General features: G+C 70.5%; 50 protein-coding genes and 1 tRNA gene (1 of these 51 running past the window's edge). 38 read left to right on the top strand and 13 right to left on the bottom strand.

Annotated elements, in window-relative coordinates; genetic code table 11:
• The 4 genes from OXG55_08375 to OXG55_08360 form a co-directional block, all read left to right on the top strand.
• Nucleotides 1-10 carry the final stretch of a hypothetical protein gene (locus OXG55_08375; protein MCY4103258.1) on the top strand. Its footprint begins 188 nt before the window's first position, so 10 of the gene's 198 nt are visible here — the last part of the coding sequence; its start codon lies beyond the left edge, outside the window; its stop codon occupies nucleotides 8-10.
• Between the two features lie 87 nt (nucleotides 11-97).
• Nucleotides 98-2,173 (top strand): hydantoinase/oxoprolinase family protein, encoded by a 2,076-nt coding sequence (locus OXG55_08370; GenBank protein ID MCY4103257.1) that lies wholly within the window; start codon nucleotides 98-100, stop codon nucleotides 2,171-2,173.
• Between the two features lie 30 nt (nucleotides 2,174-2,203).
• Nucleotides 2,204-4,048 (top strand): hydantoinase B/oxoprolinase family protein, encoded by a 1,845-nt coding sequence (locus OXG55_08365; GenBank protein MCY4103256.1) that lies wholly within the window; start codon nucleotides 2,204-2,206, stop codon nucleotides 4,046-4,048.
• On the top strand, nucleotides 4,048-4,812 hold the full coding sequence (locus OXG55_08360) for an SDR family NAD(P)-dependent oxidoreductase (GenBank protein MCY4103255.1): 765 nt from the start codon (nucleotides 4,048-4,050) through the stop codon (nucleotides 4,810-4,812). The genes OXG55_08365 and OXG55_08360 overlap by 1 nt, the downstream gene beginning before the upstream one ends.
• Nucleotides 4,813-5,255: 443 nt before the next feature.
• Here the strand turns inward: OXG55_08360 and OXG55_08355 are convergent, their stop codons facing one another.
• A complete protein-coding gene (locus tag OXG55_08355; GenBank protein ID MCY4103254.1) occupies nucleotides 5,256-6,782 on the bottom strand; it encodes a hypothetical protein in 1,527 nt (508 codons plus the stop codon).
• A gap of 108 nt (nucleotides 6,783-6,890) precedes the next feature.
• On the opposite strand from OXG55_08355, the gene OXG55_08350 reads away from it, so the two are divergent.
• The 5 genes from OXG55_08350 to OXG55_08330 all read left to right on the top strand — a co-directional run bounded on the left by OXG55_08350 (nucleotide 6,891) and on the right by OXG55_08330 (nucleotide 9,291).
• Nucleotides 6,891-7,034, top strand: a complete 144-nt coding sequence (locus OXG55_08350) for a hypothetical protein (GenBank protein ID MCY4103253.1) — start codon at nucleotides 6,891-6,893, stop codon at nucleotides 7,032-7,034.
• A 397-nt stretch (nucleotides 7,035-7,431) separates the two neighbouring features.
• On the top strand, nucleotides 7,432-7,590 hold the full coding sequence (locus OXG55_08345; GenBank protein ID MCY4103252.1) for a hypothetical protein: 159 nt from the start codon (nucleotides 7,432-7,434) through the stop codon (nucleotides 7,588-7,590).
• A gap of 136 nt (nucleotides 7,591-7,726) precedes the next feature.
• Nucleotides 7,727-7,957 carry a DUF433 domain-containing protein gene (locus tag OXG55_08340; GenBank protein MCY4103251.1) on the top strand — a complete coding sequence of 77 codons (231 nt, stop codon included), beginning with the start codon at nucleotides 7,727-7,729 and terminating at the stop codon, nucleotides 7,955-7,957.
• A gap of 2 nt (nucleotides 7,958-7,959) precedes the next feature.
• On the top strand, nucleotides 7,960-8,322 hold the full coding sequence (locus OXG55_08335; GenBank protein MCY4103250.1) for a DUF5615 family PIN-like protein: 363 nt from the start codon (nucleotides 7,960-7,962) through the stop codon (nucleotides 8,320-8,322).
• A gap of 240 nt (nucleotides 8,323-8,562) precedes the next feature.
• Nucleotides 8,563-9,291: a Uma2 family endonuclease gene (locus tag OXG55_08330; protein ID MCY4103249.1), complete on the top strand. Its 729-nt coding sequence runs from the start codon at nucleotides 8,563-8,565 to the stop codon at nucleotides 9,289-9,291.
• Between the two features lie 230 nt (nucleotides 9,292-9,521).
• On the opposite strand, the gene OXG55_08325 is transcribed toward OXG55_08330, so the two are convergent.
• The 4 genes from OXG55_08325 to OXG55_08310 form a co-directional block, all read right to left on the bottom strand.
• Entirely contained in the window at nucleotides 9,522-10,400 is an 879-nt protein-coding gene (locus OXG55_08325; protein MCY4103248.1) for a DUF6159 family protein, read from the bottom strand.
• 108 nt (nucleotides 10,401-10,508) lie between these two features.
• Entirely contained in the window at nucleotides 10,509-11,498 is a 990-nt protein-coding gene (locus tag OXG55_08320; protein ID MCY4103247.1) for an oxidoreductase, read from the bottom strand.
• Nucleotides 11,499-11,573: 75 nt separating this feature from the next.
• Complete coding sequence (locus OXG55_08315) at nucleotides 11,574-12,335, bottom strand: hypothetical protein (GenBank protein ID MCY4103246.1); 762 nt, start codon at nucleotides 12,333-12,335, stop codon at nucleotides 11,574-11,576.
• On the bottom strand, nucleotides 12,332-13,372 hold the full coding sequence (locus tag OXG55_08310; protein ID MCY4103245.1) for a hypothetical protein: 1,041 nt from the start codon (nucleotides 13,370-13,372) through the stop codon (nucleotides 12,332-12,334). Before OXG55_08310 ends, OXG55_08315 begins: the two co-directional genes overlap by 4 nt.
• Before the next feature lie 200 nt (nucleotides 13,373-13,572).
• On the opposite strand from OXG55_08310, the gene OXG55_08305 reads away from it, so the two are divergent.
• On the top strand, nucleotides 13,573-14,436 hold the full coding sequence (locus OXG55_08305; protein MCY4103244.1) for an enoyl-CoA hydratase: 864 nt from the start codon (nucleotides 13,573-13,575) through the stop codon (nucleotides 14,434-14,436).
• Between the two features lie 4 nt (nucleotides 14,437-14,440).
• Nucleotides 14,441-15,388 carry a type I methionyl aminopeptidase gene (gene map / locus OXG55_08300; GenBank protein MCY4103243.1) on the top strand — a complete coding sequence of 316 codons (948 nt, stop codon included), beginning with the start codon at nucleotides 14,441-14,443 and terminating at the stop codon, nucleotides 15,386-15,388.
• Nucleotide 15,389: 1 nt separating this feature from the next.
• Here the strand turns inward: map and OXG55_08295 are convergent, their stop codons facing one another.
• The 5 genes from OXG55_08295 to mutM form a co-directional block, all read right to left on the bottom strand.
• Nucleotides 15,390-16,229 carry a DegV family protein gene (locus OXG55_08295; protein MCY4103242.1) on the bottom strand — a complete coding sequence of 280 codons (840 nt, stop codon included), beginning with the start codon at nucleotides 16,227-16,229 and terminating at the stop codon, nucleotides 15,390-15,392.
• Between the two features lie 70 nt (nucleotides 16,230-16,299).
• Entirely contained in the window at nucleotides 16,300-17,553 is a 1,254-nt protein-coding gene (locus tag OXG55_08290; GenBank protein MCY4103241.1) for an MFS transporter, read from the bottom strand.
• A 40-nt stretch (nucleotides 17,554-17,593) separates the two neighbouring features.
• Entirely contained in the window at nucleotides 17,594-18,274 is a 681-nt protein-coding gene (locus OXG55_08285; GenBank protein ID MCY4103240.1) for a glycerol-3-phosphate acyltransferase, read from the bottom strand.
• A gap of 86 nt (nucleotides 18,275-18,360) precedes the next feature.
• Nucleotides 18,361-19,419, bottom strand: coding sequence for a selenide, water dikinase SelD (gene selD, locus OXG55_08280; protein ID MCY4103239.1), 1,059 nt, complete (start codon nucleotides 19,417-19,419; stop codon nucleotides 18,361-18,363).
• Nucleotides 19,420-19,578: 159 nt separating this feature from the next.
• Nucleotides 19,579-20,376 (bottom strand): bifunctional DNA-formamidopyrimidine glycosylase/DNA-(apurinic or apyrimidinic site) lyase, encoded by a 798-nt coding sequence (mutM, locus tag OXG55_08275; protein ID MCY4103238.1) that lies wholly within the window; start codon nucleotides 20,374-20,376, stop codon nucleotides 19,579-19,581.
• A gap of 341 nt (nucleotides 20,377-20,717) precedes the next feature.
• On the opposite strand from mutM, the gene OXG55_08270 reads away from it, so the two are divergent.
• The 3 genes from OXG55_08270 (at nucleotide 20,718) to OXG55_08260 (ending at nucleotide 26,142) form a co-directional block, all read left to right on the top strand.
• Nucleotides 20,718-21,134, top strand: coding sequence for a hypothetical protein (locus OXG55_08270; protein MCY4103237.1), 417 nt, complete (start codon nucleotides 20,718-20,720; stop codon nucleotides 21,132-21,134).
• A 1,022-nt stretch (nucleotides 21,135-22,156) separates the two neighbouring features.
• Nucleotides 22,157-25,519, top strand: a complete 3,363-nt coding sequence (locus OXG55_08265; protein MCY4103236.1) for a hypothetical protein — start codon at nucleotides 22,157-22,159, stop codon at nucleotides 25,517-25,519.
• Between the two features lie 284 nt (nucleotides 25,520-25,803).
• Nucleotides 25,804-26,142 (top strand): hypothetical protein, encoded by a 339-nt coding sequence (locus OXG55_08260; protein ID MCY4103235.1) that lies wholly within the window; start codon nucleotides 25,804-25,806, stop codon nucleotides 26,140-26,142.
• 12 nt (nucleotides 26,143-26,154) lie between these two features.
• On the opposite strand, the gene OXG55_08255 is transcribed toward OXG55_08260, so the two are convergent.
• Nucleotides 26,155-29,061, bottom strand: a complete 2,907-nt coding sequence (locus OXG55_08255) for a hypothetical protein (GenBank protein MCY4103234.1) — start codon at nucleotides 29,059-29,061, stop codon at nucleotides 26,155-26,157.
• Nucleotides 29,062-29,085: 24 nt separating this feature from the next.
• Nucleotides 29,086-30,027 carry a PD-(D/E)XK nuclease family protein gene (locus OXG55_08250; GenBank protein MCY4103233.1) on the bottom strand — a complete coding sequence of 314 codons (942 nt, stop codon included), beginning with the start codon at nucleotides 30,025-30,027 and terminating at the stop codon, nucleotides 29,086-29,088.
• Nucleotides 30,028-30,236: 209 nt separating this feature from the next.
• On the opposite strand from OXG55_08250, the gene OXG55_08245 reads away from it, so the two are divergent.
• From OXG55_08245 to OXG55_08215, 7 genes are all read left to right on the top strand, one after another.
• Nucleotides 30,237-30,566 carry a DUF192 domain-containing protein gene (locus tag OXG55_08245; protein ID MCY4103232.1) on the top strand — a complete coding sequence of 110 codons (330 nt, stop codon included), beginning with the start codon at nucleotides 30,237-30,239 and terminating at the stop codon, nucleotides 30,564-30,566.
• 5 nt (nucleotides 30,567-30,571) lie between these two features.
• Nucleotides 30,572-31,417, top strand: a complete 846-nt coding sequence (rsmI, locus tag OXG55_08240) for a 16S rRNA (cytidine(1402)-2'-O)-methyltransferase (GenBank protein MCY4103231.1) — start codon at nucleotides 30,572-30,574, stop codon at nucleotides 31,415-31,417.
• Nucleotides 31,418-31,451: 34 nt separating this feature from the next.
• Entirely contained in the window at nucleotides 31,452-32,960 is a 1,509-nt protein-coding gene (locus OXG55_08235) for a class I tRNA ligase family protein (protein ID MCY4103230.1), read from the top strand.
• Nucleotides 32,961-32,969: 9 nt separating this feature from the next.
• On the top strand, nucleotides 32,970-33,761 hold the full coding sequence (locus tag OXG55_08230; protein MCY4103229.1) for a TatD family hydrolase: 792 nt from the start codon (nucleotides 32,970-32,972) through the stop codon (nucleotides 33,759-33,761).
• Between the two features lie 131 nt (nucleotides 33,762-33,892).
• Nucleotides 33,893-35,032 carry a transglycosylase family protein gene (locus OXG55_08225; protein ID MCY4103228.1) on the top strand — a complete coding sequence of 380 codons (1,140 nt, stop codon included), beginning with the start codon at nucleotides 33,893-33,895 and terminating at the stop codon, nucleotides 35,030-35,032.
• A gap of 14 nt (nucleotides 35,033-35,046) precedes the next feature.
• Entirely contained in the window at nucleotides 35,047-35,910 is an 864-nt protein-coding gene (gene rsmA / locus OXG55_08220; protein MCY4103227.1) for a 16S rRNA (adenine(1518)-N(6)/adenine(1519)-N(6))-dimethyltransferase RsmA, read from the top strand.
• Nucleotides 35,907-36,665: a 4-(cytidine 5'-diphospho)-2-C-methyl-D-erythritol kinase gene (locus tag OXG55_08215; protein ID MCY4103226.1), complete on the top strand. Its 759-nt coding sequence runs from the start codon at nucleotides 35,907-35,909 to the stop codon at nucleotides 36,663-36,665. Before rsmA ends, OXG55_08215 begins: the two co-directional genes overlap by 4 nt.
• An 8-nt stretch (nucleotides 36,666-36,673) precedes the next feature.
• Here OXG55_08215 and OXG55_08210 read toward each other — a convergent pair whose 3' ends face one another.
• On the bottom strand, nucleotides 36,674-36,772 hold the full coding sequence (locus OXG55_08210) for an AURKAIP1/COX24 domain-containing protein (protein MCY4103225.1): 99 nt from the start codon (nucleotides 36,770-36,772) through the stop codon (nucleotides 36,674-36,676).
• Between the two features lie 90 nt (nucleotides 36,773-36,862).
• On the opposite strand from OXG55_08210, the gene OXG55_08205 reads away from it, so the two are divergent.
• The 17 genes from OXG55_08205 to OXG55_08125 form a co-directional block, all read left to right on the top strand.
• Nucleotides 36,863-36,934, top strand: a tRNA-Gln gene (locus OXG55_08205).
• Nucleotides 36,935-36,975: 41 nt separating this feature from the next.
• Entirely contained in the window at nucleotides 36,976-38,052 is a 1,077-nt protein-coding gene (locus OXG55_08200) for an NTP transferase domain-containing protein (protein MCY4103224.1), read from the top strand.
• Nucleotides 38,049-39,038: a ribose-phosphate diphosphokinase gene (locus tag OXG55_08195; GenBank protein MCY4103223.1), complete on the top strand. Its 990-nt coding sequence runs from the start codon at nucleotides 38,049-38,051 to the stop codon at nucleotides 39,036-39,038. The genes OXG55_08200 and OXG55_08195 overlap by 4 nt, the downstream gene beginning before the upstream one ends.
• Nucleotides 39,039-39,112: 74 nt before the next feature.
• Nucleotides 39,113-39,778, top strand: a complete 666-nt coding sequence (locus tag OXG55_08190) for a 50S ribosomal protein L25 (protein ID MCY4103222.1) — start codon at nucleotides 39,113-39,115, stop codon at nucleotides 39,776-39,778.
• An 8-nt stretch (nucleotides 39,779-39,786) separates the two neighbouring features.
• Nucleotides 39,787-40,410 carry an aminoacyl-tRNA hydrolase gene (gene pth, locus OXG55_08185; GenBank protein MCY4103221.1) on the top strand — a complete coding sequence of 208 codons (624 nt, stop codon included), beginning with the start codon at nucleotides 39,787-39,789 and terminating at the stop codon, nucleotides 40,408-40,410.
• Between the two features lie 5 nt (nucleotides 40,411-40,415).
• Nucleotides 40,416-43,895, top strand: a complete 3,480-nt coding sequence (gene mfd / locus OXG55_08180; GenBank protein ID MCY4103220.1) for a transcription-repair coupling factor — start codon at nucleotides 40,416-40,418, stop codon at nucleotides 43,893-43,895.
• Entirely contained in the window at nucleotides 43,892-45,268 is a 1,377-nt protein-coding gene (locus tag OXG55_08175) for an SAM-dependent methyltransferase (GenBank protein ID MCY4103219.1), read from the top strand. Before mfd ends, OXG55_08175 begins: the two co-directional genes overlap by 4 nt.
• Nucleotides 45,269-45,458: 190 nt before the next feature.
• Nucleotides 45,459-46,766, top strand: coding sequence for a phosphopyruvate hydratase (gene eno, locus OXG55_08170; protein ID MCY4103218.1), 1,308 nt, complete (start codon nucleotides 45,459-45,461; stop codon nucleotides 46,764-46,766).
• The gene (locus tag OXG55_08165; protein ID MCY4103217.1) at nucleotides 46,763-47,077 is read left to right on the top strand and encodes a septum formation initiator family protein; all 315 of its coding nucleotides are present in this window, start codon (nucleotides 46,763-46,765) and stop codon (nucleotides 47,075-47,077) included. Before eno ends, OXG55_08165 begins: the two co-directional genes overlap by 4 nt.
• Before the next feature lie 140 nt (nucleotides 47,078-47,217).
• Nucleotides 47,218-47,682 (top strand): (2Fe-2S)-binding protein, encoded by a 465-nt coding sequence (locus tag OXG55_08160; protein MCY4103216.1) that lies wholly within the window; start codon nucleotides 47,218-47,220, stop codon nucleotides 47,680-47,682.
• Nucleotides 47,679-48,506, top strand: coding sequence for a xanthine dehydrogenase family protein subunit M (locus OXG55_08155; protein ID MCY4103215.1), 828 nt, complete (start codon nucleotides 47,679-47,681; stop codon nucleotides 48,504-48,506). Before OXG55_08160 ends, OXG55_08155 begins: the two co-directional genes overlap by 4 nt.
• A 6-nt stretch (nucleotides 48,507-48,512) precedes the next feature.
• Entirely contained in the window at nucleotides 48,513-49,421 is a 909-nt protein-coding gene (locus OXG55_08150) for a MoxR family ATPase (GenBank protein MCY4103214.1), read from the top strand.
• Between the two features lie 56 nt (nucleotides 49,422-49,477).
• Nucleotides 49,478-50,617, top strand: coding sequence for a VWA domain-containing protein (locus OXG55_08145; protein ID MCY4103213.1), 1,140 nt, complete (start codon nucleotides 49,478-49,480; stop codon nucleotides 50,615-50,617).
• A 101-nt stretch (nucleotides 50,618-50,718) separates the two neighbouring features.
• The gene (locus OXG55_08140; GenBank protein ID MCY4103212.1) at nucleotides 50,719-51,033 is read left to right on the top strand and encodes an XdhC family protein; all 315 of its coding nucleotides are present in this window, start codon (nucleotides 50,719-50,721) and stop codon (nucleotides 51,031-51,033) included.
• 7 nt (nucleotides 51,034-51,040) lie between these two features.
• Nucleotides 51,041-51,838: an XdhC/CoxI family protein gene (locus tag OXG55_08135; GenBank protein MCY4103211.1), complete on the top strand. Its 798-nt coding sequence runs from the start codon at nucleotides 51,041-51,043 to the stop codon at nucleotides 51,836-51,838.
• A 75-nt stretch (nucleotides 51,839-51,913) separates the two neighbouring features.
• The gene (locus tag OXG55_08130; protein ID MCY4103210.1) at nucleotides 51,914-52,549 is read left to right on the top strand and encodes a nucleotidyltransferase family protein; all 636 of its coding nucleotides are present in this window, start codon (nucleotides 51,914-51,916) and stop codon (nucleotides 52,547-52,549) included.
• Between the two features lie 80 nt (nucleotides 52,550-52,629).
• Nucleotides 52,630-57,671: S8 family serine peptidase (locus OXG55_08125; GenBank protein MCY4103209.1), on the top strand; the 5,042-nt coding region annotated here is incomplete at its 3' end.

Here is a 57,671-nt window from a genome sequence, read left to right as displayed (position 1 = left end):
CGAATCCTGATGCCGGACTTCGAGCAGGCCGCGGCGGTGTTGTAGGTTCACGCTGACGCCGGGGCGCGGTGCAGCGCACCACAGGGAGGCTCGAAGCATGCAAGGCGGCTGGCAGGTCGGGATCGACACGGGCGGGACATTCACCGACCTGGTGGCGGTGCGCGGCGAGGAGCAGCGCATCGCCAAGGTTCCTTCCACCCCCGCGGCATTCGATCAGGGCGTCCTCGACTCGATCACCGCCGCCGGCATCGCCGTCCCCGAGATCGAGATGATCGCCCACGGCACCACGGTCGCCACGAACGCGGTCATCACCCAGCGGGGCGCCGCCACGGCGCTACTGACCACACGGGGCTTCCGGGACGTGCTCGAGCTGCGCCGCCACAACCGGGGCGATCCCTACGACATCCAGTGGGACCCGCCGCCGCCGCTCGTGGCGCGCCGCAACCGCTTCGAGATCACCGAGCGGCTGGACTACGCCGGCGATGTGGTGATCCCCCTGGACGCCGAGCAGGTGCGCGCCGCGGCCCGCCTGGCGGCACGGCGGGGCGTCGGCACCTTCGCCATCGCCTTCCTGCACTCCTATGTCAACCCGGTCCACGAGGACGAGGCGGCGGAGATCGTCCGGTCCGAGGTTCCGGGCGCGTTCGTCAGCACCTCCGCGGCTCTGCTGGCGGAACCCCCCGAGTTCGAGCGCACCTCCACCGCCGTGCTCAACGCCTACCTGGCCCCGGTGGTGAGCGACTACCTGACGGCGCTGGAGAGCCGGCTCCGCCAAGCCGGTTTCGTCGGCCGCCTGTACGTGATGCACTCCGGGGGAGGGCTGCTGACCGTGGAGAGCGCCTCGCGCTTCCCGGCCCGCCTGCTGACGTCCGGTCCCGCCGCCGGAGCCAAGGCCGCCGAGGGTGTCGCCGCGTCCACGGGTGTGGCCGGCGGGGTCGTGGCGGCCGGCGTGCTCGCCTCCTCGGAGGGTCTGGAAGAGGTCATCTCGCTGGACATCGGCGGTACCAGCGCCGACATCGCCGTTGTGCAGGGCGGCCGGGCGGACATCGTGCACGAGTTCTCGCCGCGGTTCGGCCAGCCGGCACGATTCCCGGCCATCGACCTCGTCACCATCGGCGCCGGTGGGGGTTCGATCGCCTGGGTCGACGCCGGGCACCTGCCGCACGTCGGGCCCCAGAGCGCCGGGGCCGACCCGGGTCCGGCCGCCTACCTGCGGGGTGGCACGGACGCCACCGTGACCGACGCCAACCTGGTGGCGGGGCGCCTCGTGGCCGACGTGGGGCTCGCGGGGGGCATCAGTCTGGACACCGACGCGGCGCACCGAGCCGTCGAATCCTTCGCCGACCGACTCGGGCTGAGTGTGGCCGACGCGGCGCTGGGGATCATCGAGATCTGCAACAACAACATGGCGCGTTCCATCCGCGTCGTGACCGTCGAGCGCGGTCTGGACCCCCGCAACTTCACCCTTGTCCCCTTCGGCGGCGCCGGGCCGCTCATGGCCGCCGAGTTGGCCGACGTGCTGGGGATCAGGAGGATCGTCGTGCCGCTGGCGCCGGGTGTGACATCCGGCCTGGGATGCCTGTACGTGGACATCACCCACGACATAGGCGAGGCGCTGATCTGCGAGCTCGCCGAGGCGGACCGCGCCCGCCTGCAAGAGGTCTTCGACCGGCTGGCCGAGGCGATGAGAGGGCGGCTGACCGACGACGGCGTCGCCCCGGAGCGCCAGCGCCTCGAATATTCCATCGACCTGCGCTACCTCGGCCAGGTGCGGGCGCTGACGGTGGAACTGGAGACCGGTGCGGTGTCCGAGCAGTTCGAGGAGGAGTATCGCGGTCTGTTCTTCGAGGAGTACGAGCGGCAGTTCCACTCCGTGGCCGTCGACATTCCGGTGGAGATCTCGGCGCTGCGGGTGCGCGGCGTCCGCCGCTCCGAGCGTCCGCACATCCCGTTCAGCGGCTCGACGGCGCCGCTGGGCACCACCGAGCGCCCGGTGCTGACCCGCGAGGGCACCGTCACCGCGCGCCTCGCCGAACGCAGCCGCCTGCATGTCGGCAGCCGCCTCTCGGGGCCGCTGGTCCTGACCCAGGAGGACTCCACCACCTGGGTGCCGCCGCACTGGGAGGTGGAGGTGGACAAGCTGGGCAACCTGCAGATGGCCCGATCCGAATGAAGGGAGAGTCTGCGTGAGGGAGGGAACCCTATGAGCCTGCGAGTCGTGGAGACCTCGCCAACCGAACCGGTGGGTCTGCGCCAACGAGACCCGATCCTCTTCCAGGTGCTCAACAGCGCCTTCAGCAGCATCACCGACGAGATGAGCGCGCTCACGATGCGGGCCGCCTTCTCGCTCGTGGTCAGCGAGGGCGGCGACTACTCCGGCACCATCAGCAACCGCCACGGCGACCTCATCGCCTCGGGCGTGCGCGACCTCGCAGCGCACCTCGGCACCCATCCCTTCACCATCAAGGGCATGCTCGACTGGATCGGCACCGACGCCGAGGAGTACTTCCGGCCCGGCGACGTGGTGCTGATCAACGACCCGTACATCGGTGGCACGCACCACAACGACATGCGGGCGGTGATGCCGTTCTACTTCGACGGCTCGCTGGCCGGCTTCGTGCAGAACTCCATGCACTGGACCGACATCGGCGGGCATGTGCCGGGCACTTTCGATTCCAACTCCCGGAGCTCCTACGGCGAGGGCCTGGCCGTGCCGCCCATCCATGTGGTGCGCGAGGGCGTCTTCCAGCCGGAAGTCTCGAACCTCATCCTGCGCAACGTGCGCATGGCCGACACCGCCCGCGGCGACCTGCTCACTTCCATCGGCGCGGTCCGCCTCGGCGAGCAGCGCCTGCGGGCTCTGGCCCGCCGCTACGGGACCGAGATGATCCTGGCCGCCATGGACGAGTTCATCGAGTACTCCGAGGACCTGCTGCGCGCCGAGTTCGCCAAACTGCCCGACGGCCCCGTCGAGGTGGAGTCACTCCTGGACTGCGATCCCGCGAGCGACTCCGACGAGCCGCTGTCGGCGCACATGGTGCTGACGGTACACGGCGACCGGGCCACGATGGACTTCTCGGGCTCGAGCCCTCCGGCGCTCGGAGCGGTCAACTCGACCCGGTCGGTGACGCTGTCCGCCGCCGTGGTGACGATGAAGATGATCTTCCCGCACATCCCCATGAACCAGGGCGTGTTCCGGGCCATCGACTTCGTGCTGCCGCCGGGGCTGCTGCTGAGCGTGGAGTTCCCGGCGCCGGTGTCGGGCTGCGCCGCCGGCGTGTACCCGGCTGTGTGCGACCTGGTGCTGAAGGCGTTCATGCACCTGGCGCCTGAGCGCTCCATGGCCGGACCCACGGGGCTCATCAACACGATCACGGCGGGCTATGACCCGCGGCCGGGCTACGAGCGGGAGTTCGTCATGTACCTGTGGCTGGAGGGCGGCTGGGGCGGTCGGGCGGCCCGCAAGGACAACGCCACCGCTATGACCACCTTCGCCACCACCGCCATGAACCAGCCGGTCGAACTGCAGGAGCGGCTGTTCCCGGTGCTGTTCGACTGCTACCGCATGGAGACCGACAGCGCCGGGGCCGGCTGGTCGCGGGGCGGTTTGGGCGTCACTCGCCGCTGGTGCCTCACCCACGGCGACGGCGTGCTCTCGGATCTCGGCGACGGCGAGAAGTTCGGTCCGTGGGGCTTCGCCGGCGGCGCCGACGCCTGGCCCAACAAGTTCATGTACGCCCCCGGCACCGACGACGAGGTCAACGTCGGGATGTTCTGCACCAACATGCCGATCAGCCGGGGGGAGATGCTGGACTGCTTCCAACCGGGCGGCGGCGGGTACGGCCACCCCTTCACGCGGCGCATCGAGCACGTCCTAGACGACCTGCGGGACGGCTACATCAGCGTCGAAGGCGCGCAGCGGGACTACGGCGTCGCAGCGACCCACGACGCCGGCGCCGACGACTTCATCCTCGACGCCGAGGCCACCGCCGCCCTGCGCACCGGCTTCGAGGAGGGCCCCGAGTTCCCTGACGGGGGGAGTCTGTGATGTCCGGCGAGTTCGACGGCAAGGTGGCGATCGTCACCGGGGGGTCGCGCGGCATCGGCGGTGCGATCGCCGACGAGATGGTCCGGCGGGGCGCCGCGGTTGCGTCGTTCGACGTCGCCGCGCCGGCCCAGAGCCGCGACGGCGTCCTGGATCTGGAAGTGGACGTGGCCGACGCTTCCGCCGTGCGGGACGCCATGGCGGAGGCAGTGGCCCGCCTCGGCCGCGTCGACGTGCTGTTCAACAACGCCGGCATCCAGCGGGCCGCTCCGACGCACCTGATGGCGCCCGAGGTCTGGGACCTCGTGATCGGCGTCCACCTCCGGGGCATGTTCCTGTGCAGCGCCGCGGCGATCCCCGAGATGCGCAAGGTCGGCGGAGGGGCCATCGTGTCGATCTCCAGCGCCGCTGGCTTCGTGGGCATTCCGGGGCGCGCCCCGTACTCCGCGGCCAAGGCGGCGATCCTGGGGTTGACCCGCTCGCTGGCCACCGAGGTGGCGCCGCACGGCATCAGGGTCAACGCCATCGCCCCCGGCTTCACCCGCACCCCGCTGGTGACCCAGGCCCTCGACGACGGCTCCCTCACCGAGGACTGGATGCTGCGGGAGGTCCCGCTCGACCGCCTCGCCGACGCCGCCGAGATCGCCCGCCCGGCGGTCTTCCTGGCGAGCGCCGACGCCTCCTACATCACCGGCCAGTGCATCGTCGTGGACGGCGGCTGGACCGTGCAGGGAGTCTCGGACCGCCCCGACTGGCTCGACGTGTAGCCGCGGGTGTCCGGGCCGCGTCGGCCGACAGCCGCGACGCTGCCGCATTTGAACGCGCCGTGTGAGCCCTGCCCGAAGCCGTCGTGCTGATGGCGGGTTGGAGGGAGCCGAACGCGGCAGCGTCCACCGACTTGGAGGAGGGTTGACCGCCGACAAAGCCGTCACCTCCGGGCAGTGAGGTCACGTCGCTGAGCGAAGAATGCGAGGGGGCTACCCGTCTCCGGCCCCCCACGCATCCGGACACCCGGTCGAGCCGTCAGTGCGAATCCCGCAGGTTCGGCGGTCTGGATCGAAGGCGGTGAACTGCCCGTCGGGCGCGACGACTGGCTCGAAGTCACGTACTGCGCCGCTCTTTCCGCCCCAGCAGACCATGGCACCGTCGGTGGCGATTGCGCAGGTGTGCAAGTCACCGCGCGTTACGGCGGTGTAGTGATCGTCGAGTACTAATGGCCAGTTGCCAGACCGTCGCGGGACACTAACCAATCTGGACACGCGGTCGAGCCGTCGGTGCGTATCCCGCAGGTTGCATCGTTTGCTTCGTGATCGCCGGTGAAGGCGGTGAACTGCCCGTCGGGCGCGACGACTGGCTCTGGCTCGCCGGGAAGGGGGTCGCTCTTTATGCCCCAGCAGACCATGGTGCTGTCGGTGGCGATGGCGCAGGTGTGACCGCGCATGGCCGCTACAGCGGTGTAGGTGCCGTCGGGCGCGTCGGTCGGACCTGTGGGTTCTCCCCGCCGATCGGTTCTGCCGCCCCAGCAGGCGATGGTGCGGTCGGTGCGGATCGCGCAGCTGTGGATCCCCCCGGCGGCGATGGCCGTGTAGGTGCCGTCGGGCGCGTCTCTCTGGCCGAATGAGTTATCTCCCCAGCAGTCGATGGTGCCGTCGGTGGCGATGGCGCAGATGTGTTGGCCACTGGTCGCGATCGCGGTGTAGTGATCGTCGAGTTCTACGGGCCAGACGCCCCAGCAGGCGGTGGTGCCGTCGGTGGCGATGGCGCAGGTGTGACGGGAGCCGGCGGCGATGGCGGTGTAGGTGCCGTCGGGCGCGTCGCTCTGGCCGCTTACGTTGGAGCCCCAGCAGTCGATGGTGCCGTCGGTGGCGATGGCGCAGGTGTGCCAGCCGCCGGCGGCGATGGCGGTGTAGGTGCCGTCGGGCGCGTCGCTCTGGCCGGAATCGACATATCTCCAGCTTCCCCAGTCTCCCCAGCAGTCGATGGTGCCGTCGGTGGCGATGGCGCAGGTGTGGCCCTCCCCGGCGGCGATGGCGGTGTAGGTGCCGTCGCTCTCGCTCCACCTGCCCGAGCAGTCGATGGTGCCGTCGGTGGCGAGCGCGCAGGTATGCACGTAACCGGCGGCGATGGCGGTGATGCCCACTCTGGATCCGCCAGGCAGCCGCCTGGCGCCCCAGCACTCGCCTGTACCGACATGGTAACCGAGATAGACATCGCCATCGGGTGCGGATTCGGGTGCCCCTTCCTCGGGAGGATCTAGTCCGCACGTGTGGTCGGAGCCGGCGGTAATGCTTTCGAATAGATGATCTCGCGGAACGTCGGTCAGGCCCGCGGAATTGTTGCCCCAGCAAGTCGTGGTGCCGTCGGTGGCGATCGCGCAGGCGTGAGTGTCGCCGGCTGCGATGGCAGTGTAGGTGCCGTCGGGTGCGTCGGTCTCGTTGAACTTGTTCCTGCCGCCGCTGCAGGCGATGGTTCCGTCGGTGCGCAGGGCGCACGCGAACCCGCTCGCCGCGTTCCCGGTGATGGTCAGGTATTGCAGGGAACCGCTGAGGGCAGTGGTTGCCGGTGCTTGGACGGCTTGGACGGTGATGGGTGTGCTGGTGAGCCAGCGTCCGGTGATGGCGGTGGTGGGGAAGAAGCGGCTGCGGGGGAGTTGTCGGTCTCCCCAGGTGTCGCCGTGGCGTTGTTGGAGGGCGAATTCGATTCTGCCGTCGTTGTGTTTGCGGGCGACGATGCGCACCTCGCCGCCGGCGGCGTCTACGGGTGTGCTGGCGAGCCAGCGTCCGGTTGGAGCGGTGGTGGGGAAGTAGCGGGAGCGGGGGAGTTGTCGGTCTCCCCAGGTGTCGCCGTGGCGTTGTTGGAGGGCGAATTCGATTCTGCCGTCGTTGTGTTTGCGGGCGACGATGCGGACCTCGCCGCCGGGCTCTTGGGCGGCGGCGGGCGTCGAGGCGAGCGCGCCGGCCAGGACCGCCAGCAGCGCCGCGGCGGCTAGGAGCGCCCTAGCGCGGCGTCGCCGGCCTGCGGGGGGGGGGGGTGCTTGTGCGCCGCGCGGCGAGGGGTCGCCTCGCGGCCGCTCGGGGATCAGGGTTGTTCGCCATGAGAGTTCTCCTTGTGGTCAGGGCGCAAGCCGTCGGTTGGCGGATCTCACCGGCTGATGAGGCCAAGCCAGCGGGGGACTATAGCCGCGCCGCGTTCGGCGGGGCTGACCGGCCCGGTGAGGGCCTGGGCGCGGAGTCTGCTCGTGGCTGCGGCGCTGGCGGCCTCGGCCAGGACATCCTCGTCAACGTCCGCCGGGCCCGCACGGCTCGGCCCGACACCGGGCAGCACCGCTGGCGGCGGCAGCGTTTCGCGTCTGCGTAACGATGCGAGGGCTGAGCCGGATTTCGGCAATGGGCGGTGTGCCGGTTAATCGAGCCGAGGCCGAGTTCGCCGCCCTGAGTGCCCGATTGGGCGACCAGTACGAGCAGGGTGCCGAGGTTGTGGTGGTGGCCCCGGCCGGCTATGTACGAGGACTTGATCCCCCCGCTGTTCCGGCGGGCGACCGGTAGGGCGATTGGAGGGCGGGCCGTGGTGTCGCGGAGGCAGCGACATCGTGGGTGTCTTCGTGGTCGTCGTCGGGTTGCCTGGTGGGGTACCGTGAATGCATCGGCTCGCTTGCGTCGGCGGTCGGAGAGGTGACGGATCATGGAACCGTTGGACAGGATCACCATCGACCCTGTGGTCATGGGCGGCAAGGCCTGCATCCGTGGGATGCGGGTGACCGTGGGGACGGTCGTGGGCCTCTTGGCGTCCGGCCGCTCGCCGGTCGAGATCCTGGAGGCCTATCCCTACCTTGAGCGGGAGGACATTGCACAGTCGCTGGCCTACGCGGCGTGGAGGCTCGAGGAACGCGAGGTTCCCCTCTCGGTGCCGTGAGCCTGAGGCTCCTGCTGGATATGAATCTGTCGCCCGAATTGGTGCCGAGGTTGCGGGAGCACGGGTGGAAGGCTGTGCACTGGTCGACTGTCGGCGATCCGAGGGCCACCGACGGCGAAATCATGGACTGGGCGGCTTCGCACAAGCACGTCGTCTTCACCCACGACCTTGACTTTGGGACCATGTTGGCGCTATCGCACCGGGCTGGGCCAAGCGTGATTCAGGTCCGCGCCGAGAACGTGCTACCCGATCATCTGGAGGGACCGATCATCGCCGCTCTCCGCCAGCATGAGGCTGACCTGTCGGCTGGTGCCCTCGTCGTGGTTGACGAAGGCCGCAGTCGGGTTCGGGTGTTGCCGCTGTGAGAGATGTCGGACGACACGTTGGCGAGCGACTCCACAAAGGGGGGACATCGCGTACACAGCTAGTTGATCCGCAGGCACCGCCGCGAGCTCGGTGTTGGTTTGCTGAGTTCAGAGTGATCTAAATATAATGTTACTATATAATGTATATGGCAATAGTAGATGGTGTCTGCGGCAGCGGGCCGGTGGGGTTAGGCTGGGGGTCGAGGCCGCGGCGGTTGGGCCGCGGGAGGGGAGGCGACGGTGAGCGTGCTGGCCGACTTGGATCCCGACGTGGCGTACCCCGCCACTCCCAGCGTGCCTGACTCGGACCTGCATTCGCTGGTGCGCTTCCTGTGCTACGGCGCGCTGCGCGGGCACTTCGCGGGGCTCCGGGGCTGCTTCGTCGGCCAGGACCTCAATGTCTATTACCGCCCGCTGCCGGCCCGCAGGGTGGTCGCGCCCGACGTGTTCGTGTGCTTCGGCGTGGAGCCCCGCCGCATCCAGGAGGCGGCCAGCTACCGGCTCTGGGAGGTGGGCGCGCCGCCCGCGTTCGTGCTGGAGGTCGCCTCGGAGCGCACCTACCGGAACGACTTGGACGACAAGCCCGCGGCGTATCTGGAGATGGGCGTCAGCGAGTACTGGCGCCTCGACCCCACCGGCGGCGAGTTCTACACGCCCGCCCTGCAGGGCGACCGCCGGGAGGGCGGCGCCTGGGCGCCGATAGCGGTGGGCACCGACGACGGCGGCCGTCTGCGCGGCCACAGCCGGGTCCTCGGCTTGGATCTTCACGCCGAGGACCACCGTCTGCGCTTTCGGGACTCCAGAAGCGGCTGCTGGCTAGCCGATCCAGACGAGACCCGCCACCAACGGGACGCTGCCGTGGCGCGTGCCACGGCCGCTGAGGATCGTGCCGAGGCCGCTGAGGCCGCCCGTCGCGCATCTGAGGCCGAGGTGGCCGCCCTGCGGGCCCGGCTGGGCGAGCAGGCGTAAGCCCGAGCCCCGCCCCTGCCGGAGGCGGCAGGCTCGCCGCGAATACGAGCGATGGTTCGTTGCGTGCGCGCCCCATGCCGGTCTCGCGGGAGCGGTGAGGACGCGCCATCGGGTGTGTGACGGCCAGTGCATCGTCGTGGACGGCTGCTGGACCGTCCAGGGAGTCTCGGACCGCCCCGACTGGCTCGACGTGTGACGCCCGCCCCGCCGCCGGCGGGGGAGCGGTAGCGCTATGTGCGGTAGCGGCCGGGTTGTCCCCAGTTGCTGCCGCGTTCGCGGTGGCCGAAGGACCGGCCCAGGTCGACCTCGGCGAACTCGGCCGGGGACTCGCCGGTCGTGGCGTACTCGTAGAGGGCGGTCTGGTACACGGCGCTCAGCGCCGAGGCCACCACGGCGCCGAGGATCATCAGCAGGCCACCGACGATGACACCGAAGACCCCCAGCGGTCCCGTGCCCAGGAAGATGGCGATGAGCAGTCCGGGCGCCATCAGGACGAAGCCCACGATGGAGAGCCCGGCCTGGGCGACGAGGTTCTCGCCCCAGGTCCGCCGCAGCAGGTTCTTGGAACGCCCGAGGGCCCCGAACGCGCCGACGCGCTCGGCGATGATGATCGGCATCACCAGGAAGGTCATCACCCGCCACGCCAGATCCAGGAGACCGCCGAGCAGCGCCCCGGCGAAGCCGGCGCGGTCGCGCGCCGCCGCCTGGATCGAGTTGATGATGATGCCCACCACGACGGCGATGATCGCCCAGACGGCGATGGTGCCGAACCGGCCCGAGGCGCCGCGGATGGCGCTGGCCACCGTGGGGTCGCCACCGGTGAGCCGCTCACGGGCGCCGTGAACCAGGGCGCCCTGGAAGAAGTAGACGGCGACGGTGCTGGCGACGACTCCCAGGACGACCAGCCACCTCGATCCGCCACTGACCTCGAAGTCCCCCCAGCCCACCGCCGGGTCGTAGTCGATCAGCACGATCAGGCCGAAGACGACCCCGGCGATGATCAGCGCTGCCAGGCCGCCGAGGACCGGCAGCCACAGCAGCTCCTTGTCCTTGCGCAGGACGCGCCAGGACGTCTTGCCGAGTTCCCAGGATCGTGCGAAGTAGCCCATCGGGTCTCTCCTCGTGCTCGATGCGTTCCCGCAGCCGCCGGGAGGGACTGTCGCTGTCGCCGCCCCGGGCCGCCGGGCCGCAGCGTACCGCCTCGCCGGGTCTGATTCTCAGGCGTTCACGTCCACCACGACCCGGCCCCGCACCGCCCCGGCGAGGATGTCAGCGGCCACCCGGGGCACCTCCCCCAGGGGCACCTCGCTGGTGATGGACTCCAGGGTGCCTCCGTCGAGGTCGGTGGCCAGCCTCTGCCAGGCCTCGGTCCGGCGCGCGGCCGGCTGGTAGACGCAGTTGACCCCCAGCAGGCTCGCCCCCCGGAGGATGAACGGGAACACGGTGCCGGAGAGATCCGAGCCGCCGGCCAGGCCGCAGGCGGCCACACAGCCCTCGGGCTCGAGCGCCGCGATGAGGTTCACGAGCGTGTGGCTGCCGACGGTGTCCACGCCGGCCGCCCAGCGGGGCCTCGCCATGGGTCGCCCGCCGGGCTCGCTCAACTCGCTGCGGTCGATGATGGCCGCGGCGCCGAGGCTGCGCAGGTAGTCGCCCTCGCTGTCCGCCCGACCGGTGGAGGCCACCACCTCGTAGCCCAGTTTGGCCAGCACGGCGACCGCCACGCTGCCGACGCCCCCGGCGGCGCCGGTGACGACGACCGGGCCGCCCTCGGGGCCGGCGCCGTGGTCCTCCAGGGCCATCACGCACAGCATGGCGGTGTAGCCGGCGGTGCCGATGGCGGCCGCGGCGCGCGTGTCGATGCCGGCGGGCAGGCGCGTCAGCCAGCCGGCCTCGACACGCGCCTTGGTGGCCATGCCGCCCCAGTGCTTCTCGCCGAGGTCCCAGCCGTTCACGGTCACGCGGTCGCCGGGTTGCCAGTCGGGGTGATCGCTTGCCTCGACGACACCTGCCAGGTCGATGCCCGGCACGAGCGGCCAGTTGCGCACCACCGGCGCGCCGTTGCAGATCGCCAGGCCGTCCTTATAGTTGACCGTGGAATAGTCCACGGCGACGGTCACCTCGTGGTCCGGGAGCTGATCCTCGGCGAGCCGGCTGATGCTGTGCTGGAATCCGTCTTCGGTCTTGGAGAGCAGCAGGGCGGTGAACATGCGGGCCTCCCGGGCGCCTGGGCGGGTACGGCCCGAGCCTATGGGGCCGCAGGCTCCCCGCCGACTGCCGTAGGTTCACACCACCAGACCCTGGATCTCCGCCACGGGGGCGTAGACGGACGAACTGCGGGTCACCGCTCCCAGCGGGCCGCGCATGCCGCCGAGGCCCACGGTCGTGAAACTGCCCACGAAGGTGACGGTGGCGGTGATCTTGTAGCGGTCCCTCGGGGCACCGTCGGAGGAGTGCCGGTAGGTGTACCTGCAGGTGCTGAGCGTGTCGCTGAAACCCGGGATCCACGGGGTGCCCGGGCCCAGGCAGGTGATCGCGTCGCCGTTGCCCATTTTCCAACGCACCACGGTGGGTGTGGCGAAGATCGTGACCACGTACCCCCAGACCATGATCGTGGTGCTGTAGGTGCGCCAGTACGACGGCGGCAGCCAGAGCCACGTCGGGGTCTGCACCAGCAACCCCTTCCGGTAGCCCGGCGAGGTGTGGATCGTCGGTCGAGGCGGGTTGAGCGCTCCCATCGCCGACGAGATGACCGAGGACTGGCCAGGGCGGGGCCGCGACTTGCTCGGAGCCAGGTTGAGGGTCTGGATGTACTTGCCGTCGGAGTCGCAGATGTCGACGTTGTAGGTGCCGTCGTCCTGGAGGTAGAAGGGTCCGCAGTAGTTGAGGCTGCTGCCTGTGTTCTTCGGCGGCGGTTCCTCGACCGTGGGGCGCTCGACGGTGAGTGTCGAGCAGAAGTTTTTGCCGTCGCTGCAGTTCTCGACCTCGGTCGAGTCGGCCGCGGCGACGGCGGGCGCCCCCACAGACAGCGCCCCGGCGGCTGTCACCAGGGCGACCGCGACGTGCCCGCGACGCCGTCGCGTTCTGATCCGACCGGTGACGCGAGCGCGGTTCCGGGGGGTGCCGGCCGCCAGTGAGTGTTGGTCTGCAGGATGCATCCGTCCGTCCTTCCTGTGTGAATCGCCTGTTCGAAGATCTCCGCCACGCGCCAAGTGCCGCCCTGGCGCCGCATCAGCGCCAGATGCACCACGGTGGCGTGCTCGTCGTTGCGCACGCGACCCGTCGCCACCTCGTAGAGGACGGCGGTGTCCACGAAGCAGTCCAGGACCTCGGCGCTGTCGGCGTCCCAGCCCTCGATGTGGACGACCCGGCCGGCACCGTGATCGCCGGGGAGGCGCAGGGCGACGCCCTCGGCCACGCGCCCACGCAGTACGCCGACGGTTCGGCTGCGCAGCGGCTCGACGCTGTGCCTTCCGATCCCCGGATGGTCGGGGTTCACCGGATGGCTGGCCGCAGCCCAGTAGCTGTCCCAGAACGCGGTGTAGGCGTCGAGGATCGCGCCGGCGACATCGGCAGGTGGCTCCTCACCGTGGCGCGAGGATGCGAGCATCACCGGTCCGTGCGGTGCCGCCCACTCGCGTTCCGGCCCGTCAGGCGCCGACGGTCCGGGCAGCACCTCGACCGGTCCCGGCGACGTGGTGGCGGCGGATGCGCCGCGTTCTCTCTCGGGCGCCGGGATCCCGGTGCCACCGCGGGCGTGGCCGGCTCGAACGGCCTCAGGACTCCATCCCGGCTGTGGCTCTTCGGGAATCGCCGGGCCCGGTGGATGGTCGACGGTTGCAGGATCGTCGGGTTCACCCGGCGATCCGCGAAGGTATCCGTTGTGTGCGGGCGCGCCGGGGGTGTGGCCGGCCTCCCCGGCTGACAGCGGGGACAGCGGGTGGCCGGCCGAAGCCGCCGCCAGGTGCGCGAGAGCGGCGGCGCCGTCGGTGGCGTCCTGCCCACCTGACACGCAGGCCGGGGTCAGAATGATTGCGGCGACGAGCCCGATCGCCGCGCCGCCTGTGCTCGGCCCGCGCCGCATCGCGCCGGACAGAAGCGTAATCAGCCGTCTTGCACACAGTTTCATGCATCAGATAATACATGAAACTGATTGAAACAACGTTTACAGTGCCGAATATTCTGCCGTTGGTCTGCCGCAGCAGGTCAGACTCGGTGTAGATCACCTGTGTGAGCGGCACGGCCTCCCGGGCGGCGCAGGTGGCGCGCCGTTAGGCTGGCCGCATGGCCGGGGGCAACGGATCGCAGGCCACGGGCCATGTGCGCGTGAGCCGTAACGGCGACATCGGCGAGGTGCTGCTGGACAATCCCGCACGTCGCAATCCGCTCAGCCTGGCGGTGCTGCGCGATCTCATCACCGCGGTCGGTGGGTTCGGTGCCGATCCCGCGGTGCGGGTGATCGTCGTCTCGGGGACGTCCCCCGCCTTCAGCGCCGGTCACGACCTGGCAGAGATGGTGGACCGCTCCGACGCCTTCTACGAGGAGCTCTTCGACGTGTGCTGCGAGTTGATGGCGATGATCCGCAGCGTGCCGCAACCGGTGGTGGCCGCCGTGGACGGCATCGCCACCGCGGCCGGCTGCCAGGTGGTGGCGGCCTGCGACCTTGTCGTGGCGACCGACCGGAGCCGCTTCGCCGTGCCCGGGGTGCGCATCGGCCTGTTCTGCTCGGTGCCCATGGTGCCGCTGTCGCGTGCCATCGGGCGCAAGCGGGCTCTGGAGATGCTGCTCACCGGTGACCCCATCGACGCCGCCACCGCGGCTGAGTGGGGTTTGGTGAACAGGGTGGTGCCCGCCGGGGAGCTGCAGGAGGCGGTGGCCGACCTGGCCGGACGGATCGGCCGCTTCAGCGCCGGCGTGCTGGCGATCGGCAAGAGGGCCTTCTACGAGCAACTCGATCGCGCCGAGCCCGAGGCCTACGAGTACACGCGTCAGGTCATGGCCGCCAACGCCGCCATGGACGACGCTCAGGAGGGCATCGGGGCGTTCCTCGAGAAGCGCCCGCCGGTCTGGCCCGCGCCGCCGCCGGTCTGGCCCGCGCCGCCGCCGGTCTGGCCCGCGCCGCCGCCGGGCGACCCGGCCGCGGTGTAGGGGAGTGGCCAAGCGCAAGCGGCGGCCGCTGGTGCGGTCCGCCTCGGTGCAGCCGGGCATCGTCGGGCCGCCCCGACCGGTGCCTCGCCACATTGCCCGCCCGCCGTATGTTCGCAACGCGCGCGGGGAGCCGGGACCGGCGCGCATGTCGCCGGTGCGCTCGCAGGCGGAGATCGAGGCGATGCGCCGCGCGGGGGCGGCGGCCGCGGAGATCCTGCTCATTGCCGGCCGGCAGGTCTCTCCCGGTGTCACCACCGACGCCATCGACGAGGTCGTCCACGCCGAGGTGCTCGCCCGAGGTGCCTACCCCAGCCCGCTCGGGTACCGCACCTTCCCGAAATCGGTCTGCACGTCGGTGAACGAGGTCATCTGCCACGGCATTCCCGACAGCCGTCCGCTGGTTGCCGGCGACATCGTGAACATCGACGTGACCGTGTACCTCGATGGGGTGCACGGCGACACCTCGGCCATGTTCTGCGCCGGCGAGGTGGACGCCCCGAGCCGCCGGCTCGTGAGCGGGACGCTGCGGGCGCTGCAGGCGGCGATCTCGGTGGTGGCGCCCGGCGTGCCGGTCAGCGAGATCGGCAGGGCAATCGAAGGCGTGGCGCGTCCGGGCGGTCTCGGGGTGGTGCGCGAGTTCGTGGGCCACGGCGTGGGGACCGACTTCCACGGCAACCTGCAGATCCCGCACTATCACGATCCGCGCAACTCGACGCCGCTGGCCGAGGGCATGACCTTCACGATCGAACCGATGCTCACGCTCGGCAGCCCGCAGGTGGAGTTGTGGAACGACGGTTGGACGGCGGTGACGGCCGACCGGTCGCGCAGCGCGCAGTTCGAGCACACGCTCCTGGTGACCGCCGACGGTGCCGAGATCCTCACCGTCACCGCCGACGGCCGCTGCGCGCACGGCCTCTCGGAGGCGCCGGCGCCGGGCGTGCGGGCAGGCTGACCTAGAGCGGATCCTCGGGCGTCTCCCACCACCAGGCGAGTCCCGAGACCCCCACGCCGGCGGTGGCGACCAGTGCCCCGCCGAAGCCGCCGATGAACGCCGTGGCCGGCTCGGTCTCCGCTGTCACTGCCGCCAGGAGGGCCTCGGCATCGGTGGGCGCGCCGGCGTGGACGGCGGCGACGTGCAGGGCGCGGACCTCGGCCGGGCGACTCTGGCGCCACTGATCCAGGATGCGCCGGTGGGCGGTCTCCGTGTTGCGGCTCGGCAGCAGCCGCCGGATCCGACCGTCGTGCACGTCGAACATCGGTCGGACCCCCAGCCGATCCCCGGCCCGGCCGGCCATCGAGGGGATCCGCCCGCTTCGCACGAGTTGTTCGAGGCTGCCGAGCACGCCGATGAGGCGCGCTCGTGCGGCGACGCGGCGGGCGATGTCCGCCGCCTCGGCCAGGCCGGCGCCGCGCCGTGCGGCGACGGCCGCGGCGTGCACGGCCAGGGCCTGGGCGCCCGCCGCGTTGGCGGTGTCCACCACGATCGTGGAACCCTCGGCCTCTCGTGCGCCGAGCACGGCCGCCCGGTGGCTGCTCGACAGCTTGTCCGAGAGGGTCAGCACCAGCACGCCGTCGGGACTCTGGCGTTCGCGCACGGCGCGGGTGAATGCGCCGGCGCTCGGCGCCGCGGTACTCAGGGTGCCCGCGGCGAGGAGTTCGTGCGGCGGCAGGGCGTCGTCGGCGATCTCCCTCCCGTCGACGGTGAGCAGGATCGGCACGACGCTGATGTCCAGGTCCCGCTGCATCGCCGGCGGGAGTGCGGCGGCGCTGTCGGTGACGACCGCGACCGTCACGCCGTCACCGCCGGCCCCGAGACGCCCGGCAGGCGGGCGCGCCCGGTTGCTGCAGCACGTGTCAGGACGGTCACGAAGCGTTATTCGTATCCGGATCTTCGAGCGATCCGGCGCGCACCGCCACAGCGCTGCCCACGACGAGGATTCCCGAAGCCAGGAGAACGAGCCGGGTCCCGCTGAGCGTCCAGAAATCGAAGATCGTCACCTCGTCGAGAGCGTCGCGGATCGCACCGGCCACCACGGCGGCAAGCCCCAGCGCCATCCGGATGACCATGTGGAAGGCGGCGAACGCGAGGCCGCGTTCTATCTCGGTGGTACCGGATTGCAGGGCTGTCATGCCCGACGTGAGCGCCACCGTCGCTGCCAGGCCGAAGCCGAACGCACCCAGATAGGTCAGCCAGAGCACGGGGCTGAGGCTCATGCAGGCCACCAGTGCGCCCATGGTCAGGGTGCCGTAGCGGGTCATCTCCATCAGCGGGAGCGCGAGTTGGGTGGCGATGATCAGGCCGGCGCCCGCCCCCACGCCGAAGACGGCGATCAGCACTCCGAATTCCAGGTTCGATGCCGCCAGTTCCACGAGTACGAGGCTCAGGCCCAGGGAGAACAACGCGCCGAGCCCGAGTGCCACCGCGGCGGCCGCGGGCATGATCGAGCGGACCAGGGGAATGTGCACGGCGTCTCGCAGACGTCCCGCGCTGGTGCCTGCCACCACGACGCCGGTCGGTTTCTTCAGGGGTGCCATACGGGCGATGAGCAAAGCCGAGACCAGATAGGTCAGCGCGTCGATCCAGAACACGACGGCGTGCGGGCGGGACTCCAGCCAACCCTGGTCCGCGAACGGCAGCAGGGTGAGGACGGCGAAGGCGCCCGCGCCGACGGGGATGCTCCCGAAGGAGGACCCCAGCATCAGGCTGTTGGCCGTGGGCAGGTCATCGGGCTCGGCGAGGTCGGGGACGGCGGCGTCACGGGCGGACAGGAAGATGACGCTGGCGGCCTCCAGGACGAACGCCCAGAGGTAGATCCACCAGAGTTGGGCGATGAGGGGGATGATCGCCACGATCCCGGCGCGCAGCAGATCCGTCGCCAGCATCGTGCGGCGCCGGTCCCAGCGCAACGACACCCTGGCGGCCACCGTGCCGCCCAGGGCGGCCGGCAGCAGCCGCAGCGTGAGGATGCCGCCCACGGCGCTCGTCGAGGACGTGACCTCCCAGGCCAGCGCCATGAGCGCGAAGGTGGCCATCCAGTCGCCCAGACCCGAGACGCCCTGGCCGACGAGCAGGCGCCGGAAGTCGGTGCCGCCGAGGACGCGGCGCAGCGAACTCACAGCGCCATCCCGGCGGTTGCGGCGCCCGGCCGCGGAAGCCTCACGGCGCACCGTCGTTGTCGTAGAGCAGGCGACGCAGTGCGACGCGCGCCCGGCGGCCTGCCGGGGGCACGGTGTTGTTGGCGGTGAGTCGCTTGAGCAGCATCGGGGCCACCACCACGGAGCCCGCCAGCGCAGCGTCGCGGCCGCCCCAAGACAGCGCCAGCAGCGGCAGCGCCACCATGGCGGCGAAGGACGCCAGCCCGGTCTGGCGGATCACCCGCCCGATCCCCAGCCCGGCCAGCAGCAGAACCGCCCCGGGCCAGTAGACGACCGCCAGCGCTCCCATGGCGGGTGACACACCGCGCCCTCCGGCGCCACGCAGGAACGGCGACCAGTTGTGCCCGGCGACCGCCGCTCCCGCCGCCAGGGCGCTCACCAGGGGCGCCGAACCAGCAGCGAGGACCCCGGGCACCGCCTTGGCGACGTCCATGAGTCCGCCCACCGCGAGGGGGGCGAAGCCGGCCACGCGGTACAGCGCTGTGCCCGACACGGTGCCGCTGCCGACGGACCGCAGATCCGTTCCGGCGACCGACTGAGCCAGGAGGTTGGAGAACGGGATCGCTCCCAGCGTGAAGGAGACGATCACAATGCGGACACCCTGTGCGATGAGGTAGTCCTGGGTCACGAACAGCGAAGCCGTCGACAGCGCGACCACGCCGACCACCAGGACGACTGCCACGCAGACCGCGGGGCGTGGGGCGGTAGCGCGGCGACGGGCGTTTCCCCCCGTACCGGGCGATGCGGCTGGTTCCTCGCCGCAGTGGCTCACGACTCCAGGACCAGCTCGATTTGCCCCGCAGGCAGCGAGCCGGTGGTCTCGCCGATGACGGCGGCGGCGTGCCCGGCTGCGGTGAGTGCGCTCACGAGGTCCCCGGCGGAGCCGGGCGGGCACGCCAGGAGCAGGCCGCCCGAGGTCTGCGGGTCGGCCAGGATGTTCAAGAGCACCGCGTCGGGCTCCCCGGACCGCAGGCGGAGGTGCCGGCCGACGGCGGCCAGGTTGCGGCCGGTCCCGCCGGGGACGTACCCCGCTGCGGCGAGGGAGGTGACCTCGGGCAGCAGCGGGACCTCGGCCACGTGCAGCGCCGCGCCGATCCCGCTGGCCGCGCACATCTCCTGCAGGTGCCCGAGCAGGCCGAATCCGGTCACGTCGGTCGCGCCCGTGACACCGGCCTCGACGGCCAGTTCCGACGCCTTGTCGTTCAGCCGGCACATCTCGGCCACCGCGGCGCCGAACGCAGTCTCCGGGAGGACGGGGTCGCCGGGTGGGAGGATCTTGTGCGCCGTCGTGATGATGCCGGTGCCGACAGGCTTGGTGAGGACGAGACTGCGGTCCGCGCCGGTGCCTGCGCAACGCATCAGCCGGTCGGCTCGCGCCTCACCGGTTACCGCTTGCCCGTACATCGGCTCGGGTCCCTCGGTCGTGTGGCCGCCGATCACCTGCCAGCCGCCCTCGGTGGCCATCGCCGCGCCGCCGCGCAGAACATCGCCCAGCAGTTCCAGCGGGAGGCGGTCTCGCGGCCACACCGCCAGGTTGAGGGCGAACAGTGGGCGCCCGCCCATGGCGTAGACGTCGCTGGCCGCATTGGCGGCGGCGATCCGGCCCCACGTCTCGGCGTCGTCGGTGACCGGCGGGAAGAAGTCCACCGTCGACACCAGGGCGCGCCCGTCGGACCGGCGCCACACGGCGGCGTCGTCGCCAGTACCGATCAGCAAATCGGGGTGAGCGTGCGTTGGGAGCGAGCGCAGGACCTGCGCCAGGTCACCGGGACCGAGCTTGCCGGCTCAACCCGCGCCGTGGCTGTACTGCGTCAGGCGGTGAGTCATGGGAGGGGTCTCGTGTCGTGTGTCGTGTCCGGTCATGGGGATATGCCCGGCCGCCGTCAACGCTAGTTCTCGTCACCCGGCGCGGCCGTACCGCCCATGTGCCAACCGCGCTGTCCCTTTCCCGCCGTGGTGGACAGAGCGCTCGGCGCCGGGGTTCGTTCAGCGCTGGCAGGCGGGGCAGTACGTGGTGTTGCGGGCGTCGAGGACGCGGGTTCGCAGTTCGGCGCCGCAGCGGGGGCAGGGTTCACCGCCGCGGCCGTAGCAGTCCAGATGGGCGTAGTTGTCGCCCCCCGGGCCCAGCAGGGTGCGGTAGTCGCGGAACGTGGTGCCGCGGTGGGCGATGGCCTGCCGCAGCACGTCCGGGATCGCGGCGTGCAGGGCCGCGGCCTCGGCGCGGGTTATCCGGCGCTTGGCGGGGTTGATGCCGGCCCGCCAGAGAGCCTCGTCGGCGTAGATGTTGCCCAGCCCCGCGACCGGGCGCTGGCTGAGCAGCTGCGTCTTGACCCGGCGCCGGCTCCGGCGCAGCGCCGACCAGAGCCCCTCGGCGCTGAACCCCTCGCCCAGCGGCTCGGGTCCCAACTGCGCCAGCGTGGGGATGGCGTCGTAGCACCCCGCCGGCACGACCCGCACCCTCCCGAACCGGCGCACATCGTGCAACTCCAGTGCTGCTCCGTCGTCGAGACCCCACCAGGCCCGCACATAGTGGTCGCTCGGCGGGGCGGCGGCGAATTGCAGCCTCCCGGTCATGCCGAGGTGCAGCACCAACTCGCGGCCGTCGTCCAGCGCGATGAGCAGGTACTTGCCCCGCCGGGCGACAGCATCGACCTTCGCCCCGGTGACATCCCGCGCCGGCAGGAACTTCTCGCTGGAGTGGCCAGCCGCCTCGGTGATCCGGCGCCCGACCAGCCGCGGCTCCAGCTGGCGGCGGATCGTCTCGACCTCGGGCAACTCAGGCACCGCGGCACCTGCCGACCCCTCCGGGTGGGCTGTGGTGATGGAGGACTCGCCTCGCCCGCTCCAAGTGTCCGAAGCGAGTCGATGATCGGTATCGTTCCACGAACGAGCAGTATGCCTCTCCGAGCCGAACCGGTAGACCGCAGCGGTGGCTGCGATCCAGCGCCCCGAGGCTCCGTGACCGCGAGCGCGCGACTTCTTGCGAAGGTCCCCTTCAGCGGTGCCTTCGCGTCTTCGAAAGTCGGCAGGGTGATTCCGCGGTCGCCAACTGCAGGAACCGGGCACCCGGCGCCGACCAATCGATGGTCGGCAGCCATGAGCGTCCGGCTCGGATCTGGAGGAACGTGCCTCGTACCTACGACAACCGCTATCCCGAACATCTGCTTCAGGAGATGGCTGCGGCGGAGCGCGCCGGCGCCGTTACCGTCGAGGTGCCGAGCACAGAGTTCGAGACCCTGGTTGAACTCGGAGAACCGATGATCTACGTCGTTGTCGGAGATCGGCCTCTGGTGTGTCGCCGTCATCTGATGGGTGAGCAAATCTCGCACGCGGTGCTATCGCGTGGGGGTCCTGTGTACGCAGCAGGAGAGATCGAGGTCGTGAGAGATGGAAGTGAGCAGTTGGTGATTCTCGTCAATAACAGGAGTGGCCATTACCGCCCGGGCCCAGAGAGTCTCGTGGTTGCGCGGCAGGCGCTCGAGGCGCGCGGGCTGCGAGTGTTGCCGGGCAGCGTTCAAGCTCGTGGCCGGAGTTTGCCATGAGTGCCCGCGATTCCGTGCGACCCGAGCGTCTCGATCCGATTCTCGACCGCCTCGGCTGCGCAGCAGACGCGGATGAACTCGAGTTGGTCTGGGCGGAGGGGCTTCGCCTTTACCGCGTGTCTGCTGATCGAGAGCGGATTCTGGCAACAGCGGGCAGTCGACTGAGGGCTTTTGACAGCGCGCCGGATGATGCTCTGAGGCGCAGTTGGCTTCGGCAGGTGGCCGCAGAGGTCGAGAGTCGGGGTGATGCCGTGCTTGGCGATGTGTTGGCCCCCGTTGCAAGCTCGGAGTTGAGGGAGGCGTTCGCTTACGCCAAGGCGGACTTGGCGGAACTCCGTGCGGCCGGCGAGGCCGGGGAGACGACTCGGGGGTTCGTCACGCGACTGCCCTCTGTCGCGGCGAGAGTGCGCGATCTTGGTCGGATCGCGAATCGCCTGCGCGGCACTGGGCTGCTGGCTCTCGTGAGCGGGGAGGAGGCCGACTTGGCGCGGAGTCTGGCAGACGGGCTGATATCTCGAAGACACCTCATGGCAACGGTGCCCGAGTCGATGCGCGTCAACCGCGACCGGCTTCTTCAGTGGGCCAGAACCGCTGAAGCCGAGCGGGAGCTACCGAGGCTGATCCGCAGCCTGATCGCAGAGACCGAGCCGTCGGCGGAGTGGATCGACATGCCCGCGGGAACAGATGTCGGAACGGCGGGCTGGGACGGCGTTGTCAGGTGCACTGACGGGAATCGGTTCGTGCCGGCGGGTCGTTCGAGATGGGAACTGTCCACGCAGCAGACTGGATCCCATGGGAAGGCATGCGAAGACTACTGGAAGCGCCTAAGGCAGACCTCACCCGCCGAGCGCGCCGACGAGGCCTACGTGGCAGTGGTCTGCGCGCCTTGGACAAAGGCGCGCTCGTTCGCCGACGAGAAGGAGCAGGCCGGCGATTACCGGTCTGTTCTGGCGTTGAAGGTGGACGACATCGTGTCCTGGCTGGAGTGCGCTCCGGTCACGACCGTCTGGCTGCGTGAGCAGTTGGGCGAGCCGGCGCGCGGGCTCGAACTGGTCTCGGCTTGGTGGCATCGCTGGCTCGCTACGACCAGGATCCCTCTCGGTGTGGAGGTGGTGCTCGCAGGCCGTGGCGATCAGGCCGACCGACTGCGTTCCCTCTGCAGCGAGCAACGCGGCGGAATCATCACGATCGGCGGCGATATGCATAGCGAGGAGATCCTCGCCTTCGTGACGGCAGCGCTCGTCTCCGGGCCGCCAGGCGAATGGCCGCGGGGCGACTTCCTCTACGTTGACGACAAGGAAACGGCGCAGCGTCTGCTGGCCGCGGGGACACGCGAATCCTCAGGGCGACAGTCCAGAAGCGTCCCCGGGATGACGGTGGTTGTTCCGTCGGCCGATTTTGCGCCGTGTCTTCCGCCGGACAGCACTCACCGCCTGATCGTTCCCATACCTGGAAGTTCACGGGCTGACATCGTGCTGGATGCCGTGGACGCCGCCGCTGTGGCGGATCAGATGAGAACTGCCGGAGAGGACTTCTTCACCGCTGGTGAATTCGGCGCCTTGGCGCGGATGAGCCTCTTGACACTCCGCCGAAGGTTGGCCACCGAACCGGACCTGCATCGCCCGGCTTGGGCGGTCGGTGCGGTTGACAAGATCCTGCGTAGGAGCATCATGCTCAACAGCTGGAACCAGACCAGCGATGGTGACCGCAGCGTCGTCGAGCGTTTCGTCGGTTGCTCGGACGAAGATGTCGTCGAGGCGCTGCACACGGTCGCCAGTGAGCGCGAGCCGCCGATGTTGCTGACCGATGAGCGATGGCATGTGGTCGCACCGGCCGACGCGTGGGCTCTCATCGACGATCAGATCTCGCGAGAGGACCTCGAGTTGCTCGGTGACCTTGCAGCCGAGGTTTTGACCGAACCCGATCCGCTCTACGGATTGAGCCAGACCGAGCGCTTGGCAGCGCAGTTCGAAGGTGTCAGGGCCCGATACTCGCCGCAACTCCGGAGCGGTGTCGCCACGACGCTTGCGCTACTTGGAACCGTCCCGCCGCGGCTGCGAGGCGATGTAGGGTCTTCCGCCAACGCCGCCGAACACATCGTGGCGCGGATCCTGCGTGCAGCGAGCGACGACCCAGATCCGACGACCTGGGTGTCAGTGGCTGACATTCTGCCCCTGCTGGCGGAGGCTGCCCCGGCCCCGGTGCTGGCGGGTCTGCGGTCGTGCCTGGCCGAACCTCACCGGTTCGCGAGCGTGCTGTTCGCCGATCGCCAAAACGACGACTTCGGGTTCCCGACGGATTCGCCGCACTTGCGTGTCCTCGAAGCGTTGGAGCTCCTGGCGTGGTCCAACGACTACATCAAGCCGACCACCGACCTTCTCGCGGAACTCGCTGAGTCCGACCCTGGCGGCGGCTGGTCGAACCGACCCGGCAAGAGCCTCGCAGAGATCATGTGCCCCTGGAGTCCCCATACGTCCGCGGACAGTGAACAACGGTTAGCGGTACTCGACATGCTTCGAGGTCGCCACGGTGCTGCGGCCTGGGATCTCATGCTGTCGATGCTGCCCAGCGCGACGGACACGGTGTTCGACAGTCCCGGCCCGCGTTTCCGCCCCTGGATGGACTCGAGGCCAGTCGTTACCGAGATCGAGTATGACCGAACCGTCTCCGCGGTCGCGTCCCGGCTCGTCGACGATGCAGGGACAGAGCCAGAACGCCTTGCCGTGCTCGTCGAACGTGTCGGCGACCTCGCTGCCGCCGCTCGCAAATCCCTGCACGCATCGTTGGCTGCCGTAGCCGACTCAGGCCCCGGTGAGGAAATCAGATCTGCCGTCTGGTCTGCGTTGCGTCGAATGATCTCGCTTCACCGCGACTGCAACGGCACGAGTTGGGCTCTCCCCGAGATCGAACTCGTGGAGTTCGAGGCGCTGCTCGAGCCCCTGCGTCCGTCAACACCGCTGAACGCGTATGGCCTGCTGTTCGGCGGCGGGTTCGGACACATCGACGGGATATCGCCGCTGGACCATGAGGCGTACACGGAGGCGTTGGCAGCACGGCGGGTCAAGGCGATCGAGGCGATCCTCGATCTCCACAGCATTGGCGAGTTGCTTGAGTTTGCTGCCGCAGTGGCCCAGCCATATGAAGTCGGGCTTGCGCTGGCAACAATCGGAACGGATTTCGATAGCGACATGCTCTCAGCGATGAACGCCGCGCCTGAAGCGGTGACCCAGATGGCGCTGGGCTACTTCTGCAGCCGGTTCAGCGACCACCGGTGGGACGGCATTCGCTGGCTAATCGAACATCAATTCTTGACGGCGCAGGTGACGGCTGACCTGTTCAGGGCGATCCCAGCCACGCAGCGACCCTGGCGGGAGGTCAACAAGTTGGGCGGCGATGTCGCTGCTGAGTATTGGGGGCGCGCCGGCTACTGGTACGTAGGGTCGCCTCCCAGTCTCACCGAAGTTCTTGAAGTGTCCCAGTGTCTGCGAGGAGCCGGACGCGCCGGCTCAGCTGCGTCATTTCTGGCACCCCATTTGCACACCCTCGGATCCGAGCCGCAATTCGCAGAGGAGGCGGCCGCCTGTCTCGAGGAACGGGTCGAACAGGAAGACTGGCAGACACGGACTAGCCCCCTGGACCGCGACTACTTGACCCTCCTGATGGACGCCCTGGATCGCCATCGAGAGCATCTCGGTCCCGGACGCGTCGCGGCGATCGAGTGGCGTTACTATCGGGCGTTGCGGCATGACTCCCGTTTCAAGGCACCGAACCTGTATCGAGAGTTGGCACAGAACCCCGATTTCTTCGTCTCGCTCGTCGAACTCGCCTTCAAGCCCGCTCATGCAGCGCCCGAAGTTCGGCCCGAATTGAGCGACGCCGACCGCCGGCGGGCACTCAACGCCGACAGCCTGCTCCGCTCGTGGCCCTCCTCGCAGGTCTCGCCCGGCGCCGACGAGGATGGCAAACTCGACGAAGAGAAACTCAACAACTGGGTCGACCGCGCCCGGGACCGCCTCGCAGAAGTCGACCGAGCGGTCATCGGCGACCAGATGATCGGCAAGGCACTGGCGGTGTCACCCCCGGACCCCGGCGGCGAATGGCCGAGCCTCCCGGTACGCGAGTTGATCGAGCGCCTACGAAGTGACGACGTCGCCCTCGGCCTCCATGTGGCTCTCCGCAACCAGCGGGGTGCGACGAACCGCTCGCCGACCGACGGAGGCGACCAAGAGCGCCAACTGGTCGCGACGTACCGCGAGAAGAGCCGCAATCTCAGCAGTTGGCCGCGCACGGCGGCCATCTTCGAAGGACTGGCTGCCAGCTATGAGTCGGACGCTGCACTGCACGACCGCTCGGCAGAGGCGGTCCGCCGCGGGTTGCCGTTGTGATCTGACGGCAGCGTCGCCCAGAGGGTCGCCGGGCGGTGTCCGCGAGCGGGCAGCCGCCGACGCGGCAACACCGTCGCCCCCGAGCTCAGCCAGAGCAGCGCCACCGAGGCCTACCCGGTTGAAGTCCGTCGAGAAGCTTCTACCGTGCGGGGAGAGCGCCTCCTCACAGGCGGTCGCGACTTCCCTCGGTTTAGAACGCGCACGTTCGTTCCGACTTCGTATTCCTGACGGTGATCCTCCGAGCTTCCCCCTGCTGGCAAGACCATCGACTGGAAGAGTCGCGCATGGAACCGATCACATCACCGGAAGAAGCGACCCGACCCCGCGCTCTGGTCGCAATCGACATCGAGACGTCGGCGGCTGGGATCGCAGAGGAGGTCGCCCGGCGCTTCGCCGATCCCGATCATCCGCTGCACGGCTGCCAGGTGGTCTGGTCGGCTGACAGCCAGTGCATCTGGGTGGTGACGGCAGAGGGGCCATGTCTTGACGAAAGGTACACGCTTGTCGAGATATACCCGGAGAGGTCTTGGACCGGGGGCTGCGCGGACTACGAAGAAGGGCCGACGACTGGCTGGCGAGTCAGCACCCCGTCGGAGATCGTTGACCTGCTGGGCGAAGCCTGATCGCTCGGAAGTTCAATCGTGGGCCGAGGGTGCCGTCGCTTTGCCCCCGTGGACTGTGGGCTCGGCGCACCACTGCTCGCGGAGGGTGCTGAGAGGCGCGAGGATCTCCTCCGGCAGTCCGAGTGCCTCGCAGAGCACTGCCTTGTCGAGTGCGGCACGCACAGGGTCACGGTAAGCCTCGTTCGCAGGCAGCAGGTCGCTATTGGCGAATTGGTCGAAGGCGGCGTCCAGCGCGTCGAACTGCTTGCTGCTGAGATCGCGGCAGTCGATCACGCGGAGTTCGCCGAGCCTGCCGATCGAGAGAATCGACCGTCCCTGCTGCTGACGGGAACCGACCCACCAATGGGCGATCAGCCCGAGGGTGGTGGCGAACCAAAGCACCGCAGCCTTCTCGTGGGAACAATCGTCGAGTAGATACGAAGGCCAAGCCCGGCCACCGATTGTTCGCCTTCGCGTGAGGCAGGCCCCGAGGCTCTGCGAGTTCAACCTGAAGTCGCTACTCAGATGAAGGCGCGTGCTCGTCTCCCAGAGTTCGAGTGCTTTGTCACGCCTGCCCGGGAGGATCCGACCCTGGCTGTCGGGCGCGACCACGAGCCCGCGTTCCCTGGCGGCGTGGTGCCGCCATAGCGCCGGGTAGGAAGGAGTTGTACTCGGCGGGAGCTTCTCGATCTCGAACGGACCACGTGCCGTCGTGCCGCCGCTTCGAATGTCAAGGTGATACGGACCCGGGGTACCGAGTTGGCTCAGGGTGGTGACGGGTATCGGAAGCTGAGCCAAGCCAGCAAGTTGAAGCTGTTGGCGCCCTAAGGCAAGGGCGGTCTCGATCACGTCAGTCTCGGCGACCTGGGCGCACCCGCCGTCGTCAACTGACGCGCGGGCGAAACATCCGACGATGTCATTGCCGACTCGGAGCCGTCCGGTCGGCCTCATTCGGTCGATGTTCCGAATGGCTCGCGCGATCTCGACGGCTTCCGGGATGCTGTCCGGCCGTCTTGCCAGATTGACCCACAGCACGGCCGGTGCCGGCGCTTCGACGGCCTCATTCGCAGCGAGTCGGGTCGCGACGATGAGTGCTTCGGCCATATCGGTGTCAGCTGAGAACGCGCTGGAGCCTGAACTGGCTCCAGAGATCGTCACGATGATGGTGTCTCGGTAGTACTTGCCAAGCAGACGTCGTGAGGGTGCCCACGCGTCACCAGACGAGACCGTCGAGGGTAGGACGAGGGCGATCTCCCCTCCAGCCTTGACCTTGCTGTGGGCCAAGTCGAGGAAGTTGGAGGCGAGTCCGGCATTCCCGTGACCGGCTGGCTCGTGGTCAAGTTTTCGCCTCAGTCGTCCCAGCCTCTTCGACATCTCCCTCTGTTCCAGCGTGGACGTCTCAAAGCCGGCGAACGATGGCACTGGCACGTCGGCGATCTCGTGGTTCGTGGGTCGCGTGAAGGGTGGATTCATGATCACCAGGTCGATGCTGCCGTTCGGTAGATCGAGTTGGTGATCACCCGAATCGGCAATCTCTCCGGTTCCGGTAACCGTCGTTGCGCCGGTGCCCAAGAGGCTGGGCGCAGCTGTGTCGTCGAGCAATTCGAGTGAGCCGATGAAGATGCGTGTCCCGCCCCCGGGGTCGTGCTCGCCGTATGGCATCGTGTGGATACGAGTATTCCCGAAGGTGACCGTGGGATGCGCGGCCGTCAATTGTGCGGCAGTCAGGTGTGTCGCCGCTGGCATGATGTCGCAGCCGACCATGCCACGCTCCATGAATCCTGCATGCAGGTTCCTGTCGTCCAGGCCGCCTCGACGGACGCGGGACACGATGCGCCGGTAGACGGCCGAAAGCAGCGCTCCAGTGCCACACGCGAGGTCGGCGATTCGGAGATCACCTACTGCCTCCGGATCGTGCCAATTTGTGCTGAGGCGTGCCACCGCAAGTTCGGCGAGCAGCGTTGCAGAGGACGGACGCGTGTAGAACGTGGCGAGAAACTTCCTGTCGGCAATGAGCTGTCCGAACATCTGCCCGGCCATATCGCCGATGGTTGTTGCACCGAGCCCCCGGAGCCTGCTTGCGGTGTCGCTCAACCGTGACAACGCCTGTCCTGCGATCGCCTCGTCGAGGGCGACGAGAACTCGACGAGCCACGTCAAAAATCGGCCAGTAGTTGACTTCGAGGATCGCTTGCCAACACGCCGACACCTCTGATTGCAGGAGGATGTTGCCGTAGCCGCGCATCGAGGGGTCGGTCAGCGATCGGATCTCCGGGTTGACAGCTGCGATCGCCGAATGGACTGTGAGAGCGTTGGCAATGATTGCGGCAGCCATCCTTGTGGTCTGTTCACCATCTCGCTGGTGCACAATGGCCGCCATCTCATCGAGGCCCGCCTGATAGGTGTCCTCCATTCCTCGTCTGATGATGGTCGACGCCTGCCGCACCCCGCTCTCGAGCGTGTTGACGCCTTGCGCCAGCTGGCGGGGCGACACCGCGACCGTCTCGACAAAGCCGGCTAAGTCCGCAATCGAGCCTTCGATCCAGCCGTTGTCCGGGAACCATGACAGAGTCTGGGTGCCGTTGGTACAGACCCTGTAGGCATACCTAAGCGTGTCGAGCGGGGTTCCGGGCGCGCGTGCCGCAACCGGGATCCTGACAGCGACCGCCTGCTCGACAGGCGACCCGTCGGCGAGGAACGTGTCGCCGAGCCGCGCTAGGGCATCCTCCTCAACGGTCCGCGCCGGCTCAATCTCCGTTTCCAGGATCACACCGCCGAGATGCGCAACGTTGGTAATGACAATGTCGGGCTTTCGGCCGACACCCTCAGTCAGGACGTCTGTGCTCTCGGCAAGAACGGTCTGCTCGTTCCATGCAGGGTGCAGTTCGCGTAGGGCGGCGGCGAGGTCGTGATTAATCGACCCTTCGGTCTGGCGGGCCATCGCCTACTTGCCTTCGGCGGAGAGCTAGACGGCCTCGGCGAGGGCGGGGGCGTCGGGGCGGAGGGCGCCGGCGAGGTGCCGGCGCTCGACCTCGGCGAGCCCCTCGGGGCAGTGCCGCACGAAGGCGCACCAGCCGCACAGCGGTCCGGGTTGTGGCGGGAAGTCGCCGGTCGCCGAGCGTTCGAGCAGCTCCTCCCAGGTCTCGGCCAGGCGGCGGGTCACCTCGGCGATCGTCTCGGCGGTGACGGTGGCCTCGTCGATCCGCTGGCCCAGGTACATGAGCCGTGCCCGGGCCGGCAGGGCGCCGTGGATCTCCGTGAGGGCCGCGGCATAGAGCAGCACCTGCTCGAGGCGGCTCTCGGAGAACTTCCGGCCCGGAGCCCGCCCGGACTTGTAGTCGCTGACCACGAGCCCGTCGGCGCCCTCCTCGACCCTGTCGATGTAGCCGATGAACGGGACCCCCCCGATCTCCACCGACACCTCGGTCTCGGTGGCGACGATGTCCACGGTTGTGGGGTCCTCGAGGTCCCAGAGACCCTCGATCGCCCGCCAAGCGGTCCACTTGAAGTTGCGGACGCCGTCGGCGTCGAGTTCGAGCGCCGCGAAGTCCTTGTCCGACTCCATCTCGGTCCATACCTGGCCGGCGAGCGAACGGGCGCTCTCCAGCGTGCGCTCGGTGGCGTCGAGCCCCAGCAGTTCCTCGAGCACGCGGTGGGCGAACGTGCCCGCCAGTGCCGCCTCACCGGGAGGGTCGGGCAGCTTGTCGACGTAGCGGAACTTCCAGCGCTGCGGGCATTGCCGGAACATGGAGGCGCTGGAAGGGGACAGGTGCTTGGGGCGTACCGGGATGTGTACGAGGGTGCCGGTCTCGCCCTCGCCGGAGGCGTCGCCACCGGCGGGCATCGCTGCGGGAGCGGATCGGGAGGCAGCGGCGGTTGTGCCGGTGTCGGCATCCGTGGATTGCATGCGTGTAGTTCTATCACCTGGCTGTGACACGGAACCGACACACGCGAGCGGATCCGCTGCACCCGGCGGATGCCGGCCAGCGTTGGGCGGGGTCGTGGCGCGGTCCTGCCCGGACGAGCGTATGGGGGAGCAGAACATCGGTGATGCTCGAGAGCACCCCGGGCAAGCGGCGCAACCGCTCTCGGGTCGGGGCCCGGCAGACTGGAACGATGCCGTGGCTCGTCTCGGGGGACAAGGTGCTCGCCTCTCTGGAGGTGGCGAGCAGCGCCCGCCGGCGGGCCCGGGGGCTGCTGGGCCGCGACGCCCTGGAAGGGGCGCTGTGGCTGCCGCGCACCCGCTCGGTCCACACCTTGGGAATGCGCTTCGCCATCGACGTGGCCTACTGCGACGCAGAGGGGCAGGTGCTGGCGATCGTCACGATGCGACCGTGGCGGCTGGGCAGACCGCGCCTGCGGGCGCGCAGCGTCGTGGAGGCGCAGGCGGGGAACCTGCAGCGCTGGGGAATCACCGCCGGCAGCACCCTCGAAGTGCTGGAGTAGCCGCGATGCCCCGCGGACCGGCGCTCGTGCTGGTCGCCACGCCCATCGGCAACATGGGAGACCTGCCGCCGCGGGCCGTCGAGGAATTGACGGCCTGCGACGTGATCGCCTGCGAAGACACGCGGCGCACCGGCCGCCTGCTGTCGCTCGCCGGCGTGTCGCCGACGGAACTCGTGACGGTCAACGAGCACACCGAGGCCGTGGCGGCGCCGCAGCTGGCGGCGCGCATCAAGGCGGGGGAGCGGGTGGCCTACGTCACCGACGCGGGCACGCCGACGGTCGCCGATCCCGGCGAGCGTCTCGTCCGGGCAGTGGCCGACGCCGGTTGCACGGTGACCATCGTGCCGGGGCCGTCGGCTCCACTGGCCGCGGTGGCGGTCAGTGGTCTGGCATCGGGGCGCTTCGTCTTCGAGGGATTCCTGCCCCGCCGGGGCGCGGCGCGAGCCGAGCGTCTGGCGGAACTGGCGGCATCGGGGCGGGCCGTGGTGCTGCTCGAGGCGCCCCACCGCTGCGCCCGCACCGCGGTCGACCTGGCGGAGTCGTTCGGGTCGCAGCGGCGCGTCGTGGCGGCGCGCGAGCTCACCAAGCTGCACGAGGAGATCTGGCGGGGCAGCCTCGTCGAGCTGGCCGCCTGGGCGGGAGCGGGGATCCGCGGCGAGGTCGTCCTGGTGATCGAGGCAGTGCCGCCGCCCGCCCCGCCCACCGACGAGGACATCGCCGAGGCCGTGGCCGAAGCGCGCGCTGCCGCGCCGGACGCCTCGGTTCGCGACATCACCTCCGCCGTCGCCGGCCGCCTGGGTGTGAGCCGCCGGCACGTCTACGAGCAGGCCCGCCAACTCGAGGGGATCTGACAGACCCTGCGGGTGGCGCCGGTATCGTGACGGCGTGGGCCGCTACTTCTACACGACCCCCATCTACTACGTCAACGACGTGCCGCACATGGGTCACGCCTACACGACGTTGAACGGGGACGCGCTGGCCCGCTGGCGGCGGATGCACGGCGACGAGGTCTTCTACCTCACCGGCACCGACGAGCACGGCCTGAAGGTGCAGCGCGCGGCCACCCAGAACGGCCTCAGCCCCCAGGAGCAGGCCGACCGCACCAGCAAGCGCTTCAAGGAGGCGTGGGACCTGCTGGACATCGCCTACGACGACTTCATCCGCACCACCGAGCCGCGCCACCACACGGCGGTACAGACCTTGCTGGAGCGCTGCTACGAGAACGGCTACGTCTACAAGGACACCTATCAGGGCGCCTACTGCGTGTCCTGCGAGGCGTACTACGCCGAGGCCGACCTCGTCGACGGCAACTGCCCGATCCACGAGTTCCCCGTCGAGCAGATGTCCGAGGACAACTACTTCTTCCGGCTCTCGGCGTTCCGGGACCGGCTCCTTGAGTGGTTCGAGGACGTCCCCGACAACATCACTCCCGAGCGCTACCGCAACGAGGCGCGGGCGCTGGTGCGGGGCGGACTGGAGGACCTGTCGATCACCCGCACCTCGCTGCAGTGGGGGATCCCGGTGCCCTGGGATCGCCGACACGTCTTCTACGTCTGGTACGACGCCCTCACCAACTACGCCACCGCGGCCGGCTACGGCACCGACGAGGACCGCTTCGCCACCTGGTGGCCGGCGGTGCGGCACCTGCTCGGCAAGGACATCATCCGCTTCCACTGCGTGTACTGGCCGGCCATGCTGATGGCGGCGGGCGTGGAGCCCATGCCGCGGTTCCATGTGCACGGCTGGCTGCTCGTGCGCGGCGCCAAGATGGCCAAGACGAGCGTCGTGCAGATCGCGCCGGCCGACCTGGCGGCCAGCATCGGCGTCGACGGTCTGCGCTACTCGGTGCTTCGTGACAACCCCTTCGGCCCCGACAGCGACTTCAGCTACGAGGCGCTGGTGCAGCGCTGCAACAGCGACCTGGCCAACGGACTCGGCAACCTGCTGCAGCGGGTCACCACCATCGTGGCCCGTGCCGACGGCTCGGCTGGCAGCGCCCCGGCGCCCGACAGCCCCCTGGCCTCCGTGGCGGCGCAGGCCTACGAGGCGGCCGCGGCGGCGTGGGCCAGGGTGCAGCCGTCGGTGGCTCTCGAGGAGACGTGGCGCCTGGTGCGGGAGACCAACGAGTACCTGCAGGATCGCCAACCGTGGAAGCTGGAGCCGGGGCCCGAACTCGACGCCACCCTCGGCGACGCCTTGGAGGTCCTGCGGATCGTGGCCGTCCTGGCGCACCCGGCGATCCCGCGCTCGTGCGCCGAGGTGTGGCGGCGCATCGGGCTGGACGGCGACCCGTCGGAGGCGCGGCTGCCCGAGGCGGCGCGCTGGGGCCAGTACCCGGCCGGTCTGACGGTCACCGTCGCCGATCCGCTGTTCCCCCGCCTGACGGTCGACTGAGGGGCAGGCGTGGGTGACGCCGCGCCCGCCGGCGCTGCGAGCGGGCACTGGATCGACACGCACTGCCACCTGGAACTCGAGACCTGTGACAGCGAGGTGGCCGCGGCCCGGCAGGCCGGCGTCGTCGCGCTGATCGCCATCGGCACCGACGTGACCGACTCCCGGGAGGCTGTGGCGATCGCAGGTCGCCATCACGACGTGCGGGCCGCGGTGGGAGTGCATCCACACGAGGCGGCCGGTGGCATCGATGGGCTGGCCGACCTGCCGGGGCTCGCCGATGTCGTGGCCGTCGGCGAGTGCGGTCTGGACTATCACTACGACCATTCGCCCCGCCCGGACCAGCGGCGCGTCTTCGCCGCCCAGATCGGGCTGGCGCACGAGACGGGGCTGACGCTCGTGGTGCACAGCCGCTCGGCGTGGGACGACACGTTCGCCATCCTGGCGAGTGAGGGAGTCCCGGAGCGAACGGTCATGCACTGCTTCACCGGCGGGGTGCCCGAGGCCGAGCGAGCGCTGGAGATCGGGGCGTATCTCTCCTTCAGCGGCATCGTGTCGTTCCCCAAGGCGCGCGAGGTGCACGAGGCGGCGGCGCGCTGTTCCGCCGACCGGCTGCTGGTGGAGACCGACGCCCCGTTGCTGGCGCCCGTGCCGTTGCGCGGCAGGCCCAACAGTCCTGCCAACGTGCCCCTCGTGGGGGCCGCGCTGGCGCGAGTCCGGGACAGCACACCGCAGGAGGTGGCGGAGATCACGACCGCGAACGCCCGCCGGGCGTTCGGTCCGGAGAGCCTCTCGGGCGGCTGAGCCACTTCGTCGCCGACGTCGATCCGTCCTAGCCTGCTGTGCCTGAGACGACCGACAGCACTCGCCGACGTTGGGGGACGTAGATGACCGGGTGTACCGCGGTGACCCCAGAGCGCCGCCGGTCGCCGCTGATGAGCGCTCGCATCGCGGTTGCGGTGGCGGCTGTGGTGGTGCTCGGCGCCGCCTGTGGCGCCGATGCCACCGAGCCCGCCGATGCGCCCCCCACACCCGGCACCGCGGCGGCCGCGGCGCCCTCCGCCGCCGCGGAGGCCACGCCGGCGGCCGGCGATCCCGCGGCTGACGCGCCCCCGGAGGTCCCACCCCAGCCTGCGACGCCCCCGGTGCCGCAGCCGCAACCCGCCCCTTCGCCGCAGCCGGTGCCGCAGCCTGCCCCCTCACCGCAGCCGCCGGTTCAGCGCGACACGTCGGGCGCGCGCACCTTCCCGGCGGCGGAGGTCTGGGAGGGGCTCCGGCAGTGCCAGTCGCAGGGCGACTACGGGTTCGTTCACCCCTCCGGTGAGTACTTCGGGGCCTACCAGTTCACCGTGGCGACATGGGATCGCCTGGCAGCCCAGCGCTACCCGGACCTCGTCGGCGTCCTGCCGTCGGAGGCCGACTCCGCCGATCAGGACCGCATGGCGTACTACCTGTGGATCGAGTCGGGCCACGATCGCTGGCCCGCCTGCAGCCACGTCTTCACCGGGGATCCGCCGACCGAGGCCGCCGCGACCGTGACCGGCGACGGCGGAGCCTCCCCGTCGCCCGCCGCGGACCCCGGCGAGCCCTCCGACGTGGCGACGACCGACGAGGGACAGGTCGAGGGCGCGCCCGTCGAACCGGCGCCGGGTGATGACGAGGCCCTCCCGGCCCCGCCTCCTGGCGCCGAAGCGGAGGAGTCCGGCGAGACGGGCGTCACCGCCACGACCTCTGTTGCCGACCTCGCGGCGCTGGACATCGACCCGGCCATGCAGCCGGCGATCCCGCCGGACGTGCCCGGGTTCCCGACCGAGGAACAGTGGGAGGCACTGCGCATGTGCGAGTCCAGCGGCAACTACGAGGCCTTCAGCCGCGCCGGTCCTTACTACGGCGCCTACCAATTCGATCAGCCGACTTGGGATTTCGTGGCCAGCCGCAACTACCCTCGGTTGGCCGGCGTGCAGCCGTGGCATGCGACGCCCCAGGACCAGACGCGCATGGCCTACCGGCTCTGGGAGGAGCGTGGCGACCAACCGTGGCCGATCTGCGGGCGCCACCTGCGCCCTGGTGCCTGAATGAGGCCGTCACGGTGACGCTCGGCGCCGCCGCGGTTGCCGACCTGCTGCGCCGCCACGAGATCCGGCCGCGCCGCTCGCTGGGGCAGCATTTCGTCATCGATCCGAACACGGCCGAGCGGATCGTGCGGCTGGCGGGCGTCACACCCGGCGAGCGGATCGTGGAGATCGGCGCCGGCTGTGGCGCGCTGACCGTGGCGCTGGCCGACGCCGGTGCGGTGGTGCTCGCCATCGAGATCGACGGGTGTCTCGTCGGCGCCCTCGCCGAGGTCTGCGCCGGGCGGCCCGTCGAGGTGCTGCAGGCCGATGCCACCGATGCAGACGCCTGGGCCCCGCGTCTGGCCGACGGTGAGCACTGGAGGCTCGTCGCCAACCTGCCCTACAACATCGCTGTGCCCCTGCTGCTGGACATCCTCGACGGGCTGCCGCAGATCGCCGGCATGCTGGTCATGGTCCAGGAGGAGGTGGCGGAACGTCTGGCGGCGAGGCCGGGCCGGGGCGCCTACGGGCTCCCGTCGCTGAAGGTCGCCTGCCGGGCGCGCGCCGAGATTCTCGGGCGGGTTCCGCCGACGGTCTTCTGGCCCCGCCCGCGGGTCTCCTCGGCACTGCTGGCAATCGACCGGCTCCCCGAACCCGCCGCGGACAACATCGACGATCTGTACCGCTTGGCGCGCCGGGCGTTCGGCCAGCGCCGCAAGATGCTGCGGGCGTCACTGCGGGGCGTCGTGGCGCCCGCCGCGTTCGCCGCCGCCGGTGTGGATCCTGCCGCCAGACCCCAGGATCTGGGGGTCGCGGACTGGTCGTGTCTGGCGGCGGCCATTGCCGCTACGGACACCCAGGGGGCCGGCGGAGATCACGCGCCGGGGATCGCGTCATGACCGCGGCGGAACTGATCGCACCGGCGAAGCTGACGCTGTCCCTTCGCATCACGGGGCGGCGTCGCGACGGGTACCACCTGCTCGAGGCGGAGATGGTGACGCTCGACCTGGCGGATCGGCTCGTCGTCGAGCCCGGTGAGGGTCTGATCGTCGTGGATGCCGGCGCCGGGATCACGGAGAGCTCCGGGGGGCCGTTGCGATCCGTGGGTGTGCCGGCGGGCGGCGACAATCTGGTCGTCCGGGCCCTGGACCTCGCGGGGCGCCGGGCCCGGGTCACGCTGCACAAGTCGATCCCGGCCGGGGCGGGACTCGGCGGCGGTTCAGCGGACGCGGCGGCGATCCTGCGCTGGGCCGGATTCGACGACGAGCGAAGCGCCGCACAGTTGGGCGCGGATTTGGCTTTCTGCCTGGTGGGCGGGCGAGCGCGGGTCGGCGGGATCGGCGAGATCGTCGAGCCGCTCGCATTCGAACGGCGAACCTTCACGCTCTGCACGCCGCCCTTCGGCTGCTCGACGGCTGCGGTGTACCGGGCCTGGGACCGCCTCGGCGGCCCCGCCGGGCCGGCCGGCAACGATCTCGAGGCCGCCGCCCTGGCTGTCGAGCCGCGTCTGGTCGACGTGCGCGACGCGCTGGCAGAGGCGACGGGTCAGCGGCCGCGCCTCGCCGGGAGCGGCTCGACCTGGTTCGTGGAGGGGGCGTATCCGGCGCCGGGGCGGAGGGTGGTGCAGACGACGCCGTCGCCGCCGGTGGCCTGAACGGCGGCTCAGCGGCCCCTGCGGCGCTGGAAGCGGGTACGCCGGCGCATCTTGCGATACTTCTTCTTGCGCATGCGCTTGCGGCGCTTCTTGATGAGCGAACCCATGGGCTACGAAGCGTAGCCGGTCGGCGGCCGGAACCGCGATGGCGAGCCGGCACCGGCGGCTCCGCGGCGCCCGCTAGCGTGGCAGTAAGGTGGCCGGTAGTTCAATGGAAGAACGCCTGACTTTGGATCAGGAGGTTGCAGGTTCGAGCCCTGCCCGGCCAGCATGACCTCCACCCCGGTATGCCGAGCGATCTGACGGCTCCATGAGCGCTCTCGGCGTCGACCTCTCCGCGATCGTGCTGGCGGCAGGGCGGGGCAGCCGCATGAGATCGGGACTGCGCAAGCCCCTGCACCTGCTGGCCGGTGCGCCGATGCTCGCCCACGTGGTGGACGCTCTGGGCGCCTGCCGCCCGGACCGCATCGTGGTGGTGCTCGGACCCGACGACGAGATCGTCGCCAAGGAGATGCAGACCCGCACCGCTCACCTGCCCCTCGAAGTCGCTGAGCAGCCTGTTCCCCGGGGCACCGGTGACGCCGCCGCCTGCGGGTTGGCCGCCTTGGGAGAGCCTGCCGGGGACCCCGAGGCCGGCGAGCTGATCATCGTTCCCGGCGACGCCCCGCTGCTCCGCCCGGCGACGCTGCGGGCGCTCGTGGAGCACCATCTCGCCGGCGGCGCGGCCTGCACGCTCCTGACCGCTCGCCTCGGCGACCCCACCGGCTACGGCCGGGTCGTGCGGGGCCACGACGGCGTGGTACGCGGCATCGTCGAGCAGATCGACGCCTCCCCGGAGGAGGTCGCGATCGATGAGATCTGCACGTCGGTCTATGTGGTCCGCCGCAGCTACCTCGGCCCGGCGCTACGCCGCATCCGCCCCGACAATGCCGCGGGGGAGTTCTACCTCACCGACATCGTGCAGGTGCTGGCCCGGATGGGCCACAGGGTCGAGGCGTTCACGCTCGCCGACGCCACCGAAGCCCAAGGCGTGAACGATCAGGCGCAACTCGCGACGGCGCGTGCCGAGATCCGGAGGCGGGTCATCGAGGGTTGGCTGCACGGAGGCGTGGCCGTCATCGACCCCGCCGGCACCTATGTCGATGTGACCGTGCGGCTCGCAGCGGGTGTGGTGCTGCGACCGGGCACAATCCTGGAAGGCCACACGGTGGTGGGTGCCGGCGCCGTGATCGGCCCCCACACGCGCCTGGTGGACTGCGCGGTGGGCGCCGGCGCGGTTGTGGAGATGAGCCAGGGCAGCGATGCCGAGATCGGTCCGGGACGGCACGTCGGGCCGTTCGCGACCCTCGGTCCGGCGGCGCCCGAGGCGCAACTCGAGAAGGGATGAACAGCGTGCAACTCGTGACCACGAAGCAACTGCAGGTCATGTCGGGGCGGGCAAACCTCGAACTGGCGGAGGAGATCGCCGCGAACCTCGGCGTCGAGCTGTGCGAGACGAACCTGTCGGACTTCGCCAACGGTGAGATTCACTGCCGCTTCGGGCAATCCATCCGCGGTGCCGACGTCTTCATCATCCAATCGCACGCCGCGCTCGAAGAGCGCTCGATCAACGACGCCGTCATCGAGCAGTTGGTGATGGTGGACGCTGCTCGCCGGGCCTCGGCCAAACGCGTCACGGCCGTCTGCCCGTTCTTCCCCTACGCCCGCCAGGACCGCAAGGCCGAAGGCCGCGAGCCGATCTCCGCCAAGCTCATGGCCAACCTGCTGGCCGCCGCCGGAGCCGGCCGCCTCATCAGCGTCGACCTGCACTCCGGGCAGATCCAGGGTTTCTTCGACGGCCCTTGGGACCACCTCACCGCCATGCCGGTGCTGTGTGAGCGGATCGCCGGTCTGGGCGAGGACCTGGTCGTGGTCTCGCCGGACGCGGGCCGGGTGAAGGTCGCCGAGCGCTATGCCATCGCTCTCGGGGCGGACCTGGCGATCGTGCACAAGAGTCGCATCCGGGGAGAGAAGAGCGCGGTGCAAGCACGCGAGGTCGTGGGCGAGGTGGCCGGGCGCGTCTGCGTGCTGATCGACGACATGATCGACACCGGCGGGACCATCGTGGCCGCCGCCGAGCAACTGGCGGCGCGCGGCGCCGAGGAGGTCTACGCCGCCACGACGCACGGTCTGTTCTCGGGTCCGGCCGTGGACCGGCTGAAGAACTCCGTCATCGGCAAGGTGATCATCACCGACACGCTGCCGCTGCCGCCCGAGAAGTGCATCGACACGCTGGAGGTCGTCTCGGTGGCTCCGATCATCGCGAGCGCCGTCAGGGCGGTCTTCGAGGACGCCTCGGTGAGCGAGATCTTCGGCGGCAACAACCTGTCCTGAGCAGGCGACGGGTCGGCGGCGCGGCCAGGTAGGCTCGCGCCGGTCAATTCTCCGAAATCTTCCGCGGAAAGGCCATGCAGGAAGTCGTCCTCCCCCTCGAATTGGGCCGCGCCACCGGCAGCGGGCCGTCGCGCCGCTTGAGGCTGCAGGGCAAGGTGCCCGCCACGGTGTACGGACTCGGCAAGGAGGCCGTCACCGTCAGTGTCGACTACCGCGAGTTGCGCGGCGCCCTGTCCACCGAGGCCGGGCTGAACGTCGTGCTGAACCTGGATGTCGGCGGCGAGCACGAGATGGCGTTGGTGAAGGAGATGCAGCGCAACCCGCTGCGCGGCGACGTGACCCACGTGGATTTCCTGCGGGTCGAGCCCGATTCCGACGTCGCCGTGGAGGTGCCGATCCACCTGACCGGCCAGGCTTCAGCGGTACTCGACATCAACGGCATCGTCGAGCGGTCGCTGGATACGCTGCGCGTCCTCGCCAAACCGCGCTCGATTCCCAACGAGTTGGTGCTCGACGTGTCCGACTTGACCGTCGGGGACACGCTGACCGTCGCGGACCTCGAATTGCCCCCCGGCGTGACCTCGCTCGTCGATGAGTCGGCACCGGTGGTGTCGGGGATCATCACGCGGAGCGCCCTCGAGGCGGCGGCGGAGGCCGAAGCCGCCGAGGCCGAGGCGGAGGCCGAGGCCGACGGTGACGGCGAGGAAGCCGCCGAGGACGACGCCGGCGACAGCGACTGAGGTCGGCGATGTCCCTGCGTCGGCGGCGGCCGGCTGGGGCACAGCGGACCGGCACCCCCGCCGATCTCCTGGTCGTGGGGCTCGGCAATCCCGGAGAGCGCTATGCCGGTACGCGCCACAACGCCGGTGCGGCGGCGGTGTTGGAGCTCGCAGATCGCCACGGCGGTCACCTGCGGCGCCGCCGGGGCCTCCCGGCGCTGACCGACGAGGTGCGCATCGAGGGCCGGCGCGTGGCGCTGGCGTTCCCGCAGACCTACATGAACGTCTCCGGCGAGGCCGTCGGGAAGCTCGTGAGGCGCTTCGGCGTCGAAGACCTGCAGCGCCTGGTGGTCATCCACGATGAACTCGACCTGCCGACCGGGCGGGTGCAGGTCCGGGCCGGCGGCGGGCTCGCCGGTCACAAGGGCCTGCGATCGATCCGGGACCACCTGCGTGCCACCTCCTTCGTCCGCATCCGCATCGGCATCGGCCGGCCGCCGAGCGCTGCGGCGGGCGCCGGCTACGTGCTGAGCCGCCCCGCCTCGGCGGACCGCGACGCTTTGGCTGCCGCGGCCGGCAGGGCGGCCGACGCCGCCGAGGTCATCGCCACCGGCGGTGTCGAGCAGGCCATGAACACCTTCAATGTCCGCTGAGGGCAATGTCCGCTGAGGGGCCGGGCGGCGCGCGCCCGGGGCTGGCGCCTCTGGCCGCAGAGATCGCCGCGGCGCCGGCGATCGGCGCCTGCCTGGGCCGGCGGGAGGCCTCCCTGGCGGTGCCCGAGCGGGCCCAGCCGGCGGCGCTGGCGGCGCTGGCCCGCGCCTCGGGTCGGCGCCCCCTGGTGGTCTGCACCGTGACCGAGGCGGTGGCCGAGCATCTCGCCGCCGACCTGCAGAGTTGGCTGGGAGCGGACGCGGTCGCTTCCCTTCCGGCCTGGGAGACGCTGCCGTTCGAGCAGGTGAGCCCGGCCGCGGTGGCCATGGGCACGCGGTTGCGCACGATCTGGCGGATGCGTCGGCCCGAGACCACGCCAGCAGTGGTCGTGGCGTCGGTGCGGGCCCTCATGCAGCGGCTCGCACCGGGGACGGAGGACTTCGAGCCGATACGACTGAGCCGCGGGGACCGCTGCGACCGTGACGAGCTGATCGAGAGTCTCGCCGCCGCCGGGTACCGGCGGGGAGTGCAGGTGGAGCAACGGGGCGAGATGGCCGTGCGGGGATCCATCGTCGACGTGTTCGGCGCGACCGCGGCCGATCCGGTGCGCATCGACCTGTGGGGCGATGAGATCGACCGCCTGTGCACCTTCTCGGTCAGCGGCCAGCGCTCGGGGGCCTCGCTGGTCGCCACTGAGATCTTCGGCTGCCGCGAGCTGCGGCCCACCGAGGCAGTGCGCCGGCGGGCGGCGGAGCTCGTCGGGGAGGCGCCGTGGGGCAGCCGGCAGTGGGAACTGCTCGCCGAGGGCGCGTTCTTCGACGGCATGGAGGCGTGGCTGGGGTGGCTCAGCAGCGAGCAGCGCTCGTTCGCCGATCTGATCCCCGCCGGCGGTCTCGTGGTGCTCGTCGAGCGGGATCGGCTGTGGGCGCGGGCGCAGGACCTCCTTGCCGAGGAGGCCGAGCTGGCACGGCACCTGGCCGCTGCCTGGGGCGTGGCTCGGGATGAGCAGCTTCCGAGCGCCCATGTGGCAGCCGAGGATCTCCTGGCCGGCTGCGAGGCGCCGGTGTGGAGTCTGAACAGCAGCCCGTCGAGTCCCGGCGAGCCGCTCGTGGAGGCCCTGGGCTGGGAGTCACCGCTGGGGACCGGCGACGGCCCGGTGCGACAGGTTGCGTCGCTGCTGGCCGAGGGTTACCGGGTCGCCGTGGTGGCCGACGGCGAGGGCTCGGCCCAGCGGCTGCGCCGGCGCCTGGAGGACCACGGGGTGGCGCTCGATGCGCCCTCCGCGCTCCCTGCCGGCGCGGGCTCGGCGGCGTGCTCGGTGACGGTGGGCCCGCTGCGGGTGGGTTGCATCCTGCCCGAGGTCCGTCTGGCGGTGCTCGCCGAGAGTGACCTGACCGGGCGGCGCCGGGTGCATCGGCGGGCGCGCCCCGCGGGGGCGACCCCCGGCGCCGGCGCGGTGGAGGATCTGCAGGTCGGCGGGTTCGTGGTGCATCGCACGCACGGCGTGGCCTGCTACCGCGGCATGGTCACCCGGGCCATGGACGGCGTCGAGAGGGACTACCTGCTGCTGGAGTACCGCGGCGACGCGCGGCTCTACGTGCCCACCGATCAGCTGGACACCGTCCGGCAGTACACCGGAGGCGACGCGCCCACCCTCAGCCGCTTGGGCGGAGCGGACTGGCAGCGCGCCAAGAGCCGGGTACGCGCGGCGGTGTCCGAGGTGGCCGGTGAGCTCGTCGAGCTCTACCGCAAGCGCCACGCAACCGCCGGGCACGCCTTCGGCGCCGACGGACCCTGGCAGGCGCAGATGGAGGCCGCCTTCGCCTATCCCGAGACGCCCGACCAGATCAGTGCCATCGCCCGGGTCAAGGAGGACATGGAACTCGCGGTGCCGATGGACCGGCTGGTCTGCGGTGACGTGGGGTTCGGCAAGACCGAGGTGGCCGTGCGAGCCGCCTTCAAGGCTGTCGCCGACGGGCGCCAGGTGGCTGTGCTCGTGCCGACGACCCTGCTGGCGCACCAGCACCACCAGACCTTCTCCGAGCGGTATGCCGGATTCCCGCTGCGGGTGGAGATGCTGAGCCGGTTCCTCAACCCGGCGGCGACACGCGGCGTGCTGGACGGCCTGCGCAGCGGCGACGTGGACGTGGTCATCGGGACCCATCGTCTGCTCTCCGGCGACGTCGGCTTCGCCCGGCTGGGGCTGCTGATCGTCGACGAGGAGCAGCGCTTCGGCGTCACCCACAAGGAGGCCATCAAGACGCTCCGCCACGACGTGGACGTGCTCACGCTGACGGCCACGCCGATCCCGCGGACGCTGGAGATGAGCCTCACCGGGATCAGGGACATGACGGTCCTGCAGACGCCGCCGGCGGACCGCAAGCCCATCGGCACCTACGTGGGCCCCTACGACGAGCGGGCGGTCATCGAGGCCATCAGGCGCGAGCTGCTGCGCGACGGCCAGGTCTTCTTCGTGCACAACCGGGTGGCGGACATCGACCGCGTCGCCGCGCACCTCCGCGAGCTGGTTCCGGGCGTGCGCGTGGCGGTGGCGCACGGCCAGATGGACGAGGCCGCCCTCGAGCAGGCGGTGCTGGACTTCTGGGACCGGCGCTACGACGTCATGGTCTGCACCACGATCATCGAGTCGGGCATCGACATGCCGACGGTCAACACGCTGATCGTCGACCGGGCGGATCTCATGGGTCTGGCGCAACTGCACCAGATCCGCGGGCGCGTCGGTCGGGCGCAGATGCGCGCCTATGCCTACCTCTTCACCCCGCCGGAGCGCTCGCTGACCACCGAGGCCTACGAGCGGCTCAAGGTCGTGGCGGAGTCCACCGAGCTGGGATCGGGGATCCGCATCGCCATGCGTGACCTGGAGATCAGGGGCGCCGGGAATCTCCTCGGGTTGGGGCAGTCGGGCCACATCGCCGCTGTGGGCTACGACCTGTACTGCGAGATGGTGACCGAGGCGGTGGCGGAACTGGCGGGGGAGGTGCCCGAGCCGCCCGCCGAGTTGAACCTGGAAGTACCGGTGGACGCGCACCTGCCGGCGGACTACGTGCCGTCGGAGTCGTTGCGCTTCGCCGCCTACCGCCGCCTGGCGGAGGCCACGAGCGCCGAGGCCGTCGCCGACGTGCGCGCCGAGTGGCTGGATCGGTTCGGGCCGCTGCCCGCCGCCGCCGAGTCGCTGCTCGGTGTGGCCCGGCTGCGGGTGCTCTGCGTCGCCGCCGGTGTCACCGACGTGTCGGTGCGGTCGGCGCCCGGCGGGGGGGCCGAGGCTCGCATCACGCCCCTGCGGCTGCGCGAGAGCCGGCGGGTGCGCCTGGAGCGGCTCTGGCCGTCCGCTGCCTACGATCCGTCCTCGGGGCGCCTCCGTGTGCCGCTGCGCAGCCGCTCGGGAGCCGTCGAGGCGATCACCGAGGTGCTCGAGCGCCTTGCCGATCAGCCCCCGCCGGCAGCGGCTTCCCCGCCGGCCGCATGAACTCCGAGTCGCCGCGCGTCACCGTCGTCGGGCTCGGCCCGGCCGGGGCCGACCTCGTCACCGAAGGCACCCGAGCGCTCATCGAGGCGGTGCCGCCGGCGGCGCGCTTCGTCCGCACCGTCCGCCACCCTTCTGCGGGGGTCGTGGCGCCGGCGAAGGGTTGTGACGACCTCTACCGTTCGGCGCAGCGCATCGAGCAGGTGTACGAGGCCATCGTCGAGCGCCTCGTGGCGGCGGCGAGGCGTCACGGAACGGTGCTGTATGCCGTGCCGGGTTCGCCTGCTGTGGCGGAGCGATCGGTGCAGATGCTCCTCGGCGACAGCCGCGTCGACGCCGAGGTGCACCCGGCGCTGTCCTTCGCCGATCTGGCATGGTCCCGGCTCGGGGTCGATCCCCTGGCGAGCGGGGTGCGGATCGTCGACGGCCAGCGGTTCGCCGGCGAGGCGGCGGGCGAGCGCGGGCCGCTGCTGGTGGCTCAGTGCGACAGCGCCGAGACCCTGGCGGCGGTCGCTCCGGCGCTGCCGGCACCCTCGACGGTGGTCTGGGTCCTGCACCACCTGGGCCTGGAATCCGAGCGGGTGGAGCAGGTCCGTGCCGGCGATCTGGCGCGCTGGGAGCCGGTGGACCACCTCACGTCGCTGTACATCCCCGAGATGGCCGACGTGTCCGCAGCCGAACTGGTCCGCTTCGGCGAGTTGGTTGCGACGCTGCGTGCCGAGTGCCCGTGGGATCGCAGGCAGACGCACCGCAGCCTTCGCCGCCACCTGCTCGAGGAGGTCTACGAGGTGCTGGAGGCCATCGACGGGTTGCCGGAGCCGGCGGCGCCGGGCGGCGCCACCGCAGCGGGCGAGGGCTATGAGCACCTCGAGGAGGAACTCGGGGATCTGCTCTTCCATGTCTTCTTTCACGCCACGCTGGCCGCCGAGCAGGGACAGTTCACCATCGGCGACGTGGTGCGGCAGGTGGACGCCAAGCTGAGACGGCGCCATCCTCACGTGTTCGGCCCGGCGGCGGGCGCCGCCGGCGACGAGGAATCGCTGGACGCCGGGTGGGAACAGATCAAGCGTGTCGAGAAGGGGCGCGCCTCGGCGATGGACGGCATCCCCGAGGCGCTGCCCGCGCTGCTTGGTGCGCTCAAGGTGCAGAAGCGGGCCGAAGCCGCCGGCCTCGGCCGCAGCAGCGAGACCACCGCGCGGGCGCGCCTGCGGGCCGCCCTCGACGTCCCGCCGGGGCGGCGTGATGAGGGGTGGCTCGGATCGTTGCTCTTCGAGGTGGTCGAACTGGCGCGGCACTGCTCGCTGGATCCGGAGTCGGCGCTGCGGGCGGCCTCGAACGCAGCCCGCGAGGAGTTCCGCCGGGCCGAGGAGATCTGACCGGCCGCGGCGCCGCCGCGGCCGTGCGGCGCCCCGCACCCCGGGGCGGAATCTGTGGACAAATCCCGTCTCCCCCCTTTTCAACGCCTCACATCGCGTGTAACTTCTGCCACTTGTTCCCCTTTTCCAACAGGAACAACCCCTCGGGAACAGCCCCTCGGGAACAGATCGTGCACACGAGGCGCACCGTATGAGCGCAATAGTCCACGTCACGGGACGGGAGATCCTTGACTCGCGCGGTAACCCCACCGTCGAGGCGGACGTCGCGCTGGCGTGCGGGGCCCGCGGGCGTGCCGCTGTCCCCTCCGGCGCCTCCACCGGCAGCCTCGAAGCCCTCGAACGCAGGGACGGCGACTCGCGCTACGGCGGCAAGGGCGTACGTCAGGCGGTGGCCGCGGTCAACGGGGAGATCGCCGCGGCCGTGCGCGGGCTCGACTCGGCCGACCAGCGGACCCTGGACCGAACGCTGATCGAACTGGACGGGACGCCCGGCAAGTCCCGACTCGGTGCCAACGCCATCCTCGGCGTCTCGCTGGCGACTGCGGCGGCCGACGCCGCCGGCCGCGACGTCCCGCTGTACCGGCGGATCGGCGGCGACGGCGCCACCACGCTTCCGGTGCCGCTCATGAACCTTCTCAACGGCGGCGCGCACGCCGACAACAACCTCGACCTGCAGGAGTTCATGGTCGTGCCGCTCGGGGCGGGGTCGTTCAGCGAGGGACTGCAGTGGGGGACGGAGATCTATCAGACCCTGCGCGGGCGGCTGTCGGCGGCGGGGCTGTCCACGGCGGTCGGTGACGAGGGAGGTTTCGCTCCCGACGTCCCCAGTAACGAGACGGCGCTGGAGTTGCTGCTGGGCGCGGTCGAAGAGGCCGGGCTGCGTCCGGGCGACGACGTCGCGCTGGCACTGGACGTGGCGGCCACGGAGTTCGCCGAGGCCGGGGAGTACCGCCTGGCGGGCGAGGGGCGGAGCCTGGACCGTGCCCAGATGGTCGACTACCTGGCATATCTGGCGGGCAGCTTCCCGGTCTGCTCCATCGAGGACGGCATGGCGGAGGATGATTGGGAGGGCTGGGGGATGCTCACCGAGGCGTTGGGTGACCGTCTGGCGCTGGTGGGCGACGACCTGTTCGTCACCCGGGTGGACCTGCTGCAGAGGGGCGTCTCCTCCGGTGTCGCCAACTCCATTCTCATCAAGGTGAACCAGGTGGGCACGCTCAGCGAGACCCTGGACGCCATCGAGGCTGCGCAGGCGGCGGGATACGGAGCGGTCGTGTCGCATCGCTCCGGCGAGACCGAGGACACCACCATCGCCGACTTGGCGGTGGGCGCCGGGACGGGGCGCATCAAGGCCGGCGCGCCCGCCCGCAGCGATCGCACCGCCAAGTACAACCGCCTGCTGCGCATCGAGGAGGAGCTTGCCGAGTCCGCCGTGTACGGGTCCGGCAGCGGCGGATCGGGGCCCGGCGGATCGGGGCCCGGCGGAGTTGCGCCATGACCTCGCCGGCTGCTCGACGCCTGCAGCGGGCGCTGGTCATCGTGTCACTCAGCGCCGTGGTGCTCGCCGTCACCTGGACCTGGGGTGTGAACCCGGCGCGGAACTGGCTCGACCAGCGCGACCGGATCATCCAACTGGAGGCCCGGCTGGCCGAGGTGCAGTCGTCCAACGCGGCGCTGCGGGCCGACATCGAACTGTTGCACACCGACGCCGAGATCGAGCGCATCGCCCGGCGAGACCTCGGTCTGATCTATCCCGGTGAGGAGGCGTACGCCATCAACCTGCCGGCGGCCGTCGTCGGCTCGGGCTGAGCGGGCACCGCGTCGGCTGCCGCCGCCGGCGTGCACCGATGCGCGCACTGGGAGTGCCCGGTAGCGTGCGCTACTGTGTTCGCCCGGTGAGCGGCGAGTCGATCGTTCGCCAGGTCGGTTCCGGCCACAGGGAGGCATAGGTGGAGATATCGGTCACGATCAACGGGACGACCCACTCGCACGACGTGGAGCCCCGGACGCTCCTGGTGCACTACATCCGCGACGTGGTCGGCCTCACGGGCACCAACATCGGCTGTGACACGTCGTCCTGCGGTGCCTGCACCATCCACGTCAACGGCGAGTCGGTCAAGTCCTGCACGATGTTCGCGGTGCAGGCCGACGGTGAGGATCTCCTGACCATCGAGGGTCTCGCCGACGGTGACACGCTCCACCCCATGCAGGAGTCCTTCCGTCAGTGCCACGCCCTGCAGTGCGGCTACTGCACGCCGGGCATGGTGATGGCGGCGGTCTCGTTCCTGGACGAGAACCCGAACCCCAGCGAGCGGGAGGTGCGGCTCGGCCTGGAGGGGAATCTCTGCCGCTGCACCGGCTACCACAACATCGTCAAGGCGGTTCTGCACTGTGCGGCAGGAGGTGAGCAGTGATCCCTGCAGCTTTCGACTACGTCCGCGCCGGCTCCGCGGAGGAGGCCGTCGCCACCCTCGCCACCCACGGTGACGAGGCGAAACTCCTGGCAGGGGGACACTCGCTGATCCCCCTCATGCGGTTCCGCCTGGCACGCCCGGCCGTCCTCGTGGACATCGGGCGTCTCGACGACCTGTCGTACATCCGCGACGGGGGCGACCACGTGGCGATCGGGGCGCTGACGCGCCACCGCGCCGTCGAGACCAGCGACCTGGTTGCGGCCCGTGCGGGCCTGCTGGGCGAGGTCACCTCGCACGTCGGCGACCCGCAGGTGCGCCACCGGGGGACCCTCGGCGGGGCGGTCGCCCACGGCGATCCGGCCTCGGACATTCCCTCGGCACTCATCGCGCTCGGCGCCACCTTGGTGGCCACCGGCTCGCAGGGCAGCAGGGAGATCTCCGTCGACGACTTCTTCAGCGGCTTCCTGGAGACGGCGCTGGCCGACGACGAGATGCTGACCGAGGTGCGCATTCCCGCTGCCGACGGCGCCCGCTGGGGTTTCGAGAAGTTCAACCGCCGTGCTCAGGACTGGGCGATCGTGGGGGTGTCAGCGGTCGTGCGCGCCGGCGGCGAGGTGGGCGTGGGACTGGTGAACATGGACTCGACGCCTGTGCGGGCCGCCGCCGTCGAGAGCGCTCTGGCGGGCGGGGCTTCGGGCGCCGAGGCGGCGGAGTTGGCCGCCGAGGGCTGCGAACCCACCGAGGATCTCAACGCCAGCGTCGAGTACCGCCGGCACCTGGCCCGGGTCCTGACGCGACGGGCACTCGAAGCCGCCGGGTTGTAGCGCCCCGTGGGAGTGGGCCCCGGGTCGGTGACCGAGGTCGCCGACGGCCTCCGCGCCAACGACTACCTGCCGTCGGAGGGGCTCGCCACGGCGATCTTCCTGGCGCTCTCGCTGCAGCGGCCGCTGCTGCTGGAGGGCGAGGCCGGAGTCGGCAAGACCGAGGTGGCCAAGACGCTGGCGGGTTGGCTGGGCAGCCGCCTCATCCGCCTGCAGTGCTACGAGGGCATCGACGTGTCCCAGGCCGTGTACGAGTGGGACTACTCGCGCCAGTTGCTGCACCTGCGCACGGCCGAAGCCACCGGTGGGGCGTCCGGTGCCGATGCGGCCGCGCTGGAGGACTCCCTGTACTCCGAACGCTTCCTGGTGAAGCGGCCGCTGCTGGACGCCATCTCCCACGACGACCCGGTGCCGCCGGTGCTGCTGATCGACGAGGTGGACCGATCCGACGACGAGTTCGAGGCCTTCCTGCTGGAGGTCCTTTCGGACTGGTCGATCACGGTGCCCGAGTTGGGGACCTTCCGCGCCGCCGCGCCGCCGATCGTGGTGGTGACCTCCAACCGCACCCGCGACGTCCACGACGCCCTTAAGCGCCGCTGCCTTTACCACTGGGTGGAGCACCCCGACTTCGAACGCGAGGTGGCGATCATCTCGCTGCGCACCAACGGTGTCGCGCCGGCGCTGGCGCGCCAGGTCGCGGCCGCTGTCGCCCGGTTCCGCGACATCGGCCTCTACAAGCCGCCCGGCGTGGCCGAGAGCATCGACTGGTCGATGGCGCTGGTGCGTCTCGGTGTGGACGGCCTGGACGCCACCAGCGCCGAGGTGACCCTGGGAGCCGTGCTCAAGTACCGGGAGGATCAGGGGCGGGTCCAGGAGTTCGGCCTCGACAGGATCATCGCCGAGGCCACGAGCCGCTAGCGGCGTGGCCCCTGCGAGTTGCCACCTCACCCGCCGAGTGCGGTGAACCTCCGACTGTGACCGACGGCCCGGCTCTCGTCGCCGCGGCGCGAGCTGAGAACATCTGCGCTCTGGCGGCCCGCTTCGGCGCCGCGCTGCGCGAGGCGGAGCTGGAAGTGCCGGTGGGTTCGATGATCACCTTCCTGGCGGCGCTGGGCGCAGTCGGGGTGGACACCCGCGCCAAGGTGTACTGGTGCGGTCGCGCCACGCTGGTGCACCGGCCCGAGGACTTCGACACCTACGACGTGGTGTTCACCCGCTTCTGGGAGGGGATCGACCCGCAGAGCCTGCTCCCGCCGCCGCCGGTGGCGGAGGTCACCCTCGCCTTCGACGACCTCGAGGGGGACGGTCCCGACGGCGATGGCGAGGACGACTCGGACACCATCGCGGTGCGCTACAGCCCCTACGAGTTGCTGCGGGAGAAGGACTTCGCCGACTGCTCCGCCGACGAGCTGGCCGAACTGGCTCAACTGATGAGCCAGTTGCGGCTCGGCGGCGTGATGCGCCGGTCACGGCGGTTGCAGGCCGTGCGGGTGCCGCGGGGACGGCCCGACCTGCGCCGCACGGTGCGCCGGGCGCTGCAGGCCGGCGGCGAGCCGATCACCCGGTCGTTCCGCCAACCCGGCGAGCAGCCCCGCCGCCTGGTGCTGCTGCTCGACGTGAGCGGATCGATGGAGTCCTACGCCCGGGCGCTGCTGCGCTTCGTGCACGCCGCGGTGGTGGCTCGCCGCCGGGTGGAGGCCTTCGCTCTGGGAACCCGGCTCACCCGCCTCACCCGCGAGCTCTCGACCCGCGACCCCGACGCAGCCTTCGACCGTGCCGCCGGCGCGGTCGAGGACTGGTCCGGCGGTACCCGCCTGGGCCGCTCGATCGGCGTCTTCTGCGACCTGTGGGGGGTGCGGGGAATGGCCCGGGGCGCTGTCGTCGTGATCCTCTCCGACGGTTGGGATCGGGGGGAGCCGGCGGTCATGGCCGAGAGCATGGGCCGCCTCGGCCGGGTGGCACACAAGATCATCTGGGTCAACCCTCTCAAGTCCACGCCCGGCTATGCGCCCCTCGCCCAGGGGATGGCGGCAGCGCTGCCATTCGTGGACGAGTTCGTGGAGGGCCACTCGCTGGCATCGCTGGAAGAACTGGCCAACAGGGTCGCGGCCTGAGAGCTGCCTCCAAAGAGCTGCCTCGAAAAGGGGGGTCGGAGTCCCGCTATCGGCCTACGCTTCGGTGAGCACAGCCGAGCGCAGCCCTCCGGGAGGTTCTGATGCAGGAGTTGCTGGACGATATCGACCGCTGGCGAGCGGCCGGTCAGCGTGTGGCGGTGGCCCGCGTGACCGATCTCGACGGGTCAGGCCCGCGGGACCCGGGCGCCGCCATGGCGGTGAACGAGGCGGGCGAGGTGTCGGGCTCGGTGTCGGGCGGTTGCGTGGAGGGCGCGGTGGTGGCCGAGGCGCTGGAGGTGCTCGAGGCGGGTGAGCGGCGCATGGTGAGCTTCGGCTACAGCGACGACGAGGCGTTCGCCGTGGGTCTCACCTGCGGCGGCACGATCCACCTCTTCGTCGAGCCGCTGGACTGGTAGGCACCGTATGGCTGCCGATCCGGCGCCCCTCTATGAGGCCCTCGCCGAGGCGTTGCGGGCCGACGAGCCGGTCGCGCTGGCCACGATCATCGAGGGGGTCGGCAAGGGCGCCCGCCTGCTCGTGCGTCCCGGTATGGAGGCGCTCGGGACCCTCGGCAGCCCCGAACTCGACGACGTTGCGACCCGTGACGTGCTCGGCGAACTCGAACTGGGCCAGACCTGCGTCCGCCACTACGGCGCCGGCGGGGAGCAGCGGATGGAGGACCTCACGCTGTTCGTGGAGTCCTTCGCCCCCCAGCCCAGGATGCTGATCTTCGGCGCCGTGGACTTCACCGCCGCCCTGGCGAGGGTGGCGAAGGTGCTGGGCTACAAGGTCGTGGTGTGCGACGCCCGCAAGGTCTTCGCCACGCCCAAGCGCTTCCCGATGGCCGACGAGATCAGGGTCGAGTGGCCCGACAGCGTCTTCGACGCCTACGGCGGCAGGCTGCGGCCCGTCGACGCCGTCTGCATCCTCACCCACGACACCAAGTTCGACGTGCCGGCGGTGGTGCGCGCCCTGCAGACCGACGTGGGCTACATCGGGGTGATGGGCAGCCGCCGCACCCACGCCAAGCGGATCGAGCGGCTCCGCGAGGTGGGAGTGGATGAGGACGGGCTGGCGAGGCTCATGGCCCCGATCGGCCTCGACATCGGCGGGCGCACTCCCGAGGAGACGGCGGTCTCGGTCGTGGCGGAGATCATCGCGGTCCGCGCTGGACGGGCGGCCCCGTCGCTGCGGGACAGCGCCGGCCCCATCCATCGCTGAGAAGTGCTGCCGGAACGCTCGCCGGGACCGGCCGCGGCGCGGTCAACGGTCTCTCGCCTCGCTGGACTGAACCCGGTGCCGCGGGCTTCTCGACCTGCCGGGCCTGCCGCCGACAACCCCGCCGGAAGCGGCCTTACGGCTGATACCCGCCGCGGGACTGCGGGCGTCCTGCTGGCCGCCGGCGAGGGATCGCGGTTCGCCGGCCCCACTCACAAACTGCGCGCCGAGTTCGGTGGCCGGCCCCTCCTCCGGTGGGCTGTCGATGCCGCCCTCGAAGCCCCTCTGGCGGCCGTCTACGTGGTGCTCGGCGCCGAGGACCTCAGCGACCTGCTCCCCCCCGAGGTGACCATCGTGATGAACCATGACTGGCAGCGCGGCCAGTCCTGGTCGCTGCAGGCCGGCGTCCGCACCGCCGAGATGGACGGGCACGCGGCGGTCGTGGTGGGCGTGGCCGATCAGCCCCTCGTCGGTGCCGAGGCCTGGCGGCGGGTGGCCGAGGCCCCGGGATCCATCGTCACCGCCGTCTACGGCGCCCGCCGACGCCCGCCGGTGAAGCTCGACGCCGCGGTGTGGCCGCTGCTCCCGCTCGACGGCGACGAGGGCGCCCGCCAACTCATGCGCCGCCGCCCCGAGATGGTCCGCGAGGTCACCTGCCCCGGCGACCCCACCGACATCGACACCCGCGAGGACCTCCGCCGCCGCGACCGGTGACCGGGAGTCCGCCGTCGGAGAGTAATATCCAAGGGATGTCCGGCCGGGGAGCATTCTGTCGTCAGGCCCGCCGAGCGGGGGTGGTTCTGGGCTTGGCCGTGGCGCTGTTGGCGGCGTCGATCCCCGGCGTCGCCGCGGAGACCCGGATCGAGGACGCTGCTCCTCCGACCGACTCGGACCCCGAAGAGCCTCTGCTCCCCGACGATCTGCTCTCGGAGTCGCCGGGCCCCGTGCCCGCGCTCGATCCGGGGCAGGTGTACCCCAATCTCGGTTCGCAGCTCAGCACGTTGGCCGTCGCCCACGATTCGGTGGCCGCCCGCGCGCCCGCCCCTGACCCGTCCGACCCGAACGCGACGGCGACCCCTGCGCCCCCGACGCTCGCCTTGGGCCCCGATTCGACATTGAGCGAGCCGATCCCGCTCATGGTCCAGCTCGACGGCAATCGTGACGGGGTCGTGGCATTCCTTGCCCGAGCCGGCGTGAGCGCGGTCAATGTGTCATCCGACTACCTCGAGGTGAACCTGCCGCCGGCGTTGCTGGGGCAACTCGCCCGGCAGGCCGGGGTGATGCGGGTGCGCGAGATCCCGCCGCTGGAGCCGCTCCGGGGTGCGGTCACCAGTCAGGGCGTGGCTCTTCACCTGGCCGACATCTGGCAGGAGGCCGGGTTCACGGGCAGGGGTGTCAAGGTCGGCGTCATCGACTTTGCGTCGCGGCACAACCACAAGGACGGGTTCGTCGGGTTGCGCGCGCGGCTGGGGATCGAACTGCCGAGGACCGTGACCGGCCGCTGTTACCGCTCGCTCGGCAGACCCACGAGCGATCTGGCCAATTGCGATTCTTTCCCCGGCGCCGACCATGGCACCATCGTCGCCGAGACCCTGATGGACGTCGCCCCTGATGCTTCGCTGTACGTCTCGAATCCCGCCAGTTTCGGCGACCTGCAGAGCGCTGCCGAGTGGATGAAGGACCAGGGCGTGAAGGTCATCGTCCACTCGGTCAGCTGGACGTACCACGGTGCCCCCGACGGCACATCGCCGATCAGACCCAGTGCGCTCAACACGGTCAAATGGGCCGCGGACAATGGGATTCTCTGGGTCAACTCGGCCGGCAACGGGGCGCAGCGCACCTGGTACGGCTCGTTCGCCGACTCCGACGACGACGGCTACCACGAGTGGCAGCGCTATCAGGGGATGACCCCCGACGAAGGCCAGTCCTTCAGGTTCGCAACACTTTCGGGGTTGACGATCTTTATGCGTTGGGATGACACTTGGGGCGGCGCCACGAAGGACCTCGACCTGGAGTTCCTGTACTACCCTCCCGGAAGCACGACGGGGCAGGTCGTCGCCACCAGCGCCGACACTCAGAGCGGCAGATCGACGGATTATCCGACCGAGCGAATCTCTAGGCTTATCCTCAACCCGGGGACATACGCCGCCTTCGTGAAGAAGAAGGATGGCAGCGCCGCTCCGTCCTGGGTGCAGTTCTCGGTCTTCTCGAATTCCCTTTCCCGCCTCGAGCACTTCACCCTCAGCCACTCCGTCACGTCCCCGGCGGACAGCGCCAGCGCGGGCGTCCTGGCCGTCGGCGCCGCGCACTATGCGAACGTCAACACCCTTGAGTCCTACAGCAGCCGCGGTCCCACGCCTGACGGGCGGATCAAACCGGACATCGTGGGTGTGGCTTGTGGGCTCACGACACGCAGAACCAGGTTCTGCGGCACCTCTCAGGCGGCGCCGCACGTGGCAGGTCTCGCCGCCTTGGTCCTGCAGCGCAACCCCTCCTTCACCCCCCAAAAGCTGGCTGACTATCTGAAGACCAACGCGGCCGAGCGCGGCACCGCGGGTGCTGACAGCAGTTGGGGTCACGGCTTCGCTCAGCTGCCCCTCGCCGGTTTGCCTGCCATCGACTGTGCCGCAGACCTTACGGGCGACGGATCCACCGAGGGCAGGTGGATAGCTGTCTGCCGGTCGCAGGCCAGGAGGAGTTTCGCCCGCTACTACAACTTCAGCTTGGACAAGCAGAGCGAAGTCACAATCGATCTCAAGTCCGTGGTCGACCCCTACCTCTACCTGAGGCGCGGGGGAGACCGGAAAGGCAGCGCCCTGTTCGCGGACGATGACGGCGGGGAGGGCACGAACTCGCGGCTCCACAGGACGCTCCCCGCGGGCGACTACACGATCGAGGCGACCACCTACAGCAGCGATCGGGTCGGTTCGTTCACCTTGACCGTGGCCGGTCTGCCCCCGGCCAAAACAGATCCGGAGGTCGCTGTCACCGCCGGTTCGGGGAGCACCGGGGGCGGGGGGACGACCGACTCCACAGGCGTCACCGAGGGCGGGAAGGCGACGTTCACGTTCGCGGCGGATCCGCCGCCGTCGGCGCCGTTGAGCGTGTCGCTGACCGTGACCCAGCAGGGCGATTTCGGGGTGGCGACGGGTTCGCGGACCGTGACGATCCCCACGAGCGGTTCGGTGCAGTTGGCTGTGGCGACGGTGGACGATTCCGCCGACGAGGCGGACGGCTCGGTGACCGTCACGCTCAACAGCGGGAAGGGTTACACGGTGTCGGGCACCGAGGGCGCGGCCACAGTCGCGGTGGCCGACGATGACGATCCGTTGCCGGAGGTCAGCGTCACCGCCGGTGGCGGGGTGACCGAGGGCGCTGACGCCTCCTTCACCGTCACGGCGGATCCGCCGCCGTCGGCTGCGTTGAGTGTGTCGCTGACCGTGGCTCAGACCGGCGATTTCGGGGTGGCGGCGGGTTCGCGGACGGTGACGATCCCCACGAGCGGTTCGGTGCAGCTCGCGGTGGCGACGTTGGACGACTCCGCCGACGAGGCGGACGGGTCGGTGACAGTCACCCTCGACAGCGGGAAGGGTTACACGGTCTCGGGCACCGAGGGCGCGGCCACCGTGGCCGTGGCCGACGATGACCTTCCCGCGTTAGCAGGCACCTCAGACCCGTGCGTACACGATCTCACCGGCCCCGGGGTCGTTCGGGGCGAGTGGACTGCGGCGTGCCTGACGCCCACGAGCTACTCAAACAAGAGCGCCGAGTACTACAACTTCAGCCTCGTCCAGCAGAGCCGGGTAACGATCGATCTGCGGGGAGAGCAGGCCGGCGATCCCGACACCTACCTCAACTTGAGGAGGGGCGTCGGGGAGCGTTCGGCTGCGGTGGTGGCGCGCAACGACGACGGTCGGAGGCGGTCCGGCGTGCATCCTTGGTCGGCGTTGCTGGAGGTCACGCTGGCGGCGGGCGACTACACGATCGAAGCCACCACCTTCCGCTCGGGAGCGAGGGGCCCGTTCACTCTGGAGGTGACAGGCATCCCGCGCCAAGCCGGTGCGCCGCAGACTCCTGAGGTCAGCGTCAGCGGCGGCACCGGCGTCACCGAGGGCACAGCGGCGACCTTCACCGTCACCGCGGCGCCCGCGCCGTCGGCGCCGCTGAGCGTCTCGCTGACCCTCACGCAGCAGGGCGACTACGCCGCCGCGGGCGCCACCGGCGCTCAGTCGGTGACCGTGCCCACCACCGGTTCGGCGCGGTTCACTGTCGCCACGGTCAACGACGACGTCGACGAGGCCGACGGCTCAGTCACGGCGACCCTGAAGGTGGGCAGCGGCTACACCGTGTCGGCCACCGAGGGCGCGGCGACGGTGGCGGTGGCCGACGACGACGACCCGCCGCCGGCGGTGCCGGAGGTCAGCGTCACCGCCGGGGCTGGCGTCACCGAGGGTGCAAGCGCCGAATTCACCGTCACGGCCAGCCCGGTGCCGTCGACTCCCCTGCGTGTGTCACTGGCGGTGACTCAGAGCGGCGATTTCGGCGTGTCCACGGGTTCGCGGACGGTGACCCTGCCCACTGCCGGTTCGGCGCGGTTCACTGTCGCCACGGCCGGCGATGACACCGACGAGGCCGACGGCTCGGTCACCGTCACCCTCAACAGCGGTCAGGGCTACACCGTGTCGGGCACCGACGGGGCGGCGACGGTGGCCGTGGCCGACGACGACGCCCCACCGCCGCCCCCGGCGGTGCCGGAGGTCAGCGTCACCGCCGGCGGCGGGGTGACAGAGGGCGGCTCGGCCTCCTTCACGATTACTGCCGACCCCCCGCCCACCTCGCCCCTCTCGGTGAGCGTGACGGTCACCCAGCAGGGCGACTACGGTGCCGCCACGGGCACCAAGACCGTCACGGTCCCCACCAGCGGCACTAAGACCTACAGCGTCGCCACGGCCGGCGATGACACCGACGAGGCCGACGGCTCGGTCACCGTCACCCTCAACGCCGGACAGGGCTACACCGTGTCGGGCACCCGGGGCGCGGGCACGGTGGCCGTCTCCGACGACGACGACCCGCCGCCGCGGGTCTGCGTCACTGCAGACGCCGCCCTGCTGGCCCAGCTCGAGGCCAAGACCCGGGACCCGTGGAATGGCGCGCGCCCCGACCTGTTGGACACGTTCACCCGCTCGTACAACACCATGAAGGGCACCGACACCTATACGGTGGCGCAACTCAAGGCCCGCCCGGACCGCCAGGAGTCGAACTGGCAGGGGGCCGGCCCCAACGCGCTGTGGCAGAGGGTGTACGCCGAGTTGGACCGCCTCCAAGCCTGCCGCGACGCGCCGCCGCCTCCTCCACTGCCTCCGCCGCCCCCCGAGCCGGAGGTCAGCGTGACCGCCGGCTCGGGCGTGACCGAAGGCCAGAACGCCTCCTTCACCGTCACGGCCAGCCCCGCGCCGGCGGCACCCCTGTCGGTGACGATGACGGTCACCCAGCAGGGCGACTACGGCGCCGCCACGGGCACCAAGACCGTCACGGTCCCCACCAGCGGCACCAAGACCCACACAGTCGCCACGACCGGCGACAACACCGACGAGGCCCACGGCTCGGTCACCGTCACCCTCAACGCGGGCAGCGGCTACACCGTGTCCTCATCCCGCGGCGCGGCCACAGTCGCGGTCTCCGACGACGACGACCCGCCGCCTCCACCGCCGCCTCCTCCACCGCCTCCGCCGCCTCCGCCTCCGCCGCCTCCGGACCCCGAGGTCGGCGTGACCGCCGGCCCGGGCGTGACCGAAGGCCAGAACGCCTCCTTCACCGTCACGGCCAGCCCCGCGCC

The sequence above is a fragment of the bacterium genome (genome assembly GCA_026708055.1).
Lineage (GTDB): Bacteria > Actinomycetota > Acidimicrobiia > Acidimicrobiales > CATQHL01 > VXNF01.
The sequence above is the reverse complement of the archived record's forward strand: the minus strand, read 5'-3'. Positions and strand labels throughout refer to the sequence as shown.

Coding starts and splice junctions, on each gene's coding strand:
- OXG55_08370 (MCY4103257.1), top strand. CDS start 98: ATGCAAGGCGGCTGGCAGGTCGGGATCGACACGGGCGGGACATTCACC.
- OXG55_08365 (MCY4103256.1), top strand. CDS start 2,204: ATGAGCCTGCGAGTCGTGGAGACCTCGCCAACCGAACCGGTGGGTCTG.
- OXG55_08360 (MCY4103255.1), top strand. CDS start 4,048: ATGTCCGGCGAGTTCGACGGCAAGGTGGCGATCGTCACCGGGGGGTCG.
- OXG55_08345 (MCY4103252.1), top strand. CDS start 7,432: ATGGGCGGTGTGCCGGTTAATCGAGCCGAGGCCGAGTTCGCCGCCCTG.
- OXG55_08340 (MCY4103251.1), top strand. CDS start 7,727: ATGGAACCGTTGGACAGGATCACCATCGACCCTGTGGTCATGGGCGGC.
- OXG55_08325 (MCY4103248.1), bottom strand. CDS start 10,400: ATGGGCTACTTCGCACGATCCTGGGAACTCGGCAAGACGTCCTGGCGC.
- OXG55_08320 (MCY4103247.1), bottom strand. CDS start 11,498: ATGTTCACCGCCCTGCTGCTCTCCAAGACCGAAGACGGATTCCAGCAC.
- OXG55_08310 (MCY4103245.1), bottom strand. CDS start 13,372: ATGCGGCGCGGGCCGAGCACAGGCGGCGCGGCGATCGGGCTCGTCGCC.
- OXG55_08305 (MCY4103244.1), top strand. CDS start 13,573: ATGGCCGGGGGCAACGGATCGCAGGCCACGGGCCATGTGCGCGTGAGC.
- OXG55_08260 (MCY4103235.1), top strand. CDS start 25,804: ATGGAACCGATCACATCACCGGAAGAAGCGACCCGACCCCGCGCTCTG.
- OXG55_08255 (MCY4103234.1), bottom strand. CDS start 29,061: ATGGCCCGCCAGACCGAAGGGTCGATTAATCACGACCTCGCCGCCGCC.
- OXG55_08250 (MCY4103233.1), bottom strand. CDS start 30,027: ATGCAATCCACGGATGCCGACACCGGCACAACCGCCGCTGCCTCCCGA.
- OXG55_08245 (MCY4103232.1), top strand. CDS start 30,237: ATGCCGTGGCTCGTCTCGGGGGACAAGGTGCTCGCCTCTCTGGAGGTG.
- rsmI (MCY4103231.1), top strand. CDS start 30,572: ATGCCCCGCGGACCGGCGCTCGTGCTGGTCGCCACGCCCATCGGCAAC.
- OXG55_08225 (MCY4103228.1), top strand. CDS start 33,893: ATGAGCGCTCGCATCGCGGTTGCGGTGGCGGCTGTGGTGGTGCTCGGC.
- OXG55_08215 (MCY4103226.1), top strand. CDS start 35,907: ATGACCGCGGCGGAACTGATCGCACCGGCGAAGCTGACGCTGTCCCTT.
- OXG55_08210 (MCY4103225.1), bottom strand. CDS start 36,772: ATGGGTTCGCTCATCAAGAAGCGCCGCAAGCGCATGCGCAAGAAGAAG.
- OXG55_08200 (MCY4103224.1), top strand. CDS start 36,976: ATGAGCGCTCTCGGCGTCGACCTCTCCGCGATCGTGCTGGCGGCAGGG.
- OXG55_08195 (MCY4103223.1), top strand. CDS start 38,049: ATGAACAGCGTGCAACTCGTGACCACGAAGCAACTGCAGGTCATGTCG.
- OXG55_08190 (MCY4103222.1), top strand. CDS start 39,113: ATGCAGGAAGTCGTCCTCCCCCTCGAATTGGGCCGCGCCACCGGCAGC.
- pth (MCY4103221.1), top strand. CDS start 39,787: ATGTCCCTGCGTCGGCGGCGGCCGGCTGGGGCACAGCGGACCGGCACC.
- mfd (MCY4103220.1), top strand. CDS start 40,416: ATGTCCGCTGAGGGGCCGGGCGGCGCGCGCCCGGGGCTGGCGCCTCTG.
- OXG55_08175 (MCY4103219.1), top strand. CDS start 43,892: ATGAACTCCGAGTCGCCGCGCGTCACCGTCGTCGGGCTCGGCCCGGCC.
- eno (MCY4103218.1), top strand. CDS start 45,459: ATGAGCGCAATAGTCCACGTCACGGGACGGGAGATCCTTGACTCGCGC.
- OXG55_08165 (MCY4103217.1), top strand. CDS start 46,763: ATGACCTCGCCGGCTGCTCGACGCCTGCAGCGGGCGCTGGTCATCGTG.
- OXG55_08140 (MCY4103212.1), top strand. CDS start 50,719: ATGCAGGAGTTGCTGGACGATATCGACCGCTGGCGAGCGGCCGGTCAG.
- OXG55_08135 (MCY4103211.1), top strand. CDS start 51,041: ATGGCTGCCGATCCGGCGCCCCTCTATGAGGCCCTCGCCGAGGCGTTG.